Here is a 52,660-nt window from a genome sequence, read left to right as displayed (position 1 = left end):
GAAAATCGGATCATCCACATTATCCCCGATGTGGTGCCGATGTGGGGCAAAGACGGCACGGGCGATCGCATGGTGTCTATGGGGTCTGCGGAGCGAATTGTGGCGGTGAATCGGCCTATACAGGTGATGGAGGGTGAAGGTTCAGGCAATGGCTAAAGTCGTCCTAGTTTAAGGTGTGTCAGTCCACTACTGGAATGTTTTATTTAAAACTATGAATTAGAAAGGAAATGGTGGGTTACGGCGCGGATGGAAAGTTGTGGGTTTTTCCGAAAAATTACTGCCTCGCCTAACCCACCCTACTATTGCCTTATCAAGGGGGGCTAGGGGGGATCGAAATAGAATATGTCGGCACATTTTCCCATTGTAAAAATTGTACCCCGAACTGTTGTGAAAGTCAACCTTTCTCTTTCACTTTCCACACCCTAATTTTCCCCCGCCACCACGCACCACTCATAGAGCTCGTAGGTGACGCAGTTGTTGGCGATCAGGGGGTCGGCGGCGACGATCGCTTCTGCGGCTTCCATCGATTCGGCTTCAAAAAGTAACATCCCTCCCCCCCGACGTTTCCAATAGCCGCTGCGGGCGTGATGTCCCTTGGCCGCCAGTTCTTTCACATAGGCGACGTGGGCCCGAACGTATTGGTCGAAAACCGATTTTTCGACGATTCCAGTTTCGATTTTGGCAAACCAAGGCATGATCGGCGCGATCGCTAATTTAGCGTTTGGATGGTCAACACTTGGGGCGGCGTGGCATCGGGGGGATAGAGAAACTCGAACTCCACCCGCCGCCGCGCCTGCGGCTCGATTTCCAATTGTATCAGGGGGGTGCCCTGCTGTCCCCGCTTTTGGACTAAGTGAAAATAGCGATTTTGCATCTCTCCCCCGGCGTCGGCGTAGCGGAAACGCACCGTCCCCCGGAAAAAAACGGCGTCGGGGAGTTCGTCGAAAAATTGCAGGCCCCCGGAGAGTCCGTCGGTTTTGAGGGGGGTTTCCAGGGTTAACGCCACGGTTTTGGGTTCGTCGGTGGGGTTGTAGAGGGGGAGATCGAGGGCGTAGCGGATGCCATAGTTGCCGTGGGCTCGGTAGGCGGTGTCGGGATAGCGGACGGCTAAAGGTGCACTTTGGATTTGGTCGGTGCCGAGTTGTCCGCCGGGGAGGGAACTGAGAACGTAGGAAATGGCGGCGCCGGGTCGGGGGATTTCCAGTTCGGGGATTTCGGCGTTCCAGGCGGAACCGAGGGCGACTCCGGCCACTCTGCCATATATAACAGTATCGGTTTCGGCGTCGGGGGGGGTGGGGACGCGATCGCGCGGCGTGGCGAGTTGTCCCCGGTTCAACAATTTAATCCAAGATTCTAGGGGCGGGGCGGATTCGCTCCCGTCGGGGTTCTGAACGGCGTATTGGGCTAAACTGGCGACATAAACCGGGTCGCTGCCCTGCAACTGCATCAGGAGCGATCGCCCGTTCAGGGGCGGTTCTAAGGGACGCACGGGGATGGGGGCGTTGATTAACATCCGATACCCTCGCGGCGGTATCGTGATCGTTTCGGGAAATTCGGACCCTCGCTTGCCCCGCAAAATATCGGCCATCACCCGAGAGCCGGGGCCGGCGTACACCTCACCTTGATTATTTTCTGCGATCGGGGGCAATTCTACAAAAGGCGCATCCGGCTGACTCAAATAACTTGCCGCCGTCAATATCTCTAATGTCACGGGTTCCGTCCCCGGATTGTAAACCAAAATCCCCAAATATAATGTCCGCAAATCCCCCGGTTCGGCGGGTTTGGCGACGTGGTGGGCAAAAATATCGAATCGCCCGTCCAGGGGAAAATTGAGGTGGGCCGTCGGTTGGCGTTTCCCCCGGGGCGAAAAGGTGGAGAGCAAAATTCCTTCGGACAGGACCAGTTCGGGACTGTTGCTGTTGAAAACGGGGATGCGATCGAGTTCTCCGGGCAGGGGGCGGACGTCGCGGGGTTCGGTAATGACGGGGGATGGAACTTGGGCGAATAGGGCAGGAGGCGTAAACGGCGATAGAAACATGGAGGCAAATTGATTCTGGATATCTGGATGATTATCAGATTTTTTTAGTCAAATAGTAAATTGTCTTCGAGCAACCGGGCGATCAGGGCGGCCCGGGTATTGACGCCCAATTTTCCGAACATCCGCCGCAGGTGGGTCGCCACCGTCCACGGGCTGATTCCCAACTGTTTGCCGATGATTTTATTGGGCAAACCTTCGGCGATCAGTCGGGCGATTTCTTGCTCTCGATTCGTGAGGTTGATGGCGGGATCTTCCGACGGGGAGCGACGGCGCACCAAATAATAGCGATCGCCGTCAATTTCGGCATCAAAAAGCACTTCATCGATCGCCTCATCGGTCTGTTTCAAAAGTTTTGCGGAAACTGAGGTTTGATTTTGATTCAGGAGAGATTTCAACATTTCGTGGAATGTCATCGCCTTACTCCGGTTAATGGTTTTTTGAGTAGTCGTCACCCCGATTCAATGAACTTTATGATGGCAGAATATAGCGGTTATCGATTTGCTGCGATACGGTTCGATCCCCCTAAATCCCCCTTAATAAGGGGGACTTGAAGTTGAAATCTGTATCGCCAGGACTGGAAAATTGCTGTATCTGCTCTGTCATTAGCGTCGCCACTGTTCCAAAATATAGGAATAGAACCAGTCGAGATCGACCCGTTTCATCATTTTAATCCTCCGACCTCCGGATTGTAAAACGATCCGGCCCTGACTTTCGCCCTGAGTGATTACGCCCGTTTCCAGGATTTGTAATTCATAGCGTTCGGGAGCTGCCAAATATGCAGTCGCCAGCACGTCCCAGAAGTAGTAATCTTGGGACATGGCGATCGCATAACACTGTCCGGCTAAATCGGAGAGGGGATACCGTCGCTGTCGGCCGAGTTGGCGGATCAAGTCGGAGGTCAGCGGGACAGTGTTGGTGATGTCGAGGGCACAGAGGACGACGGGAATCTGGGTTTCCCAAATTTGCGCGATCGCGAACGGGTCCCAGTAGGCATTCCACTCGGCCGAACCGTCTTGTCCGGGTTCGATGTCTTTGCCGACGTTTCCCGGTACGCTGAGGGCCCCTCCCATCCAGACAATCTTCTCGATGTTCGATTCGATATCCGGAGCAATTTTCAGGGCTTCGGCCACGGTGGTCAGGGGGCCCGTGACCAGCAGGGTGACGGGTTCGGCCGCGTTTCGGACCGCCTCGGCTAAAAATTCCTGTCCGGGTTCTGGGGCGAGGGGGGTGGCGATCGCATCCCGCTCATTTAAAATGGGCAGGTGATCGACGACGAAACAATCCCGTCGGAACCGGCCGGGAAAGGGATTCACGCCCCGAACCGTACTTTCGGCGACGGTGACATCAGTTTTCCCCATCAGATCCAAAATCTTTCGGGTCGCACTCACTGCCGGTCCGATGTAGCAGTCGGCGGGGGTGACGACGACTCCCAACGGTTGCACCCCGTCCATCGTCATCAGCAAAACGGTGGACAGGAAATCGTCAACGGCCCCGTCGTGGTCTAAGATTACCGGCAATTTGGACATGGGTGATGGAGAGGTTTCTGTTCGACGTTGTTATTTTATAGGGGAAGAATGGGAGAATATGCAGGTCGGGGCGTTTCGGGAGGAGATTTCGTCCATGTCCGATCGGGGTCAGATGCTGTCACAAAAGAGCGATCGCCTGGGGAAACTGGCGGCGCGATCGCTCGATACGTTAGAATCCCTGTTGCAGGATCGGGAGCTCTGCTTGCGGGAACGGGCCGCGATCGGCCTGAAAATTTTGGAGTTGGCGGGGGAAAGTCCGCCACCATCTCCCCCCAAGGATTCGCAATTTCTGCCGGGACGGTTCGTCCGCATCGAAAATTTTCTCTCCCCCGCCGAGAACCGACAAATCTTAGAATTGGCGATCGCGAATCAAAGTCAATTTGTCGCCTCCACGACCACGGGGGATGTCGCCAACTACCGGGAATCTTCTATCCTCTATGCGACCCACTTTCCCGACTATTATCAATTTTTCCAAGACCGCATTCTGCACACCCTCCCCACCGTCCTCTCAAAATTAAACCACCCCCGCTTTTCGGTGGATCAGGTGCAGATGCAACTGACGGCCCACCACGACGGCGACTATTACAAAATCCACAATGACGCCAGCAGTGCCAAGACCAAAACCCGCGCGATCACTTACGTTTATTATTTCCACCGATATCCGAAAACTTTTTCCGGCGGGGAGTTGCAACTTTACGATACGGAATGGCGCAACGGTTCGGCATCGGCCGGGGAGCGATCGACCATTATCGAGCCGCGCAACAATAGTATCGTCTTTTTTAACAGCCGATGTCAACATCAAGTCCTGCCGATCCGCTGTTCGTCCGGGCAATTTGAAGACGGCCGCTTCACCCTCAACGGCTGGCTGAGAAGGACAATTAATAATTAATAATTAATAATTCTATTAAATTTTGGGGGTTGGCTTTCCGAAAATTTGTGGGGGCGGGATCGGTCTTTGGGGATGGGGCGTTCAGTGCTTGGGGATTCTTAACCTGAAGATTATCCGATCGCGTGCCCTTTTGATTTATAATGCGCCCAATCGCTTTTTGAGGAGCTAAACGATGGCAACCTTAACTGTTTGGAAATATAATAGCGCCGACGGCGCCCAAAATGCCCTGAATAAGCTGAAGGAACTGCAAAAACAGCTTTTGATTGAAATTGAGGATGCGGCGATCGTCTATTGGCCGCAAGGTCGCAAGAAGCCCAAAACCACTCAGGCTGTCGATCTCGTCGGCGCGGGGGCCTTCGGCGGCGCGTTCTGGGGGTTGCTGTTCGGCCTGATTTTCTTCGTGCCCCTGTTCGGAATGGCCGTCGGCGCGTTGGCGGGGGCGCTGTCGGGACATTTCACGGATTACGGCATCGACGACGATTTTATCAAAGATGTCCGCAACCAAGTCACCGAAGGGACTTCCGCCCTGTTTTTGTTGACGGGTAAGGTGACGATGGATAAGGTCGAGGAAGCCTTCAAGGACGAAGAAAAAGGTCAATTAATTAAATCTAATTTGACATCCGAACAAGAAGCAAAATTGCGCGAAGATTTCGGAGACGAATAATTTCCATCTCAACAACGTCGGGGCGATCGCTCCGGCGTTTTGTCAAATCATTTTTCTCGATGGAGGGGGATTCAATATGTGGATCAAAGTGACCGATGAGGCGACGTACCTGATGAATGGCGATCGCCACATCGAAAAAGTGACCGGAAATGTGGTGGTGGAACGGGAGGGAAAAAAAATTACCATTCAAAATTTGCCCCGCCAGTGGTTCGTTTCGGAATCCCTCAACGTGGTCGTCGAATTGGATGCGGTGGAAGCGGACGTGCCGGAAATGAGGCCGATGTGAATTTCCGGGAGTTGGAGCGATCGCATCGGGATTTGTCAGCATCAAAACTGAGTCATTTTTGAGCTGCGATGGTTCTGGCAGATTCCGACCAATCCAATAATATCGATGTCGTTCAGTTGTTATTGTCATCGAAGGGCTGTCCGTAAATAAATCCATTTCCTGCCGTCCCCAGAAAGACCCGTCCAAATACATTCATGTCGCCCGTAATCACTCGACTTTTTTCAAAATAACCCATCGGATAATCGGCAATTTGAACCCAATTTTCGCCCAAATCTGTCGAGCGAAAAACGCCGGTTTCGCCGTCGATTTTACCTTGAATAAAGACGGTGGGTTGAGTGGTATCCGGTGCGGCTTTTCCAAAACCGAGAACGTTCGCTTCCTCGACGGCAACTTTGACAAAATCTTCTCCGAAATTGCTGGAACGGTACAAACCCTTTTCGCTGAGACTCACCCAAACCTCGCCCGCCATACCGGGTGCCGTTTTGACATTGGCACCCTGCCAGACCCCATCCGGTAGGGTTTCATTGACGATTTTCCAAGTTTCGCCACCATCGTCGCTGCGAATCAAACGTCCGCCGACATGGTGATAAATATAGAACGTTTCCCCGCGAACGGGATCGGCGGCCAACGCCTGCTGTCGGTTCCACAGATGAGTATGGGCGCCGCCCCCAATTTCTTCCCGTTCAAAGAAGGAAATCCGTCGCCAAGTCTTTCCTCGATCTCGGGTAAAATAGGGCGGTTTACCATTGCTGGGTTGCCAAACAATATTATTAGTATCAGTTGCAGAAACTGCAATATTACCGAATATTAAATCTTGGGGATGAGTTCCATTTTGAATCGAAGCAAAGTTGCTCCAAGTTCGGGCATAATTTGGCGAAAAGCCCGCCCGCATTTCCTGGGGATTGTGATGACTGGCTCCCACAGAAACAATAAAATTAGGATGATTGCTGCTGTAAGCTAAACTGGTGGTTGTAATAAAATTGCCATTCCCATGATTTTTGATCGGTGGAGAACATAAAGATTCATGGCGAAATCCGTCAAAGTCTGCGATCGCCGTGATCGGAGCGTCTTCTCCTGGGGTGCTGATAGCATCAAACGCAACGGTTTCTTCTAATCCGTTAACTGTAGCAGACCAATTGACGCTGCGATCGTTACCATTTTCTGTTTTCCAAATCCCAATACCATTGGTGAGCCAAACTTGACTCGAATCAAATGGAGAGACTGCAATACCTCCTGTCAGGCTATAGAAAATCCACTCCGGCCACCAAGAGAGTCCGTTGAGTTGATTGTTGAGCGCGATCCAGTTTTGTCCCCCGTCGTCTGACCGATAGATATCATTGGGTGTCATGGGATAAGTCACGACAAAAATTCGGTTTGGCTGATTGGGAGCGAGTGCGATCGCAGAATAGTTTCGCTCTAATTTTGGCGTGATATCTTGCCAGCCTTCCCGAGTCAATTTCCAAACTCCTCCGCGCGGATCTTGTTGACTGCGATAAAAAGTTGTAATCAACTCACCACTAGGATTGACAACCGCCTGTTGGGGAATGAGTTCTTTTGGAGGTCCCCCGGAAAGATGCTGCCAGGTTTCTCCCCCATCAGTTGTCCGGTAAATTCCTTCACCGGAAACACCCGCATAAACCACCTTTGTTCGATTGTCAGTTAGACCTGAAAAAGGGTCAAAAACAACAGAAGTGACTCCCGCTTGCTTGTCAGTGTCAGAGTTGGGTTGACCGATGGGGACAAGCTCGGGATTAATTTGATTCCAAGATGTCCCCGCATCTGTACTTCGCCATAACCCATTCAAGCGAGAACCAAAGTAGATCATATCACTATTATTGGGATCGACCGCCAGCCGTTCTCCTGTCCAACGCCACGGCTCGTTTCCTCCCATCGGTAAGGATAGGTCTAAAGTTTTCCAAGACTCCCCCCGATCTGTAGATTTGAGTAAAACTCCTGAAACAAGCTGTTGTTGTGAACGGGTATAACCGCCGATTGCAATGTAAACAATATTTGGGTCATTCGGATCGAGTGCGATACTCTCAACATGATCGTCGGATACATTTTGAGGAACTGAATCAGCACTTAAAAGTTGCATCCAGCTTTGGTTACTGGGATTCCAACGAAAAACCCCGCCGACATCTGTACGGGCATAGATGAGATTGGGTTCGCGAGGATGGATGACAATACCTGTCACAAATCCACCCGCTCCAATTTTGACCGGACTCCATTCATAACGTTCACCTATGGAAGTGCTAAATATTGTTTTTTCCGAGGAGGGATTGCAGGATTGAAGAGTTGATGCTTCTTGCCAGAAAAATTTGATAAAAAAGACGGATAGTAAACCTAAAGCTCCCACACCGAAGTAGAAAGCTTTTCTTGGGGATGTTTTTTTCATTGCCATCAATTTCACTGAATCAACGATTCTTTCATTATCAAACCAATTTAAATATCTTTAAATTTTTGTCTTTTCAATAAAGGTTAATAGAGAGCGAGTCGTACATTACTGGTAAGGGTACAGTATAAATTTCAGCCCCCATCTGTCAGTCCCATGAAATACGACCAAAAGAGACTGAAAATATGATCTATAATTTACCAGGTTAGTGAGTTACATCTGGCTGGGAAAAGAGTAGGGAGTAGAAAAGAAGTTTTTACCATTACCCATTCCCTCCAAGACTAACAGTGGTACCTCACCAACTCGAAAAACGCCATATGCAGTTTTGGGATAAAATTGAGCGATCGATCGGCTATGATTCAAAACTTTGTGATTAAATTTAATACTCTTTTGCGTATATCTTTTGAAGTGAAACTTTTTTGAATATAAAACCACGCAGCTTTTTGAGATATATTAAGTATAGGACCTAAATCTTGAAGCTTAGGTTTTTTTCCGGATAGAGAATAACCTATATTCAGCATATCTTGACCGGCTACTTTTTCACAAAGCCAAATTTCTGCATCACTTAAACTTCGTTTACTTTTTCCTTGAAAGGATGAGTTATTTCCAAAATCCTTCAAATCAACATGAGAAAAATTGGCACTCATGAAATCACCAACCTTAGCCATAGTTTCATTTGTTTGTTCGATTAATTCTTCATAAAAAACCAACAAAAACTGCTCGGGTTTCAGATCTTTCCAAGTATGGTATGTGTGAAGAGAGGCTTTCCAAGCCATAGATTGCAAGATGGGATGGTAGCGATTAGTATCGTGATATCCATTAGAAGTTACATACTTATAAGAACGAATAACAGAACGAGGATCTCGCATCAAAAATATAAACTTGGCATCCGGAAATTTATCAAGTAACTTATCAATATGCAAATAGTCTTGAGGTGTGTTGTATCCCCAAATCTTTTTGCCGACTAAATTGGCACTAAATTCCATAATACTTGTTAAAATTGTAGCCCAGTTCATATCAGCTTGTTCGCCACATTTTATGGCATAACTTTCTAATTCTCGTTCGTCTGATTCAGAAAGCATTAGTCCACACTCTATTGGTGGAGAATCCGGACGTTCAACTCTTCCTTTAATTAATTTGAGAATATATTGGGCAAAATCTCGATTGAGATGGGAATCATTTTCATTAAAACCACCGAGAGATTCTACATACTGTAAATAGTAGAAATCATTGACAATAAATAGATCTTGACTTTCATTCAACAACCGTGTAAATAAAGTCGAACCACTCCGTGGCATACCGACGACGAATAAAGGACTCGTTGCTTTCTCGCTTTTTTTCATTAGTTCTCAAAAATGAACGACAGACGGATATCAAAAGCTTATATGGCGTTTCTATTGATGGTGAAGTACGATTTTGGAGTCCAAATCTACTATGCTTTACAGCTTAATTCAATCCATCAAAAAAGTCAAGGATTTTCGGACTCATCAAGGAAATCGCTGACTATCAAGCTATTACGAACTTATCAATTCTCCAAACCCTAGCCCCCAGCCTTTTGAGAAGGTTAGGTTTGATCAATGTTGTTCATGGGATTAGAGCTGATTTGTCAAGAGAATCTTAGCAATACCGAATCGTCTGCCAGCACTGGATTTCAGCGATCGGAGACTCCCGGGGATATTTTTCTGGGAAGTCTCGTCACACAAGGATTTCAGCGACTGCAGAAATCAGATCTTAAGATTCAAGAGAATTTGTTAGAACTTCATTATCCTTTTCAGATCGGTAAAGGATAAAATCTTTTGAGCCTTGATAGCTAATTACTTTGGCGGGAATTCCAACAGCAACAGCGTTATCGGGTATATCTTTGGTGACAACAGCATTCGCCCCGATCGCCACATCATTTCCAATCGTAATTGCGCCAAAAATTTTTGCACCAGGTGCAATATAAACTCGATCGCCAATTTTAGGACATCCTCGTTTTTCCTGTCGCCCACCAATACCAATTGTCACCTCTTGACTTAAGTTACAATAGTCACCTATCTGAACATCACAATGAATGTAAATGCCACCTGCATGAGGAATAAAAACTCCCTTGCCAATTTCCGCACGATTGGGAATTTCCATTCCGGTCATAATTTCGACCAATTTTTGCCAAATTGCACAAAATGCTTTCAAAATCTGTCGAATTCCTGGAATATGAACTTGAGTATGAACCCAACGACTCAATCGATATTGAGTGAGCGCCCAAATTCCTTGCTTAGACAAGATGACTCGAACCCAAGAAAGGTTGTCCATATAAACATATCTATCAATATCTGCCTTCAATGCTTCCCAAAAATCCATTTTTTCCATGAACGCTATGAATTGATGAACACCTATTATTTTACTCTAAAAATTTCCCCAAAACCATATCCAATCGGGTTCGAGCATCACCGCCATAATTTGTGATATTTGTCAACAGCATTTTCTAGAGAAAAGGTATCGGCACGCTTTTGTATGACAACTGAATCAGTTGGTGAAGCGATCATTTGAAGAATAGCTTTCGCCATTTCATTCCGATCTCCAACATTCACTAAAGCACCATAACGACCATTGTCTAAAATTTCTGATGGACCACTTTCACAATTGGTAGAAACCACCGGAGTTCCAACTGCCATAGCCTCGACTAAAACATTACCAAATCCTTCCCAAGCAGACGAGAGAACCAGAACAGCAGACCGCGCCATGTAAGCATAGGGATTGGCAACAAATCCCGGAAAATCAACCTCTTCTTCAAGACCTAGCTTTGTTACCAAAGATGCTAAATTCGAGCGTTCTTCTCCTTCGCCCAAGATCATCAATCGGACTCGTTGCTGCTGTCTAACTTGAGCAAACGCATGAATTAGAGTTGGAAAATCTTTTTGTTGATTTAAGCGTCCAACCGCCAGAATTACCGGAGGTTGGTCGGGAAAAAACCAATCATGTTCGATAGGTTGTTGAGCAGTTTCAAGAAGTTCATTGGTGACAATAGGATTGTAAATAACGTGGATTTTCTGAGAGTTCAATCCAATTTTAAGTAAATCATCAGCCACACCCTTAGATACGGAAACTACTGCATCAGCCCAAGGATAAAACCATCTGACCATCAGAGGGGATAACTTTCGTTTTAGCTGAGTTGCATTTTGGGATTCTCGTGAAAGATTGTTATGAACGGTCACAATCGCTTGAGTCTTAACTTGAGCTAAACGGTGAGCAAGAAGAGCGACAACATTCGTATCTTCCAATGCAGACAGCAAAGCCACTGGACGTTCGGCTTTGAGATAACTAATCAATTTTGGCAAACCTTCCAAAAGTCTTTGTTTTTGAAAGTCAATCACCCGAACTTTGGGTGAAATTTGAGACAAATAAGGACCTTCAGCCTTTACTAAAATTAGATCGACACTCATCCCCCGGTCGGCAAAGCCACTGGCCAAGTTAATCATAACTCGTTCGGCTCCCCCTCCATCTAACGAACTTAGAAAAATTGCGATTTTCGTCATGGCTTACTTTTTCCTACTCATTTTCAAGGTTAAAAATTTGATCAAAAATGTGACAGGTTGATACGCTTTTCAGTCAAAGGTTTAAAGTTTGATAAAGCGAGAGTTACATAGAGAACCCAAAAAATTGAATTATGTTCAATCAAAGTGGTTTCCGTTTGATTATAAAGAATAATAAAGGATAGATACATGAGTGGCCACAGTCCTTCTGATATATCCGTTACACGAGCCAATACAAAAGATTTTCTGGCAACACTAACAAAACTGAATAAAAATAATAAAGTACCGATCAAACCAAAACCCAGAAATAACTCGATAAAGCCATTATGAGAATGAGGTGGAATATAAGTTGTTCCATAAACTTTACCGACATAAGCAGATTCTCCATAAACACCATGCCAGAATCCCATATATCCATATCCCAACCAAAATCTTTCTTGAATTTTATCTAGCAGAGCTGACCAAATTACTGTGCGTCCTGATAGCGTCAAATCTCGTCCGGCTGCCAATAATAATCTTTCGGCATTACTGACCAGAAATGTAAGAATGCACCCAATTATTAATGCACCGCTTAGAAAAAACGGTATTGCTTTCAAAGGATACCATCTCAAAGCTTTGAAGATAGAATGAAGTAAAACTATCAACATCAGCAACATTAAAGCTGTTTTAGAAGCAGATAAAATAACCATAAAAACAAACAAAAAAAGGAAAATTTTTTTTAAAATCCCTTCTCGTTTGCTTTTTACTGTCGTCAACAAAAAAGCTAAAAAACCCAATATCATTAAACGAGCTAAAAGATTTTTTTGAATTAATAAACCTCGCCAAGCACCAGCATGAATTCCATACTCTATTCCACTGCCTGGAAGAGCTAGAGTAAAGAGTAAATTTAATAATAATGCAACTCCCAATGCCCTGGTTATTAACTGCAATTGCTCAGGTAAAGAATAACGGGATGCCAGATATATACTGAATACCGTGGTTTCTAAAAAAGCAATTGAACGACGCTGAGTTAAAGCGGGAAAATCAGACCATAAAAAAGAGAGAAGAATCAGTATCACTAAGCCCCATATAAATCGTCCTCTAAGAACAGTTGTCAATGTCTTTTTCCATCTATCAAACAAAAAAAATAAAGCAATTAAAAAGATACCATGCTGCATGAGTGAAAGCAGAGGAGTCAGGGGATTATAGCTTAAAATTACTTCCTGTTCACCCTCTGAAGCGCTAAATAAACTTTCGGCATCTAACGAGCGAGTAAAAAAGAGCAAGGCAACAATTGTAAAAAGATGTTCTAAAGATTGAGGCAGCTTTTTTATCATTATCATTTTGTCTATCTAAATTTAATACGATAATACAAGCTTCTCAAGTAAATTTCTATTTTTTCCATCAACAATAAGCCGACAAAATATTTTTCAATCAAATGTTTATGGTCATCATTATTTGAGTTTAATTTTTGATATTTGCTCAGTCCCATAGCAAAAATATTATGAGAAAACTTGGCAATTGATGGAATGTTTTTTCTGAGGTGATACGCAGTCAAAATTTCTATTTTTGATCTGAGATTTTCGCGATCTTTTCTCATTGTATAAGCATTATTGCCGTGTATCCTTTGCAAAGCCAAGTCATTTAACAAAATAAAACCAGGACTCAATCCAAACGCCGCATATTTTAAATAATCATCACTGGTAATTCTTATTTCTTCGGGCATTGGAAGAATTTTTTGCAACAGATTACGTGAAAAGCAAAGTCCAGAAGTGACCGTACCTTTAAAGGGTATATAATTCCTGAGTTTACCACGGTTGATATGAGGTCTGACATCATAAACACCTGATACGCCTGTATGATTTATTGTTTCGCCATATTTTGATAAATCCTGAGTTACATAAGTCAATGGATGAAAACACCATCCAATCTCTTGATGCTTTTCAAAGCAGCCAACAATCTGTTCAACCTTTTCTGGTAAAAATACATCATCGGCATCAAGAAAACAAATGATATCTCCTTTGCTTTGGGCAAATCCAAAATTAAAAGCAGATGCTTGACCACCATTTTCTTTAAATATTGGAATAATGTTATCATGATAAGCTTTGATGATTTCGTGTGAGTCATCTGTCGAACCATCATCAACAACAATAATTTCCACATTGGGATAGGTTTGACTTAATACACTATCTATCGCTTCGGATACAAAATGACCGTAGTTGTAGTTATTTATCAGAATACTAACCAAAAATTTGTCTTTCATAATTCGTCAATTTAAAGTGGAAGGTGAGGCAACTCAATCCATTGAAATCCAGTGGCTTGATTTATTGTTTCCAATGACCGAGATCTTGATTCAATATATTTTCCAACTTTATCACTTCTTCCCGAAATTCATCAACCAACTCGGAACGAAAAGTGGGCATTAAAGGGTGTCGCTGATATTCTTTATAGTTCATCTTTCGGATCGCATTTACAATGCCAATTTTTTTTAATCCGACCGCCTTTTTGACCCTGTTAATTACATTTAAAAAAGCGGGTGGTGTTTGGTCTGTCAGTCGTGCAAGCCAAGCATTTTTATATTTTTTATTGGCGTTGATTCGGGGAAAATCACTTCTATTGTCTGAGGGGACTTCTAGAAAGGATAGAACTTCTTCGTAAACACATTTTGTTGATTTTTGGAAATCATCAAATAATATAATTTTAACCTGTTCAGGGCTAAAAAAAGATAGTAGTTTCTCAACTTGAGAACCGAGTTTTCCAATCATGCGATATTGCAATGCTTGTGAATTTTTAGCCAAGGGAGGAAGATGTTCTCCTCTTTGCCTTGCATCTTGTAAACGCCAAGCTTTTTCAAAGTCAACTTCATTCTCATCTTGATTAAAAACGAGCTGAGAGTGATAAGAGTAAACCACATCTACGGGATTACGAAGCATGACTATGATTTTAGCATCAGGCTTATAATGGTATATTTTTTCAATCGCTGTCGCCGAACATAAATAATGAACAGATGCTTCTCCAATTGCTAATTTTCCATCTGCATCCTCAAATAAACTTAAATACTGTTCCCAAGTTTTGATATCTGGAAGTTGAAATTCTTCGGCAAAAAAACGAGGTTCTTTCGGTCTTGAAATATAAATATTTGGATGTTCGCTGAGATAATTACTCAGAGCAGTTGTTCCACATTTCGCAGCTCCGACGATGAAAAAGTTGGGTTGATTCATAATTTGGCATTACTCCGCTATTTGATCGTCAAAATGGTCGAATTTATTTTCAATCTTTTGTAGGCAAATACTGCCAAAATAGCATTCCAAACAACCATGCTAATTGCTGTTGCTGTTGCTGCCCCCTCAGCGCCCCACCCTGGTATTAGTATAACATTTAAAAAGATATTTAGCAAGGCACTAATTGTTACCCCTAAAGCTGTATCGCGCTCGTGACCTGTCATCAACAAAAGCAGGGCTACTGCACCCGTGGAAGCATTGATAAGCTGTCCCAAGGACAAGATATTCATAGCAGTTTGTCCTCGAACAAATTCCGCTCCAAAAAGAAGCAAAAACCATTGGCCAAATATCATTAATATGAGTGCAATTATTAAGGCAGAAACAAAGGCTATTCGACAACTATTAGAAACGATTTGCTGTAATCGCTTGAGATTGCCTCCGGCATACAAGCTGGCAAAATTTGGAGCCAATGCTGTGTTAATTGCAATTAATACAAATGAAATCAACCCGGCACCACGGTTCGCTACTGTGTACAGTCCCACGGAGTCAGAGCTTTTTAAAATCCCCAACATCACCGTGTCTGTTTGGTTATTAATTAGATACATACCGCCTATAAGTAACATTGGAAATGCACTTTTGATCCACTGTTTTTTATGATATTTTGGAACGGCATTCTTGATATTTTTGGGACAGCAATTCTGGAGAAAAAACAAGCCTGCTGTGTAAGTTAATAGATTCGCCAATAAATAAATAATCATTGCATAGAATGCCGTCAAACTTTGATTATAAATAAAATATATTACACTTAAACTAGCGATCAATAGGGTCGGCCGAATTAGCATTTCTGGGACTTGCCCAATAACAATGTGACGCAGTGCTTGCAGAGTTGATTGTCGGAGTCTTGAAAGGGCTATGAATGGCAATGAAATCATAGCCATCACAAAAACGGGTAATTGGCTTGGATTGGATGTTAGTGTTAACCCCCAGGCAATTAAGGATGTCAGTACAGCCCAACCAGTGGCATTCAATAAAACCACACGATTTGACCAATCAATTAAGCCTTTTGCTAGATTGAAGTTGGATTGAGTTTGATACATGGCTACTTCCCGAGTCACCAATCCTTCCAATCCAAAAACTGCTGGAATGACTAACAAATTGACCCAGGCTGTAGCATACATATAACTTCCAAATTCTTGGAAACCCAAAACACGGGCCAGAAGTACACTATTGGCATACAGCAAGAAAGCATTGATAACTTTGATACCAAAAGTCCCCGTTGCAGCTTTGATCAAAGATTTTTTTAAACTATTCGTTGAGCTGGTATTTTGCAAGTTTGATCGAATTTTATTTATAAATTTAATCATAAGTTTGATTTGCTTTGTTTTTAAAAATGTTGGTTACATTAAACCGAAATTAAAAGGCAGTTTAAAATGAATGACACTTTTATTATCGGGATGGAATATTTTCTTCATTCTGTATCTGGGTTGTCGCCACATTCGTATCGTTTTTAAAATAATCTTTTGTATAGTGAAAGTAACTATCTGGCTCGTTCTCAACGATCACGCCATTCGTGACCAAGCCCAAAACTTTTTGGCCGGATTTCATCAGTAAATCTTTGGCGGCGATCGCACTCACACTATCTATCACTTTCGGCCTTGAAACCAAGAGCATACCATCACTTTTTTTGCCCAAAGTTAAAGCATCTGCCACCATTAATAGGGGAGAAGTATCGACGATAATAAAATCATAAATTGTCCGCAGATCTTCGATCAAGCTATTCATCCGTTGAGATTCGAGAAGCGCCAATGAGTTGGGGGGAACCACTCCGGAAGTCAAAATATCCAAACAGCGATCGACCTGCTTAACTGCATGATTGAATCCGACCTTAGTGACGATCACATCACTCAATCCCACGTCATTTGTTAAATTCCAAATGTGATGTTGCTGAGGATGATGTAAATCGGCATCAATTAGTAAAACTTTACTCCCCACTTGAGACATGGCCGCCGCCAAATTGGCTGAAACTGTAGATTTACCTTCTTTGGACACGGCGCTCGTAACGACTATCAAGTTAAGTTCCCGGTCGGGACTGATAAATTTAAGATTGGCTTGTAGCATTCTATATGCTTCGCTGATCATAGAGTGAGGAGCATTTCTCACTTGATGCTCGGGAGCAACGAATTCCGATCGCATACCCGGAAGGGCAACTTTCTTTTTTGAATTTGGAATCATCCCCAACAAGCTGTAGGAGTTAAATAGAGTTCTCAACTCTTTACTCGTTTTGACCGACCGGTCGAGTAGTTCCAAACAAAAAGCAACAATTACATACAAGGCTGCACCCACTACAATTCCCATCGCTACGATGACTTTTTTGCTGGTCGAAACCGGATATTGTGAAATAATAGCTGGACTAATAATTTCGGCATTTCCTACATTTTGATTTTCGGCAATTTGAACCTGTTGTAAACGATCGACCAAGATCGTATAGGTAGCCTGTGCCGCCTCCACATTTCGTTCGAGTTCCCGTTGAGCTTGTTCCAGTTGGGGCAACCTTTCGGCTCTTTGTTTTCTTTCTGCACGGATCAGATAGAGAGATTCAAGCTGTTTTATCAACCCCCTAAGTTCCGTTTCCAAAGCAACGAATTTTCCGGCTAAATCTTTTTCTAATTCACCCATCGAAAAGCTGTTTGGGGCATCGTTCTGATTTCTCGTCACGCGATCGACTCGATCTCTCAGAAGTTCTTCAAAAGCTTTTTGTTGATTTTCAAGTACGGTGATTTCCGGTGAAGTCTCTACAAAAAGACTTCTTTGAACGGCTAACTCATCTTCTATTTCCTGCAGTTTGCTCAGGGCTTGTTGTACCGATTCGGATTCACTTAATGCATTCCGCTCGATCGCTTCTTCGGCAGAAATCCCCAACTTATTTTGAATTTCGACGGTTTGAGCTAAAATCTTTTCGATCTGAGTTTGGGTGGTCTCAATTTGAGTATCTAGTTGCTCAATTGTTTGCACTGCCAACAAAGATTCTTGTTCCAAGTTAACAATATTATTTTTTTCCTTAAATCGACGGAGTGCTTCCTCCGCTTGCAAGAGTTCTTGCTCGTTTCTGGGAAGTTGTTGGTTGATAAACTCTCGTGCAGCAGCCGCTTCGGCTCGATTGACCAGCAGGTTATTTTTGATATATACTTCCATTATTTTATCGACTACCGCACTGGCTTCTTGGGGTTCCGAACTGGTGTAAGAAACTGTCAAAACGTCAGTTCCGGGAATTGCCTTTACTCCCAACTTTTCCATAAAGTTTTCATAGATCATCGGTTCACCCTCTTTTGTCACCAGGTTGAGTGATTCGATGGTCTGGTTGACAATTGGACTTGAACGGAGTACCTCTACTTCGGTGTCCAATGGGGTGTCCTGCATATTCAGAGAGTCTAACGTGCCAATTTTCTCTCCGGCTTCTGTCAGTAATGCAGAAGTGGGATTTTGTTTTTTCAAGCGCAACTTACCGTAGGCCGCATATTCTTCTTCTGTCGATAAGGCTGAATATGTGGCCGCTCCTACAGCCAAAAACCAAACGATTGTTGCGGGCAACCAGTGTCTTTTCAGAATGAGCCAATATTTTTGAAGGTCGATTTCTTCCGGATAGTCTTTTTGATCCATAATCTAAATATTAAAATGGTTGACAATTCTCATTTTTCCGAAAACAATAATGTTGATGAGTTAAAGTGTTTCCTTGCCTCCGTCCGACTTAGTTTTAATGACTGATTGTATTTTTGACTGCCATTTCATTACGGTCATACTTTTTCGCAGACTGCTCGTAGATGTCAGACAAAAATACGCAATATCTTTTGATATCTAAATCCTTGGCTTTCTCTCGGCTGGCTTTCCCGATACGCAGCCTTAAGGACTCATTCTCAATTAAAGTTTGCATTGCACAAGCGAGTTTTTGAACATTTCCCGGCTCAACGAGAAGACCCGTTTCTTGGTCTGTAATAACTTCGGGAATTCCACCGACAGGAGTGGTGATGCACGGCAGTTCCCAACTCATTGCTTCTAGCAGTGCCATGGGCAAACCTTCTTGATAGGACGGCAAGAGAAATGCCTGTGCTTGAGATAATAAATCATCCCGTTGTTTCTCATCGATCCAACCGGGAAATTTGACATGATTTTCAATTCCCAATTGTTTGGCTAACTGTTTTGCCGCCTCTTCTTCCCCAGTTCCAGCCAGTACGATCTGTACTTGGTTTTGTTGGTCAATGGGTAAAGAAGCAAATGCATTCAGTAAGTCGTCAATTCCTTTTCGTGGAGTGATTTTACCCAAAAATACAAACTTTAATGGATGACTGCTGCTGCGATTGGGAATCCGAGATGGAATCGTAACCGGATTGTACATTCGGATGACTCGGTCGGGAGCCAGGTGACAATTTTTGATATAGAACTGTTTCCAACTCTCCGACAAAGCGATGACATAGTTACACTGCTGAAACATCCAGTTGACTGCCCGTTTAATGGGTTTTGGTAGTTCCTCATGGAACTGGGTAAATTCTGCCCCATGAGTATGTAAAATAATGGGTTTTTGATACGCCAACGAAATCAAAATAATTATCGATTTGCGAAGGACACTTCCTCTTTCAGAAATATGAATATGAACCAAGTCTACTTTTCCACCAATCAGTTGCCACAAGAATGCCATCAATGCTTGTGCAAAATTGGTCAAGCGATTGGCATCTTTGCCATTCCAGGTTGATATGTACTGGATTTCTATTGACTCGGCAACGTTTTCTCGGATCAATTTTGATACTTTACCCATGCCTCCCTTTTCATCGGGGTTTGGTCCAAGCATGGCGATCCTTAGTTTTGGCATGATAACACACAGAATAGATGAGTAAAATTGAGAATTGGGTCAGCTAGATCTGACTCGGTGATGAAATCAGCGTGACCGCGCTGATCTCTCTTTTAATTTTTTTTAGATCCCTGAAGTCAGTTCGTTGAAGGGGGCTGTGAAAAATCTTAGATGCACCAGGCGTGAATTGAGCGTAAAGCCCGAATTTAATTATAAAGCGATCAAGTGTCAACTGTCAATATTGGGGACGATCGCCTGCAAGTTGTGAAGGTTGGAAAGCCGATAGGAAGGCTTTGTTGCCCGAACAAACTCGAGACCGGCCATCAGATTGATAGCACATTATCGAGAGCTTTTGTCCGGGGATATGGGCCGAGGGGATAGCCTGACATTTAAATCTATTGCCGGAAAATCTGTCATTTTTTCGGGAAAAAATGCGACTTTTGAAGAGACTGAGCCTGGTTTGGAGCGGTTTTCGGGTCGGGCTCGTGGAATCCGACCGGCCAATTTTTGTGGAGACCCCGGTTCCGCAGCACTGAGAGTCAGCCCGAGGACTTCGGGCCGGGTTCCCGGTCTCGGAATGGCTTGTAAGGAACCGCGATCGCCGCCGAACCTCCAGTGGATTGGCGATCGAGCGCTTCTCCGTCCGGGTTGAAATGCCGACTGTCGGGGCTTAGTATAATTATAAAATCCGTGATTGAGCCCCCAAAAGATTGTGAATGAGCTGCTGAGTTTAATACTTGTCATCCTCGCCTTCGGGTTGGCAATTCCGATCGCCGTTCTCTGGATCGAATGTTGCGTCGCCTTCTTCGCGGGTTCCGATCCCACATCCGCCCCCGACTCCCCGGAACCGAGGATTTCGGTATTGATTCCGGCCCACAATGAAGCGCCGGTGATCGGGGCGACCTTGACCGGGATTATATCCCAACTGAAAGAAACAGACCAGGCGATCGTCATTGCCGACAACTGCACCGACGAAACGGCAACTATTGCCCGCGAGAAAGGTGCGACGGTGCTCGAACGCCAGGATCGGGACAACCGGGGTAAAGGATACGCCCTCGACTACGGCTTGCGACACCTGCGCCAAAATCCGCCGGAGGTGGTGGTGATGGTGGACGCGGACTGCCGGGTGGAACCGGGGGCGATCGCGACCATCGCCCGAAAAGCCCGAGAGACGGGAAATGCCGTCCAGGCCCTCTACCTGATGGAAACCCCCCCCGATCCCTCCATCAAAAATTCCATTTCCGCCTTTGCGTTTTTAGTGAAAAACTGGGTTCGCCCCCTGGGGTTGGCGCGGATGGCCGGACCGTGCGTCCTGACGGGGACCGGCATGGCCTTTCCCTGGTCGGGGATTCAGTCAGTATCCCTGGCCAGTGGTAATATCGTCGAAGATATGCAACTCGGGGTCGATCTGGCGATCGCGGGCTACCCTCCCCAATTCACGGCCGCGGCTAAAGTCCTGGGGCTGCTGCCCACGGATGAAAAAGCCACGACGAGTCAACGCACCCGCTGGGAACACGGCCACCTGGAAACCCTGCGGACTCAGGTGCCGCGACTGCTGAAAGCCGCCGTCTCGAAGGGGCGCTTCGATTTATTCCAAATGGCGATGGACCTGTGCGTCCCGCCGCTGTCCCTGCTGGTGCTCCTGTGGGTCGGCGTGGGGGCGATCGCGCTACTGGCGGGTCTTTTGGGCTTCTCCTGGCTTCCCGCCCTGATATTGGGGGCACAAGGGCTGTTCCTGATCCTCGCCATCCTGCTGGCCTGGGGCAAATTCGGGCGATCGGTCATCCCCCTGAAAACCCTGTTGGGCATCCCCCTCTACATCCTCTGGAAAATTCCCCTCTACCTGGGATTTTTCGTCAAACCCCAAAAAGAGTGGGTGCGGACGGAACGGGATCTCACCCCTCCATCCCAATCGAAATGAAGCCAATCCTAGGGGCGCCGTGCCTTGCGCCCCTAGGATTCCCACAGACTTCGGTTAAGGGGCGATCGTTTCAGTGACCGGATTGACGACATTTTGATTCACTTCGGAATTGAGAAATGTCGATGAGGTTCCCAGAGAAAACGCAATAATAATCAGAGCAAAAGTCAACAAAACGCCGAGCCAAGATCCGCCCTCATTGTTGTTTTTGTTTTGTTTAGGTTCTGTTGCCAAATCCCGCTTAAAATCACAGGAGATACATTGGAACACAGTCTCCGATCGCTGGACGACGGTGCGTTTGCCGCACTTGGGGCATTCAATTCCTTCCTGCATGACTCTGCCTCCCGCGTTGATAGTTACACCTCGGCCCGGGTTGACCCGACCATACGTTGCCCTCCACACCAGTTATGCAGTTTTAATGCTTCTGTCCGGATTGCCATCCCATCTTTGATACGTCCAGTCTGTCCGATCGCCCCGCCACCGTCGATCGGAATAAGTTCAGGAGTTGCGAGAAACTCGGGACAGATTTGGACTGAAAAAGGCGGGAAAGTTCAGTGCCCTCTCGGTTGTGTTGTCCTACAGGTTCAAGCGCATCCATTCCCGAACTTTTTGGAAAAGAGGGGCGATCGCGCCGGACTCATTCCCAAGTTAAACCGCCGCCCCCAAAATTTCCCACAGTAACTTCACGGAAACTTTGAACAATCTGCAAGTTTTGTAACGGTATTTGTACAGATGGCGGGGGAAGCCCTTCGGGGTTGGTATCTTCTGTTACGCTGGTGATGGGGGGAAACCGAACCCGAACGGCAAGTTGAACCGACACGGCAGAGATTCGCCGACGCCCGAGATTTGCGATCGCCCTCCCCAACCCAAGCCCTTCGAGCTGACATATGAAGACCGTTCAACCGACAGACTGGCACGCCCTCCCCACCCGGGAGGTCATCCAACATCTCGAAACCGACCCGCAACACGGTTTATCTGCACGACAAGTCATGTCCCGCCAGGAAGAATACGGCCCCAACGCCCTGACCGAACGGCAGGGCGAAAGTCCGATCGTGGCGTTTCTCAAGCAGTTCAACCAACCCCTGATCTACATCTTGATCGCCGCCGGCATCATCACCGGACTGCTGCGGGAGTGGGTGGACATGGGGGTAATTTTTGCCGTCGTGCTGATCAATGCCGTCGTGGGATTCGTGCAGGAAGAAAAGGCGGTGCAGGCGATGGAAGCCCTGGCCCGGGAAATGCAGAACGAGGCCACGACGATCCGCGATCGCCAAAAACAGAGAATTTCCGCTGCGGAACTAATCCCCGGCGATCTCGTCGTCCTCCAGTCCGGAGATAAAGTGGCCGCCGACCTGCGCCTCCTGCACAGCCGCGATCTGCAAATCGACGAGTCAGCCCTCACCGGGGAATCCGTCCCGGCGGAGAAATTCCCCGCCCAACAGTTGCCCCAGGATACCGCCCTCGGCGATCGCGACAATATGGCCTACTCCTCCACCCTCGTCACCTACGGCACCGGCACGGGGGTGGTGGTGGCCACGGGCGACGGCACCGAAATCGGCCGCATCAACGAGATGATCGCCTCAGCCGAGATGCTGGAAACCCCCCTCACCCGCCAGATCGAAGCCTTCAGCCTCGCCCTGATGAAAGTGATCTTGGCGATCGCCGGACTGACCCTGGTCGTGGGGTTGCTGCGGGCCGAAACCGTCACCCTGGAAGTCGTCGAAAAAACCTTTCTAGAAATGGTCGCCCTGGCGGTGGGGGCGGTTCCCGAAGGCCTGCCCGTCGTCGTCACCATCACTTTGGCGATCGGGGTGTCGCGGATGGCGACGCGAAACGCCATCATCCGCAAACTGCCGGCGGTGGAAACCCTGGGCAGCACCACGACGATCTGTTCCGACAAAACCGGGACCCTCACCCAAAACGAAATGACCGTCCAGGAAATCCTGGCGGGGACCGGGCGGTTTGAAGTGTCCGGTGTCGGCTACGGTTGCGAGGGAAAATTCACCGGCGGGGGCCGGCTCGTCGATGCCACCTCCGATTTGGCTTTGATGGAATGCCTGAAAGCCGGATTTTTGTGCAACGATTCCCGCCTGGTGTCCACGCCAGAGGGATGGCGGGTGGAAGGCGACCCCACGGAAGCGGCTCTGATCGCGGTGGCGAACAAAATCGACGGCTCGTCCCCCCCTTGGGATGACAAATTTCCCCGCCTCGATGCCATCCCTTTTGAATCCCAGTATCAATATATGGCGACCCTGCACCAGACCGGGGAAGGTCAACCACCCGTTGCCTATATTAAAGGATCGGTGGAGCGGATACTGCCGCGCTGTCGGGACGGGTTGGACGGGGACGGGACGGCGATTCCCCTCGACAAAGGGGCGATCGAAGAAGCGGTGGGGGAAATGGCCGATCGCGGGCTGCGGGTGCTGGCCTTCGCCCGGGCCGAGTTCAGCCCCGCCACCCACTCCCTGGACCACGATCGCATCGCCGACGGGTTGACGTTTTTGGGGCTGCAAGGGATGATCGATCCGCCGCGACCGGAGGCCATCCGGGCGATCGAAGTCTGCCTGCGGGCGGGAATTCAGGTGAAAATGATCACCGGCGACCATGTGCGGACGGCGACGGCGATCGGCCGGAAAATCGGACTCGACGGCATCGACGGGGAGGGGTTTGCCGTCAGCGGACAGGAGTTGGCGAAATTGTCCGATGGCGAACTCAGGGAACTCGTCGAGCGGGTGTCGGTGTTCGCGCGGGTGGCGCCGGAACAGAAACTGCGCCTGGTGAAAGCCCTGCAGGCGGGCGATCGCGTGGTGGCGATGACGGGGGACGGCGTGAACGACGCCCCGGCCCTGCAACAGGCGGACATCGGCATCGCCATGGGGATGACAGGCACGGAAGTCGCCAAGGAGGCGGCGGACATGGTGCTCACGGACGACAATTTCGCCACCATCAAGGCGGCGGTGGAGGAGGGGCGAAGAATTTACGATAATATCATCAAAAGTATTATTTGGCTGTTGCCGACAAATGCCAGTCTGGGTTTGATTATTGTTATCGCCTCGTTTTTTGGTTTGGAAATGCCCGCGACTCCCCTACAAATTTTGTGGATCAATACCATCGCGGCGGTGTTGTTAGGGACGACGCTGGCGTTTGAAGTGGGGGAACCGGGGATTATGGAACGGGCACCGCGCCCCCCGAAAAGTCCCCTGCTGCGGCGGGCGGATGTCCAATGGATCATGGTAGTGGGCGGGATTTTGTGCGCGGCGGCATTTTGGGTTTACCACGTGGAACAGGCGAACCTCGAAACCTCGTTGGAAGTGGCACGAACTGCGGCGGTGAATGCGATCGTGTTCGGGCAGATTTTTCTATTGTTCCACTGCCGATCGCTGCGTCATTCGATGTTCACGTTGGGCTTATTTTCCAACCGCTGGCTGCTTCTGGGGGTGGCGTTGATGGTGGGGGTGCAACTGCTGTTCACCTACCTCCCCGTCATGCAGCAACTCTTTAAAACCGCCGCGATCGGGTGGGATGAATGGGGAATTATTTTGTCAGCTTCCCTGCTGATTTATCTGGTGTTGGAACTGCACAAATGGTGGCGGCAGCGCCGAAAAAAGGCGAAACTGCATCGATAACAATTTCCCCCTTTCGATAGGCGATCGCCGGGAAAATTCCCCGTAAGCTAGAGGGACACTGACGGCAGGACGGGGGACGATGCAATCCAAAAAATTGAGTTCCGGGCGATCGCGGGCGAAGTTTATCCTGGTCTTACTGAGCATTATCGCCATTATTTTGATCGTGGCATCTCTGCGGGCAACCCGCGCGGTTTCGATGCCTCTAGCCTTCGCCTTTTTGATCGCCATTTTGGTCAATCCCCTGCAAACCCGCCTCGAACGCCGCCTGCCGCAGTGGCTCAGTTTGGCGATCGTGTTGTCGGTCATCGCGGCGGTTTTGGGGGTTTTGATCGGGGCGATCGATTTGAGTTTGGAACTGATCGAACCCAAGGTTCCCGGATATATCGATCGCTTCCAACAGATCGCCGAAAATATCCAATCCGGGCTGGCAAATTACGGCTTTTCCTTTTCCCGAGAATCCGACCAGTTGAGCCAAGCGATGGGACAGGTCGTCACCCAGGCGATCGGCGGGTTGAAATCCCTGCTCGGCGCCGTCAGTTTATTGATCCTGATTTTTTCCTTTTTGGCACTGTTGCTTTTGGAAGTCAAAAAATACGCGGAACGCACCCACCGAGCCTTTCCGGAACGGGCGGGAAATCATATCATCCACGCCGTATCGAGCATGAGCCGACAGTTGCGACGCTATTTTTTGGTGATGGCATTTACCAGCGTCATCACCGGCATTTTGACCGCTTTTTGGTGTCTCATTTTGAATGTCGATTTGGCGGTCGTCTGGGGCCTCATCGCCTTCGTCCTCAATTTTATTCCCACTTTGGGATCAATCGTCGCGGTGATCGTCCCGTCCTTCGTCGCCGTCCTCTTTCACTCTCCCGGAACGGCGATCGCCACCCTGGTCGGATTGGCGGTGCTGCAAGTCGTCATCGGCAATTTTGTCGATCCCAAACTCCAGGGAAAATATTTGAAACTCTCTCCGTTTGTCGCCCTCGTTTCCATCGTCTTTTGGGGGTGGGTTTGGGGTATTCCCGGCGCCTTTATCGGCGTTCCGATGACAGCGGCGATCGTTTTATTCACCCACGAATTTGAACCGACCCGCCCCATCGCCGTGATGTTGGGAGATGCGGATCATCAATCGAAATAAAAGCGATCGCGATCAGGTTTTTTAGTCAAATCATACGGTGTATTTTTTCCACTGTTTCCGGTGAAAATAACGGTTCCCCTGTTTCCGCATGGACGCAGCCTGAAACATTGTCAATTACGATCAGCGAACCTTCCATTTCTAGGGTATAAGTGACCTGTTTTTCTCCCCAATTTTATTGCCAATCATGGGTGTACATTTCAACCGATCGCACTTTGCAAGTATTGCCACAATTCCCAATCCTCAAAATTGTCGATGACGCGGGTTGCCCCGGCTTGTTTCAACCCCCCCGGATCGTGAGTGGAGGCGACGCCGAAGGTTTCGATGCCGGCGGCGACGGCCGCGCGAATTCCCGAGGGGGAATCTTCAAAAACAATCGCCTCTGTCGGGGAAACATCCAGGCGATCGAGGATAGTTTTATAGGGGGCAGGGTCGGGTTTTCCGACACCCACCTCTTCGGATAAAATGACGTGCTCGAAGCGATCGCCCAACTTTAGAACCTCCAACATAAACACGGCATTTGCCCGGGGCGCGTTGGTGACAATTCCGGTTTTCAATCCCTTTTTTTCGATCCAAGCCAACAGTTCCATCAACCCCGGCAGCGGTTCCAAACCGAGGGCAATTTCCCGAAATCTCGCCTCCTTGCGATCGGCCAGATCTCGCCCCTCTTCCGGGGTGAGTTGGGGGAGAATATCCCGGACGATATCGGGGTTGAGGCGGCCGCTGATGCGGGCGTTATAAAATTCCGGATTGAGTTTCATACCGTAATCCGACAGGACATCCACCCAGGTTTGATAGTGGAGGGGGTCGGTGTTGGCGAGGGTTCCGTCGAGGTCAAAAATAATGGCGGTGAGCATCAGATCGATTATCAAATTACCGAGCAGCGTAGCACGGCCATCCTGGCCGTGAGCCCCCGGCTGGAAGCCCGGGCTACTCGTTGTTAAGTGCGGTTTCGATTATACTGATTTCTTCGTCGGTGAGGTTGTAAAGTTGATAGACGAGGCGATCGATTTCTCGTTCCTGTTCCCTGACGTCGGCGTTGGGATCGGTTTTTTGCGATCGAGGATTTGTCGGACGAGTTTTTCGATTTGTTGACTTTGTTGGGGGTATTTTTTGCGATCGGGGATGGGGATTTTGGAAACATATGTCGGCTTAAATTCATAAAATCCATTTTGCTTAGAAGGTGCTTGTTGTTTAATAAAAAAACACATTGAAGCGGAGTTTAAAATTGCCAGAGTATAATCAATATTTTTGTCAATCACAATTGACGTTTTATCATTACTAAGTTTCTCAGAAAAATCCATTGAGTATTGAACATCTTGGGCGAGTGCAGGGATAATAATTCTTCTGATTTTAAATTCATCCCAATATTGACAAGAACGCAACTCCCAAAAATATTTTCCCTGATCGCACCGTGCAATTAATTGTTTTCGATACTGATTCATCCAATTCCAAATAGCCGGGTAAGTTTTCGCAAAAATAGCCTCAGCTTCTTTGTCAAATTTGTCACTCCAAGGATGATTCTTGTTTTCCGAAGATTCAATTTTGATTAAATACTTTTCTGCAAATTGAACGACCCACCGTTTGACATCACGACCTCGAAGGTATGGCTTCAACACCTCCTCCGAAGACGGATGTTCTGCAATAAGACGATCGCGGGTTTCTCGATCCACCACAAACGCCTCATTCAATCCCGTCAAAATCCCACGATAAAACCGTCCGTTGACATACTCACCCAGAGGCGTTCCGGCATTCCGCAGCTTCTCCAACAACTGCAACACCTCCGACGACTCCAGACGCCAGCCATCCCGCTTCAACTCCGCCTGTGGCATGGTAAAACTTTCCGTTTTCCAGACTTGTAAAAAATCACCCAAATCGCGATTCTGTTCCCAAGTTAAAACTCGGGTTCGATGTTCCTTCGTCGGTTCCCCCCGTTTCGCCAATAAAATACTCGGATAAGCGATCGCCTTAAAAACAGGTGCATCGCCGAAATCAATCACCTGAAGTAAACTCGTGCCACTGGCGAGATAATTCCGCAACTTTTCACCGTAACCCGCCCGAAAATATTTATTCGAGCAAATATAACTCAAAATTCCCCCCGAACGAAGGATCTTGATCGCCTTTTCAAAGAAAAAGACAAATAAATCTGCCGTTCCAGTATAGCAATAATATTGTGATTTTAACTTATCTTTAATCGGTTTAATTTTTTCCTGCCGAACGTAGGGCGGATTGCCAATTACAATATCAAAATTCGCCACATTAAACATCCACTCGGGCGCAAAAAATGGGGCGATCGCCTCTTGGTCGTAGGGATTCCAACTCGCCAAAGAATCCGCCACCGAACCGGGCAACCCCACGGATTTCAACGCCTGTCCGATTTCCCCCCGCAACTCGGCATCGCGATCGCGATATTTCTTTTTAGTGGCGGGCGTTTTAGCCGTAAAATGTTTCTGTCGGACGATCGCCAACTCCTTCTCTTTTTCCACAACCTCCGTCGGACGCAAGCCGGGACGTTCCAAGGAAATCAGAGTATTGGCAGCCACAAACTTCGTCTCCAAGTTCGGCAACGGTAAAATCCCCCGGTTGGGCAAATCCTCCGTCGTCTCCTGTTCCACAATCAAAGAAACAAAACATCGCAACTTGGCAATTTGTACGGCGATGGGTTGAAGATCGACACCATAAATACAGTTTTGAATCAAAAACAATTTTCGCCCGTAGTCCAAATTTCCCCGCTGGAAGGATTCCTCAATATCGGCGATAGCGCGATCGCGAATTTCCGGGTCGGGAATTCGTTCCGCCTGTTCGATTTGTCGAGCTTTCCAGCGTTCGTTACCTGGATCGAGCCGTCTGAGCAAAAACACCAATCGCTGCAAAATTCCCATCGGAAACGCACCGGAACCGCAGGCCGGATCGAGCACTTTGACCGTATCGATCGCCTCGATCAGCGCCACGATTTCAGCCTCGGAAAAATGGGGAGATTCCGCCCCGTAATCGAACAACCCCCGCAGTCGCCCCTCCAGCGTAGCACGGCCATCTTGGCCGTGAGATTGACCGTCATCGGACAGGCTGGAAGCCTGGGCTACGCGGGAAGCTTGGACGATGCGGGGGTGGTTGAGGAAGTGGGCGATCAGTGCTTCGTCTACCATGTAGCTGACAATCTCTCGGGGAGTGTAGAAAGAACCCGTCTCTTTTCGCGCCGTCGTTCCGGTTTCCGGGTTGTAGGATGCCAGCAGGTTCTCGAAGGCTTTCCCCAGCAGTTCGGGATCGAGGGCGACATCTTCCTCCAGGGGGGTGTTTTCGTCGATGGTGAATTTGTAGCGGTGGAAAATGGAGAGTAAACCCCGCACCGAGACTTTCTTTTTCTTGGTCTGTCCGTAGGCTTTGCTCAAATCGACCGTTTGTTCGGTTCCGAAAAAGAGTTCGTTGGGAACCTGTAGCGGGTTGTCGGGGCGATCGGAAAAGCCGTCGATCCGCACCACCCGATCTTTCCCGTCGTCCCCGGCTTCGGTGCGATCCAAGCATTCAAATAGACCGCCGTTTAAAAATGGGATGTCTTTGATCAGGGTCAGCCACTTGTTGGGATCGGTGAATGAGTTCTCGTAGCGAAAGCGGTTGTGAGCCATATAATTGCCGTCGCGATCGCCTCTTTGTCGTCCCCGCTTGCGAAATTGACGATTTTCGGCGTTGTGGGCGCTGGGTTCGGTGTTCAGGGTGGCAAAAAATAGATTTTGCAAAATGGCTTTGTAATAGCTGCTGTCGTCCGGGTCGAGGGATTTCAACAGCTTTTCGACTTCGGCGCGATCGAACAGGGCCGGATCGACGAGGTGTTTCTCCCGCAGGAACCAGACGAACATCAACCGGGAAATCAGCCGGATCAGGCTAGTTTTATTGCGCCGATCGCGATCGGTTTCGGCGCCGTCGGGGAATTCGACGCGATCGACGGCCCAGAAGTACCAGTCGGAGAGCTCGTTGAAGAAGCGCCGATTCAGTTCCGAGGTATCCAGTACCAGCTTCCACGCGGCGTGGAGTTCGTCGAAGTTCGTCACTTTTCCCCGTTTCTTTCCCCGTTTCAAGACTTGGGGGAGAGACAGATCGAATAAGATGTCGAGGTGTGCCCGGTGGGGTTGGCGGGTGTGAATATCTTTGACCAACGTGACTTTTTCCAACACATCGCGATCGCTTTGTCCCTTCTGTTTGCTGGGACGGCGATCGACCACCGCAAATGTCAACAAATCGCCGTAGCCGAACAGGACGAAAATGGGAATGTCGGAGGTTTTGTTGAGTTCCCGGACGATTCCCGCCAACTGCGATCGGGTGTACTCTCGTTTCCGCAGCGTCAACCCCACGAACAGGTACGACTGGAGGTAGTGGCGATCGAGGGTTCGGAAGTTTCCCGCCGGATCGATATCCTCATCGACGAGTTGAAAGAGCCCGTCAACCCGCATCCAGTCGGACACCAAGGCGCGATCGGGCCGGAGATCGAATCCAAATTCCTCGATGAATTCTCTCGGGTCGTCCGTTTCAAAACCGCGATCAGTCGGATAACCCAGGGTGTCAAACAATGCCAAAAAGCGATTTTCCCGGCGATTCAGAACGGCTGCGATCGCCTCTTTCTGTCGGTCTGCTTTCATCTGTCTCCTCCGTCACTCTCACCCCTCCCCGATCGCGCGTAGCACGGCCATCCTGGCCGTCAGATACAGGCTGGAAGTCTGTGCTACGGTGGCGCGGGTGTGCCACGACTGATGACGAGCCAGGTGATCAACTCGAAGGCGGTATTTTCGTCGATTTGCACGTCCCGCTTTGGCAAAATGCCGCGCTTTCCAGACTTGAGCAAATTTCCCTTTGCCTTTTTCTGGTAAGTGTGCCGGATGCTGGCGATCGCCCGGTCGAGTTGCTGGCTGTACTGAGTCATATTTTCGCCGTTTTCGGTGGCGCGATCGAACCATCGACACAATTGTTCATATGGTTCGGTTTTCCCCGAACATAACACCTGCCATAATTCTAATATCTGCTTCGGCTGCGTGAAGGAGTAACGCACCTCGCCATCATCGCGGACGTAGGCCAGGAAATAGGGCTGGAGGGGGTTGAGCATCTGATTTTCGGCTTCTGAGCGATCCTCTTCGATTTGCTTGAGGCAAAACAGCACGCCGGGTTGAATGATGGGATAGTCGGGATGGGTGGGAACGACTGCGAACATTCCGGAGGGCGCTTCTTCGAGTTCCTGGCGATGGCGATCGAGGTAGCGCATCAGTTCCAGACGAAAATCTTCCAGGGTGAATTCTGTCAAAGATACATTATCATCCAAGTCTTCCAGGTCGATCGCCTCTTCTTTAAGTTGCAGCAATTGGCGATCGCGGTAACTCAACTCATCCCGAAGTTCGGCTTCCATTTCTAACAAGTTATCTTCCGCCGTCGCCGACAAATCAACCAAAGCCATCCGCGCTTCGACTCGATTTTTGAGATTGATATAGCCGTCGAGATCTTCCGTCGGCCAGAAGTTGATCAACTGAACGGAAGGGTTGAGACTGCCGATGCGATCGATCCGCCCGAACCGCTGGACGATCCGGACTGGATTCCAGTGGATATCGTAGTTAACTAAATAGTCGCAATCTTGCAGGTTTTGTCCCTCGGAAATGCAGTCCGTGGCAATCAGCAAATCAATTTCTCGATCCTGCGACATCGTGGGTATGGCAGCGCGATTTTTGGATCTGGGAGAAAAGTTGGTTAAAATCTGCTCGAAGTGGCGATCGCCGTAGGTGGTTTGATTGTTGCCGCTTCCCGTTACCAGTGCAATGTGAATGTCGAGTTCTATTTGCGACCAATCTTTTAAGGCGTCATACAGATACTTAGCCGTATCGGAAAATGCCGTAAAGACTAAAACTTTTTGATTGGGTTCTCCGGTTTTGTTCGCGGTCGGATTTTTAACTTTATCTTCGATAATTTGCTTCAGTTTTTTGAGCTTCGCATCCCGATTGACATCGACATCTTTGGCTTGGCTGAAAACTTTGTAAAGCTGTTTGCGATCGCGGCTCAGATCCCGTTTCCAAGCCTCAAGATCGAGGTGCTGTAGCTGATATTTGAAGCGACTCCCCACCTCCATTGCAGCTTGGGTTTCTTCATCCATCTCTTCCCCATTATCGTCCACCTCAATTAAAGTTTCGTCTGCGGATAAGTTTCCATTGCTGTCGATATAATTATCGATTTTTTCTTCCAGTTTTCGGATCTTCTGAATGGTGCGTTCCAGTGTGAGTTTAAAAGACGCGATCGAACTTTCCAGGCGCTTGAGAAAATTCATCCGCATCATGGCAATCAGATAATTTTCCCGGTTCGCCTGAGTAAAGTTTTTCTGAATAACTTTTCCTTCGTAATTTTGTTTGAATGCATCCAAAACATAGTGCGATGGATTGAACAGCGACAGTTGATAAGCCGAAATTTCCTCGTAGAGATCGCTGTAATCCATGAAGTTTTCATCGATATCAATATCGGAATAGACGGAAATCGGTTTTAATCGTTCTGGAAATCCGCCCAATTCTTTGACCGTATCCGCATAGTAACGTTCGATGTGCTTGCGCGATCGAGCCAATGTAATTCCGTCGAGAAGTTTGAAAAAGTCGGCATTTAACCGCAGCATCAGATCTTGGCGATCGCGCCGAGATTTTTTCGACCATTCCTTGAACCGCTTTTTCGCCGTTAAAATAGTCCGGTTGAAATCAGAAATCTCCAAACTCTTCGCAAACCCGCCGGGATTTTCTCCCGCAATCAAAGTTAACTGATTTCGCAAATCTTGGAGATCATTGTTGACGGGAGTTGCTGAAAGTAACAAGACTTTCGTTTTTACTCCCGCTTTCAATACGGTATTTAACAAAAACTCGTATCGACTCGGCTGATAATTTCCCTCCCGATCGGTCTTCCCGCGTCTGTCATTGCGGAAATTGTGGGATTCATCAATAACAACCAGATCGAACGTATCCCACCGAAAGGTTTGCAAATCGATATCTCCAACCTTGCCACTGGTACGAGTCAAATCTGTATGGCTGAGTACCGTATAATTCAATCGATCCTCGATCAAAGGATTTAACTGACTGTTGCCAGATGCCAAATAAGTCGTCCAATTACTCCGCAACTTTTTCGGACACAAGACCAAAATTTTTTCATTTCTATCTTGAAAATATTTGATCACTGCCAGGGCTTCAAAGGTTTTTCCCAAGCCGACGCTATCGGCTAAAATACAGCCATTGTGGGCGAGAATCTTCTCGATCGCCGCTTCCACACCGTCCCGCTGAAATTGGAACAGCATATTCCAAATCTTGGATTCCTTATACTGGCTCTGGCGACTGATTTGATTTTCATCTTTGAATCGCAGAAAAGAATCGAAGAGATGAAATAGAGTTTTATAATAAACAAACTCTGGCGCGATATCTCGATAAATTTGTTCGAGATAATTCAAAACCCTTTCTTTGACATCTTCGACCAGCTTATCGTTATCCCAAGTTTCATCAAACCATTTTTTTAAATCTTCCAAATCTCGGCGATCGCACACCACCAAATTAAGTTCGATATTGCTGGAATTTTCCTGAAAACCCAGCCCCTTAACTGTAAAATTTGAGCTGCCGATAATTGCTTCTTTATTATTGTCCGGCGTTTCAATATGATAGAGTTTTCCGTGCAGCAAATTGGACTGAAGGACGGAGCGAATTTCGACGCGATCGCGAATCCACTCGGCACAATCTCTCGCCACCCGATGTTGGGACAGACGTTTTGTCAGGGCGATCGCATTATCTTCCAGGCTGAAGACTTTCGCATCCTTCGGGGGCGAAATTGATTTGACAAACCGGGGTTCGCCGAATAAAAATCGCAGATTATCGACGCTTTCTAGTTGGCTTTGCAACGCTTCAAAAGCGTAGATTGTGAAATAAGCAGATACAAAGGATAGCCGAGAACCCGGTCGAATCAAATCTTCTAAAAAGTTCCCGACAGTACCGCGATCGCGATTGTCGCGAATCCCCGATTGAAAAACTGAAAGTTGGCGATCCCCCCTCATTTTTGCCTCCGTCAAGAATTGACGAGAACCGCCCGATAACGGACTTTATTTTCCCTCACCCGCCGCAGGGCATCATTCACCTTTTCCATCGGAAATACCTCCACAATCGGCTTGATTCCGTAGGTCGCTGCCACGTCCAACATCTCCCGCATTATCGCCCGTCCGCCGATGGGAGAGGACATGATCCGCCGCCGTTTCATCAGCAGGGGAAATAGGGGCAATTTCAGGGGTTCGTCGGGGACGCCGACAAAACTGAGAGTGCCGTCGGAGTCCAGAAAATTCAGGTAAGGCACCCAGTCCAGAGAGGCGGGAACCGTACTCAGCAGGATATTCAGGGGTTTTGAAGGGGCGACCGGGGCCTCCCCTTTGCCCACGACGATCGCCTCGTGGGCGCCGAGTTGGGCGGCAAAATCGGCCTTATCCTGGGAGGTGGTGAACACCGTGACGCGGTTGCCCAGTTTGGCGGCAAATTGGACGGCCATGTGTCCTAAACCGCCGACTCCGATCACGCCGATCTCCTGTCCGGAACTCATTCCGGCGTAGCGGAGGGCGGAATAGACGGTGATCCCGCCGCACAGTAGGGGGCCGGCTACTTCGGTTTCGATCGCGTCCGGGATGGGAAACACGAACCGGGAGTCCATCGCTAGGCGATCGGCGAATCCCCCCGGCCCGGTGGCGATCAGGGCTCGGGTGTCGTCGCAGAGGTTTTCGTTGCCCCGCAGGCAGTCCATGCACTGCAAACAGGACGATCGCTGCCAACCTACCCCGACGCGATCACCGATTTTTAAATGCTTCGCCTGGGGTCCGATTTCCACCACTTCCCCGATGACTTCGTGGCCGGGAATCAGGGGATAATTCGACATTCCCCAATCGTTATCGATCATGTGGATATCCGAGTGGCAGATCCCGCAGGCGAGAACCCGGATGACACAACCATAATTGTCGGGAGATTCTATCTCAAAATGGTGGGGTTCTAACGCCGCTTTTTCCTGTTTGACTGCGAATCCTTGAGTTTCCATATCGGTCGGTAATGAAAAGTTAACAAAAAATTGATGGTCGGTGTTATTTTGAGAGGTAGAAGTCGGCGGCCGAAGCCGTTTTCCGCCCGCCGGGAATCCGTCGGCACGGTTTCCGGGACTCTGACTCCGGATGGAATGGCCAGACCGGTCGTCCGGGAGCCTCCTGAGTCCCGAGTTTCGGGGGATGCGGGCGATCGCCCCCGTCCATTCTTAATCTTTTTTTAACTCAAATGGCGGGCGGTTAAAATATAATGCTCCCACGACGGTGACTGACTTCCGTAATATCACCCGATCGCTATAAAAGTAAACGTTCGAGAGGTTCACGACCGAACAATGAAAGTCGCTGTTTTTGGTAGCCAAACCTACGATCGCCGGTTTCTGGACGAGGCCAACGCTCGCCGGGAAACGCCCCACGAGTTCGTTTACTTCGAGGCCCGGTTGCGATCGCGGACGGCTCCCCTCGCCGCCGGATTTCCGGCGGTCTGCATTTTTGTCAACGACGAAGCCGATGCCGAAACCCTCAAAATCTTAGCACAGAATGGCACGAAATTAATCGCGCTGCGCTGCGCCGGATTCAACAACCTGGATCTCCAAACTGCGGCTGAATTGGGGATGACTGTCGTCCGAGTCCCGGCCTATTCTCCCTACGCCGTCGCCGAGCATACGGTGGGGTTGATTTTAACGCTAAACCGCAAAATTCACAAGGCTTACAACCGCGTTCGGGAGGATAATTTTACCCTCAGCGGCCTGTTGGGTTTCGACCTGAACGGCAGCACCGTCGGCATCGTCGGGACGGGTAAAATCGGCCTGATTTTCGCCCAAATTATGCACGGATTCGGCTGTCATTTGTTGGGATACGATGCCTATCCCAATGATGAATTCAAAAAAATTGGCGACTCGCGCTATGTAGACCTACCCGAACTGTTTGCCAATTCGGACATCATTTCCCTGCACTGTCCCCTGCTCCCCGAAACCCATCATATTATCAACGAAGGGGCGATCGCACAAATGAAAAAAGGGGTGATGCTGATCAACACGAGTCGGGGGCCGCTGGTCGATACCGAAGCCGTCATTCGGGGGATAAAATCCGGGACGATCGGTTACTTGGGAATCGACGTTTACGAGCAAGAAGACCAATTTTTCTTTGAGGACTGGTCGGAAGAAATTATTCAAGATGATACATTCCAATTGCTGCAATCCTTCCCCAATGTTATCATCACCGGACACCAGGCATTTTTTACGAAGAATGCCCTGACCGCGATCGCGGAGACGACCGTCTGCAACATCGCCGATTTTGCAGCGGGGAAGGAACTAAAAAACGCAGTCAAACTTCCCCATTAGCGACAATTTAATCGACCTCGAACGTTCATTTTATCGGATTCTCGACTATGACTCAGGAACTCTGGCAAAAATATCAAGATTGGCTGTACTACCACGGGGGACTCGACCTGTACCTCGACATCAGCCGGATGCGGTTCGATCCCGGTCTTTTGGATACCTTAAAACCCCGATTTGAAAAGGCGTTCAAAGATATGGATGCTTTGGAAAAAGGGGCGATCGCCAACCCCGACGAAAACCGGATGGTGGGCCACTACTGGCTGCGCGATCCGGATCTCGCCCCCGACGATTTCGGAAAAGAAATTACCGAAACTTTGGAGGCCATTGAAACCTTCGTCAAACAGGTTCACGACGGCACGATCAAACCCCCAGAAGCAGACCGATTTACCAATATTTTATCCATCGGTATCGGCGGTTCCGCCCTCGGCCCGGAATTTGTCGCCGAAGCCCTGTCCCCGGACGTTCCCCCGATGGAAATCGACTTCCTCGACAACACCGATCCGGCGGGGATCGATCGCGTCCTCAACCGCCTCCGCGATCGCCTCAAAAATACCCTCGTCATCGTCACTAGCAAGTCCGGCGGCACCCCGGAAACCCGCAACGGGATGTTGGAAGTCAAGCGGGTTTACGAACAGCAGGGGCTCAATTTTCCCGCCCACGCCGTCGCCATCACCATGATCGGCAGTAAAATGGACGAACTCGAACGCATGGAAGGCTGGCTGGCTGAATTCCCCATGTTTGATTGGGTGGGGGGACGCACTTCGGAAATGTCCGCCGTGGGGCTATTATCCGCCTCTTTAATGGGCATCAATATCCGGGAACTGTTGGCCGGGGCGAAGGAAATGGATGCCGCCACCCGAGTCCGCGAATTCCAACAGAATCCGGCGGCGTTGTTGGCGTTCTGCTGGTACGCCAGCGGTGAGGGCAAGGGCAAAAAAGATATGGTAATTTTGCCCTACAAGGATAGTTTATTACTATTCTCCCGATACCTGCAACAGTTGGTGATGGAATCCCTGGGGAAAGAAAAGGATCTCGATGGCAACGTCGTCCACCAGGGGATCGCCGTTTACGGAAACAAAGGTTCCACCGACCAACACGCCTACGTCCAACAACTGCGGGAGGGCGTTCCCAACTTTTTTGCCACGTTTATCGAAGTGCTAGAAGACCGAGACGGGGAATCGATGGAAGTGGAGGAAGATGCCACATCCGGGGATTTTCTCTCCGGCTTTTTGCTGGGAACCCGGCAGGCGTTGTACGAAAATAATCGCGATTCGATTACCATCACAATTCCGACGGTGAATCCCCGCACCGTGGGCGCATTAATTGCCCTCTACGAACGGGCGGTCGGCTTGTACGCTTCCGTGGTGAATGTCAACGCCTATCACCAGCCGGGGGTGGAAGCCGGGAAGAAAGCCGCTGCCTCGATTTTGGAATTGCAACGGCAAGTTTTGAAGGTGCTGCGGAGTGCTTCTCAGCCTTTAAGTTTGATGGATTTGGCGACCCAAGCCGGGGCATCCGAACAGGTGGAAACGGTTTATAAAATCGTCCGCCATTTGTCCGCGAATAAGCGGGGAGTTTCTCTGCAGGGCGATCGCGCCAAACCCGAGAGTCTCAAAGTTGCCTATCAACAGTAATCGATGGAAACGCAAAAAATCACCCTGGAGGTAGATGGATTGCCGCCCGATTAAAACCATTGTAAACTTGTAGAATGATCCAAAAACGATGTCTCAACTGATTTTAATTCGGCACGGACAGAGCCTTTGGAATGCGGCTAATAAATTTACCGGCTGGGTGGACGTTCCCCTCAGCGAACAGGGCCGCGCGGAAGCGACGATCGCCTCCTGCAAGTTGCGACACTGCCGGATCGATGTCTGCTTCACCAGTATGCTATTTCGGGCGATCGAAACCGCCGTCATCTGCCTGACGGAAGTGGACGATATTTGCGGCGGAAAAATCCCCATCATCAAACACAGCACCGACGAAGAAGATTGGCACGGCTGGGACAAATACGAGGGCAACCCCGAGGAAGAATTGCCCATTTTTCTGAGTTCCAAACTCGACGAGCGCTACTATGGACAATTGCAGGGGTTGAACAAAGCCGAAACCGCCGAACGGTTCGGGGATGCCCAGGTGCACATTTGGCGGCGTTCCTACGACGTGCAGCCCCCCGGCGGCGAAAGTTTGGAAGACACCCGCAATCGCACGGTGCCCTTTTTCCGCGATCGCATTTTCCCCCACATCCGCGAGGGCGACAACATCCTGATCGCCGCCCACGGCAACTCCCTCCGCGCCATCATCATGGAACTAGAAAATATCTCCGAAGAGGACATCCCCAATTTAGAACTGGGAACCGCCGTCCCGATCGTTTACGAAGTGGATAAAGAAGGGAAAATTTCGGACAAGAAAATTTTGAAGTAATTGTCATTGACAATCTGAAACATCGGGGTCGCAGTTGCCGACCTCTTTTTTAATACCAAAAAACGGAACGATGGTGTTAAGAAAGGTAAAGCCAGATCGGCGGGCGGTTAAAATGGTGTCAGCCATGAATGGTAAACGATCATGCAGCTAACTTCTCACATCGATCGCGTCAAACTTTACGCGGCCGGCGCCACGGTATCGCGGGTGGCGACGCTGCGACAGACGGAAGAACAGGTCGAAATTCCGGGGCTTCCCCTGGCTTTGGATGATGGCAGCGTGCGGGTTCGAGTGGAAAGCGATTCGGACAATTGTGCGATCGCCACGGATGTCCGCATCGGGCTGGCGGTCCCTTCTCCAACCCAAACCCCGCCCCGTCCCGAAGCGGCAGAAATTCAGGCGGCAGAAACTCAGGTCAAACAGTTGGAACAACTGTTAAGTTTGGTTAAAACTGAAGTTAAAGTTCTCGCCCAAATCAAAGTTCCCAACCGCCCTCAAGGGGATGCAGATATCGCCCCACCCCCCTCCCAGACGGCGATGCGAATGGCGATCGCCGAGTATAAATCCGAACAAATCCGCGCCCGGATTCAAGAAAAACGAGACATCGACGAACGGCTGCGCCGCGCCCGAGAACATCTCGAGGATTTATTACAAAAAGAAAAGCGGGCTTCTTCCGCCCGAGAAGCGAGGCCGAACGAATTGCGAAAAATGGCGATCGTCCGCCTCAGTTATCCGGAAAATGAAAGCGATCGCGCCCCATCTGAACAACGGTTAATTCTCGAATATTTCGTTCCCGGCGCCCGTTGGACTCCCACTTATATTTTCCGTTTGGATACCGTCAACAATACCGCCGCTATCACCCTGCGGGCTTTGATTTGCCAGCGCAGCGGCGAAGACTGGTCGGGGGTTTCTTTGGAACTTTCCACAGCCCGACCCCAGATGTGGTGCGAGTTGCCGGAGTTGCCCACATTGCGCCTCGGCCGCGCCCAACCCCTCCTGAAATCCTCGGGGTGGCGATCGCCTCCGAAAGGGGCACAATTGCTGTTTGAAGACTACGATCGCTACCGCACAATAGAAGTGCGAGAAGAATCAAAATCTGTGAGGGCACCGCAGATTTTCCCCGAGGAATTGCGTCCGATGGCTCAATTGTTCGATCGGTCAGAAGACGACTTCGAGGCTCAATTGTTTGAGCGGTCAGAGAGCGAGTTCGAGGAGGAACTTGATTTATCAGAAGAAGCGGAGGATCTATTATCCGACGAAAGAGATGATGAATTTCACGAGTTGACCGCTTTATTCCAGGAAAGAAACACCCTATCTTCCGGCACAAAGGAATCATTTTATCAGGATGATTTGGCGGGACGAACGGCCGATATGGGGGGCTTGTCCGAATTTTCTGCCCCCCTTTCTGACATTCAATCTGGGGCGAGGCAGGCGACAAAATTTGCCCGTCAGGCCCTCTCTGATCGCCCGCCGGTACGGACTCCTTTTTCCTTGGAATACAATCTCATGGAAATGGGGAAACCGGGCGATCGCGAACGGCGCGGAAAATTATTCATAAAACAACGGCGAGAGATCTATTTAGAATTTCTAGACCGCCAGAATGCTGCGGTCAACTTCGACTTTATGTCCGTGGTAGAAACTGCCATATCGAAAGCCCAAAGCTGTCTCAACTTACCCCTTCCCGGCGGTGGGATGAACGTCCGGGAGGTCGCCGGTTCCTTCGACTACGCCTACCACTCAGATGGTCGGGTCGATATCCCTTCCGACGGCGAATTTCATTCCGTGGCTTTGACCCATCAAAATACGGATCTGGACATTTATTATGTCGCCGTTCCCCGGTTCGATGAAAATGTATTTCGGATGGGAAAACTGTACAATCCCTTCCAATCGCCCCTATTAAAAGGTTCGATGGATGTCTATCTGGATGGGGAATATCTGTTGTCATCGACGCTGCAAACAGCCCCGCCAAAAGCCAAAATGAATTTGGGTTTTGGGGTCGAACAATCCATCAAAATTGCCCGCAATACATCTTTTACAGAAAACCGGGGTAGCGACCTGATTATCGGGGGCAAAGCGTTGCGACATGAAATCAAAATAGACGTTTCAAACAATCTGTCAAAAGTCGCCGACATTGAGATCCGAGAGCGACTGCCCGTCCCGCAAAAAGATGCCAAAGTTGATGTGGCGATCGATGCTGTATCTCCGGACTGGAAAAAATACAACCAAACCGAATTGGGTTTTCCCATCAAAGGGGGTTATCGTTGGCGGGTCAATTTGGCACCCGGAGAGCGACAGTGTTTCTCCGCCCAATATACAGTCACCATTTCCGAAGACAGTGATTTGATCGGCGGAAATCGCCGGGAGGAATGACCATGCAAGCTACATTAAAAGATGTCAAAAAATTGACGTTGACCGCCCCCATTTCTACGGTGACGCTGTTGGAAGATCGGGCGTCGGTCAATCGCATTTTAAAAGCAAATTTGGCGGCGGGTTTGTGGTCGATTCGGATCGAAAATGTGTCGCCACTGATCGCCAACAAGTCCCTGCGCGTCGAATTCAATGGCAATTATCCGAATGCCCGGATCGACGATTTTCGGGTACGTCGAAAAAAGATTGTCAAAGAAAGCAGCCAGCCGGAGGAAATTCGGGCGTTGACAGCCGAGGCGCGATCGCTATATAAAACCCTCGTAGACCTTCAGGAAAGCTGGCAAGAGCGCGAGATGTTCCGCGCGGAAATTGACACCATTCTCAAAAATGATATTCAAGAGTGGATGGTCGATGCGACTTGGGGACAATTTGACCTCGACAGGGCGAAGGAACAAATCCAAATCCTATTTCAACAGTTGCGAGAGAGTCATGCCGAAGCGATCGAGAGCGATCGCACCCGCACCGAATTGAATCAACAACTGGAAGACATAAATACCCGCATCGCCGCTTTATCCCATCCAGCTCACGTCTACATTACCGATTTAGAAATTGACGTGATGATTCCCACGGAAGCGGAATACGAACTGGCGATGGATTATACGGTTCCCAATGCCCTCTGGCGGCCCTGGCACCACGCCCAATTGTTATTCCGAGAAACGCCCGACTTGCTGTTCAAATGTTACGGCTGCGTGTGGCAACGGACCGGAGAAGATTGGCACGATGTAGACCTGATATTTTCCACGGCGCGACCCTCCCTCGGCAGCGACCCGCCGCTGCTGACCGACGACCTGTTAAACGTCCGAGAAAAGGCGGAAAGGGTGGTGGTGCAAGCCCGCGATCGCCGGGTCGAAAAAGCCGGTTTGGCGGATCGAGAAAGTGCGGATTCTCTCGCGTTACCGGGAGTCGATGACGGCGGGGAAGTGCGGATCTTGCGATCGCGCACCAAAGCCACCATCCCCTCCGACGGTCGCCCCTACCGCATCCTTTTATTTTCCGCCGCATCGGATGCCAAAATCGAATATATTTTGAAGCCCGAAATGGCGAATCAAGTGGTTCTCAAAAGCGAACAGACGAATACCGCAACCTTCCCCATTTTAGCCGGCCCCGTGGATTTACTCCGCACCACCGAACAGGTCGGCAAAACGGCTTTGGGGTTCGTGGCATCGGGGGAAAAATTTGCCCTGGGATGGGGGCCGGATGCGGCCATCCGCGTGCAGCGAACCCACACTCAAAAAACCGAACGGCATCCGATTACCCGCTGGAAAATCGTCACCCACACCCTCCGGATCTTTATTTCCAACATCGGCGAAGAAACCCGGGTCATCGAAACCACCGAACGGGTGCCCATTTCCGAATTAGAAACCGTCAAAGTCGAGGTCATTCCCGATCGCACGACGGAAGGTATCACCGCCGATATCAACGGCTTTTGCAGTTGGCAAGTGACCGTCGAACCCTACTCCCAAAAAAAGATCGAACTCACCTACAAAGTTTCATCCAGTCCCCAGGTCGAAGGGATTTAATATGGAACCGCACTCGGACAGTCGAAAAGGGCGCAAACCTTGCGCCCCTACAATCTTTCCGCCCCAATCTAGAAAATCCATCTGCGAAATCTGCGAAATCTGCGGATCTTCTTACCGCAACATCCATTTATTTTTCGCCCACCGATCCAAACGCTTGCGGAGATCCAAATCGGCAATTCCGGTTTCTTTCAACCCCAATTCTCGCTGAAACTTCTCCACAAATTCTTCCGTTCTGCGATCGTACCGTTCGCTATAGGCAATCAGGGGGCGGGGTTGAAACACCAAGTTCAAATTGTGCTGCAAATTGCGGACAATTTTCGCCAGCATTTCCTGAGTTTCCGGGTTGCCAGTCCCCGTTTGGGGCAAATCATAATCCGCTTGGAATGAGGAAATATTGGCATATCCCAAACCTTTGATGGCTTGGTCAAATTCTTCGGGCGGAAAAATGGGAGTGATCGGACCGGGAGGTTCGGGCTTGGATCGATTTTCCCACCAGAAAGCGGTATCCTGAATTTTATCCCGGACGTAGGTATCAGCCACCCCGGTGACGGGCAGATCGTATTTTTTCTGAAATTCTTTCACCGCCGCGATCGTTTTCGGGCCGTAAAATTGGTTGCCGGGGAGGGGGGGAACGGGACGCACCAGGGTATTGAGATCCTTGTGCAGTTGGCTGACAATTCCGGCCATTTCGCCCTGGGTACGATCGCCCGGAATGCCATCGACAGCCAGTCCGTGTTCGTTCTGAAAAGCCCGGATCGCCTGTTGGGCGATCGCATCACCGGCGATGGGGTCGAAAGTCACCGGAACCCCGTATCCCAAGCCGTAAAGCACATAGCGCAGTTCGCGATCGCTGTAGGGACGCCAATCTACCATAGCTCCAACCTCTTCATATAGTTACGCACCATTCAGTTTAAGACGGTTGGGAATCGAGCGATCGCCATTCTTGCTATACGCGGGTGTAGGGTGTAGGGTGTAGGGTGTAGGGAGGAAAGAGAAGAAAAAAAAGAGAATTGAGAACTTTCGATACCTCCACACTCCTCCCGCAGGATTTAGGATTCTGTCCCCCGTTCGCCTAGCGTGCCACAGGCAAACAGAACTGCAAACACGGGATCGCCATTCTTGCTAAACTGAAAAGCGCACGGTCCCCATTCCGCACCCCAGCCATGAAAACTATCTTCCCCCTCCTCACCAGTTCGATTTTGGCGATTTGGGTCCTCGCGATCGCGATCCTCTCCGTCCAAAATGCCACCCCCGTCTCCCTCAAATTCCTGGCCTTCGAGTCCATCCAGATGCCGGTGGGGGTGGTGTTGGCGTTCTGCGTCGCGATCGGATTGATCGGGGGTGCGATCGCTCTGCCGATTTTGCGTCGGGGTGGCAGTTCCAGAATTTAGAATAATTGATAATTGATAATTGACAATTGATAATTTTTTATCCCCGAATTGGCGGGAAGGGCGAATGCCATTCGCCCCTACAATTCCCTACACCCCACACCCTCATCACGCCTCGATCGCCACCCGCAAATTCCCCCGTTTCCGCACCACCCGGCAAGCCGTCGCCCCCTTCGCCTTCTCGAACTCCAGATCCAGGAGTGTCTGCCCGATCTTGAGATTCGTCAGGGACAGGTACTGCACCGACTCCGGCAACGTAGGATCGACGATCCGCAGACAGTTGTTGGGGGCGTCCGGCACCAAATTCAACATCACCTGCAACAGTTGAAACACCGTCCCCGTCGCCCAAGCCTGGGGAGAACAGGCCACCGGATAGCGGATCGGGCTGCTGTCGGGGGTGCGATCGAAGCCGCAGAACAGCTCCGAGGGGCGGGAATAGGGCTGCTGGGCCGTCATGTCGAGGATGCCTTTGGCCAACTCCAGGGCCGCATCCGTGAACCCGATCGCCCGCAGTCCGGCGGCGATCATCCCCGTGTCGTGGGGCCAGACCGAGCCGATGTGGTAGCCCATCGGGTTGTAAGCCGGGGAGGAACTGCTGAGGGTGCGAATCCCCCACCCGTTGAACAGATCCGGCGCCTGCAACCGCTCGGCGACGCTGCGGGCCTTTTCCTCGGAAAACAGCCCCAACCCCAGGCAGTGACCGGGATTCGAGGTGATGCTGTCCGCCGGTTTCCCGTCTCCGTCCAAAGCCAGGGCGAAATAGCCCGCCTCCGGCAGCCAGAAGTCCCGCTCGAAGCGCCGTTTCAGGTCTTCGGCCTCCTCCCGCCAGCGATCGCCCGACTGCAGTTGTTGCCGCACCCGCGCCAGGTGGGCCATCCGCATTTTGGCGGCGTAGACGTAGCCCTGCACCTCCGACAGAGCGATCGCCCCCTCGGCCAATTTCCCGTCGGCATCGACGATACAATCCCCCGAATCCTTCCAACCCTGGTTGCGGAGTCCCCCCGGCGACTTGCGCTCGTAGGTGAGATAACCCGTGGCCGCCAGACCGCGATCGATCCAGTCCATCGCCGCCAGGGCGCAATCCCAGTATTTGTCCAAAAAGGCGCGATCGCCCGTCCAGGCGAAATAGTCGGCGTAGAGCATCAGCCAGAGGGGCGTGGCGTCCACCGTCCCGTAATAGGGCGTGTGGGGAATTTCGCCGCAGCGGGCCATCTCCCCCAACCGCAACTCGTGGAGGATTTTGCCCGGTTCCTCCTCCCGCCATTCGTCCGTCACCTTGCCCTGGTACTCCGCCAGCACCGCCAGGGTTTGGCGGGCGATGTCCGGGTTCAGAATCAGGGTTTGCATGGCGGCGATGATCGAATCCCGCCCGAACAGGGTAGAAAACCAGGGAATCCCCGCCGAGAGGATTTTGCCGTCGCCGAAGGTTTGGGTCAATAAATAGATATCCCGTTCGGCCCGTTCGATAATTTGATTCAAAGAGCGGTTGTCCGTGCGGATGCGGGTGACGCCCTCGCCCCACCGCTGCGCCTCCATCGTCTCCGCCGCGATCGCCTGCCCGAGGGTCGCCGGGAAGCTCACCGAGGAGGCGGGCCGGCTGTCGATGGACGGCAGGATGCGGTAGCCCAAAACCCGGGTTTCGTGGGATTGCAGCGACAGCCGCCAGATCGCCGTGTAGCCCTCGAACCGGTGCGGCGGTTGGCGATAAAACTCGATCCGAGATTCCATCAACGTGCCGTCGAGTCCCTGGTAAGCCAAAATCAATTCCGCCCCCCTCTCCGCCGACGATTCCGGGGGGCGTACCCGCCGCATGACAGTCCCCGTGCGATCGCGCACCCGGCCCCGAATTTCAAACAGATCGGCGAAATCCGCGTCGAAACTCAGACTCAGTTCAAACTCCACCGGTCCGGTGCCGTAGTTGGTGAGGGTGAGTTCCTCAAATAACCCCCCTTGCAGCACCAAATCCCGCTGAATGCCGACGGTTTCGGCAGGGATCTGGCGATCGCTGACGTAGGGATTCGCGCACAGCGCCGACAGGGTAAACCCCCGCCCCGCCGTGCTGCTGAGTAAAATCAGCGGGCGTCCCTCGAACTGCAATTCAAGGCGGCTCAAAAACCGCGTATCCCGGCAAAACAGCCCCAAACTGGTGTCATTTTGGGTATCGTCGGAACAGCCGGGGACATTGCCCCAGGTGTCGGTAATCAAAAAAACGTCATCATCCTTGAGGGTGAGGGTGGGTTGCTGCCGTTGGATGGTGCAGGGCCATTCGGGGATGGGAACCTGTTCGGCGGGGGCGAACGTCCGCCCGTCGAGTTCCACCAGCGATTCGCGAATCGCCCCAAAATCCGGTGTTTTTGGTTCGGCGGAATTTGACGATTTGACCATCTTTCTAGTTTGAAAGTGAAAAATGAAAAATGAAAAATGAGGGGAGAGCCTTTTGAGAGGATTTTGGCGATCGGCTCGGGGGTTGATTTCCGAGCCGTCTACATTTTAGTCAGAAAAAGCCTCTCTATTTTTCTCCGTGTTCTCTGTGCCTCCGTGGTTCAATTCTCTTCTATCCGGCGATGCGATCGCCCGCCATTTCCCTCGCGCCAGATAATGGCGGCAGGTGGCAGGTGCGGGGGATTTCCAGGCCGATCGCGCCGACGTAGATGGCGAGGTGCTGGCGGTAGAAACCGCCCAGGCGGGAGGCGATCGCATCCCAGTGCCGCTGGTGCCGCATCTGGTTCACCTCGTCTGTGGGGACGGTTTCCGGCGGGGTGGCGGGCGATCGCAGCAGGATCACCTGATCCGCCGACGGCAGAAGCGGTTCCGGCGTGCGGCTCGAATGGACTCACCGCCAGCCTTTTTTCTGTTGGAAATAATAGCCGACCCGGGCCGAAAGGTCGTCGAAGCTGTGGAAGAGGGGACTGAGTAAACCGCTTTTGATCTGGAAGGATTCGATCGCCTTGGCGAATGCGGAGGCATCGTCACCCCCGACGGACAGGCGCACAATCCGGCAGTGGGGGGCGATCCGAGTCGTTGCGGGTTCGCCGTCACCCCCCCGGCGGGCGAACAGATCCACCGTCCAACCCCGCTGGGCGAGGGCTGTGGCGACGGACAGCAGGTTTTCGCAGGTGGCCGGATCTCGCTCCAGGGAAAGAAAGGCGATCGCGGGTCTTGTTTCGACAGACATTGACATTTCCTCCCCTAACTGGCTTTTAACATCGGCGATCGCAGGTGGCCGTTGTTGACGAAGCGATCGATGAGAATTTGTTGATAGGCGGCTTCGTAGCCGTCCACCATCCGCCGGACGCTGAAGTTGTCTTCGACGTGCTCCCGGCAGGTGCGGCGATCGAGTTTCTCCACCTTCGACACCGCCGCGACGCACGCTTCCAGGTTTTCGCACAGGAAACCCGTTTTTCCGTCGGCGATCACTTCCGGCGCCGAACCCAGAGACATGGCGATCACGGGGGTGCCGCTGGCCATCGACTCGATCATCACCAGTCCGAAGGGTTCCCGCCAGGTGATGGGGAACAAAGTTGCGATCGCCCGTCCCATCAGTTCGTTTTTGAGTCGGGTGTCGGCTTCTCCCAAAAATTCGATCTGTTTGCCGTCGATGTGGGGGGCGACTTCGCGATCGAAGAATTCCCGATTTTCAAAATCGACCTTGCCCGCCATTTTCAACGGCAAACCCGTCCGCTTGGCGATCGCGATCGCCAGGTGGGGTCCTTTTTCCACCGACATCCGCCCCAAAAATGCCAGGTAGGGCGGCTCGTCCGGTTTTCGATAGAATTTGAACTGCTCGGTGGCGATCGCATTGTAGACCGTCGCCACATAATTCAACTTCAGATCCTCGCGCCGTTGGGAGTTGGAAATACTGACAAAATTCTGCTGTCGATGTTGGCTATAAATCTGCTCCACCAGCGGCGTTAAAATACCGTGAATGGTATGGATGACCGGCGTTTTGGTGAAACTTGCGTAGGGCAGAGCTGCGAAATCCATGTGGGAGTGAATCAGGTCGAATTCCCCCGCCCGTTTGAACGCCTTGCTCAACTGCATCTGCTCGTAAACCGCATACTCCGGCGGCAGGACTCCCAGCGATCGCAATCCGGTTTCGCATCCCGGTTCCAGCATCGCCAAAGTCTGCGAATCTCCGGTGGCAAATAGCGTCACGTCGTGGCCGCGACGCACCAGCTCATCCGTCAACGTACTGACGACGGCCTCCGTTCCGCCATAGGCGGGAGGTGACACCCGTTCCCACAGGGGCGCAATTTGAGCAATCCGCATTGTAATCCTCCTTAGCTTATGGTCGCAGTGTAGAAAAGCGTAGAAAGAAGAATAGATTGGACTGAGTTTGATGGCTCCGGAGTTTCGGAACGACGCCCCGAAACCATCGGTTTTGTTGTATCAGTATATTCACGGCTGCGATTTTTTCAACGTACAGATATCACAACTGTGGGGGTGAGAAAACCGTACTTGCCACTCAGGTGCGATCGCGTCAACTGCGCCACAAGTCAGGGTGACGCGGACATTTTATGTGGCGATCGCCCCATTTTTCAAGGGGTCGGAGCGCCCATTTTGAAATTTCAGAGAGCCGTCACATTTAGGTCATCTTCCTTTCCTAACTTAGATTTCAACAACCCCAAGGAAAGCGAAACCACAATGGTTTTAGATGCATTAGTCCCCACCGATCACAACACGACCCCCCTCGTCCCCGGCGCGATGGTTTCCGGAACCGTCGGCAATTTAATCGACAATGGCGACGACTTCCTGTTCTATCCCACCGGCGGCGGAACCACAGTTGTCGATGTTTCCCCCCTCCCGGCTTGGCAACTCGGCTTACTCCCCGGCGAAGTCGTCACCCTGCAAGTCGCCGAATGGGACGGCATGGAAATCGACACCAACAGCATCACTCGCCCCGACGGTTCTTTCGTCCTGGGAGCACCGGCGGCACCCCCTCCCCCCGTGGTTCCCGGAGTCGCCCCCGTTGACCCGCTGACGGGTCTTCCGGCGGCGCCCGTCCCGGCCCCTCCCGTGATGGGTATGGGGACGACGACCCTGACCGGGACGGTTATCGCCCAAACGGATGTCGATAGCTTCTGGTTCCAAAGCAACGAAATCGGCCAAATTCTGGTGGACGGGTCGCCCGAAGGTGATTTCCCCGTCCCCGTGATGCCGGGAGAGGTGTTGACCGTCACCGGAGATTTCGACGACTACGATTTCGACGCCTACAGCTTGACCCGGGCTGACGGTTCGATGTTGACACCCGCCCCAGTTGCCCCCAATCCCCCGGTGACGCCCGTCCCGGCCCCTCCCGTGATGGGTATGGGGATGACAACCCTGACCGGGATGGTTATCGCTCAAACGGACGTCGATAGCTTCTGGTTCCAAAGCAACGAAATCGGCCCGGTGGAAGTGGACGGGTCGCCCGAAGGTGATTTCCCCGTCCCCGTGATGCCGGGAGAAGCCTTGACCATCACCGGAGATTTCGACGATTATGATTTCGACGCCTACAGCTTGACCCGGGCTGACGGTTCGATGGTGACACCCGCCCCGGCCCCTCCCATGATGGGCGGTTCCATTCAAATGGAAATCGACGATGACGACGATTGGCGGGACTATTCCCCTTCTAACCCTTGGGAATCCAACGGCAGCGATCGCGATTATGACGACTACGACGATTATGACGACTATGACGATTATGACGATTACGACGACTATGACGACGACTAAAATCGTCCCGACGCTCAATTAACGCTCTGATTTAAACCTGCAAAACCATTGATTTAGGAGTTATTGACCATGAAACCGTCTTTAAAAATTGCCACCCTGTTGTCCTTGGCGTTTCTCAGTTTGGGAGAAAGCGCGAATGCGGCCATCACCGCCCCGACTCAAAATCCGGTCAACCGCATCCAAATGGAAATCGAAACCCTGCCGGAAGCGACGACCTCGGAGGACGGGTATTTGACCGCCGACGCCGACAGCGATCGCGACTACAACTATGACACCGATCGCGGTCGCGCTTCCACCCGCCGCCGAGCTCGCTCGAACACGCTGGCTTAGAAACCGATTCGATTCCGGGGGATAACTCGATTCCCCCGACCGCCCCTCCCGCCGAATTCCCGAACCTTCGATGCAAACTTTCACGACACTGTTAGACCCATTTCCCCTCGAAACATTTCTCGAAAAATATTGGACGCGAGAAGGTCTGGTCATACCCGGCACAGATGCCGATCGCTTCGGACATTTATTTGATTGGGAATCCCTCAACAATTACCTGAATTTTTACCCGTTAAAATTTCCGGAAGTCCGCGTTTCCAAATCCGGTCAAACCCTGCCGGAAGCGAAGCGGCCCCAAGAACTGATCGAACAGTGTCGGGCGGGGGGGACGCTGGTGGTCGATCGCCTCCACGAACGGGTAAAAGCGATCGCAGAATGGGTCGCCAAACTGCGAATCGAACTCGGACACCGCTGCCAAGTCAACAGCTACTGTTCCTTTCCCGGACATCAAGGTTTTTCCCGTCATTTCGACTCCCACGAAGTCTTTATTTTACAACTCTCCGGTCACAAACACTGGCGCGTTTTTTCTGACACTTTCGTTTATCCCCTCGCCGAACACCGTTCCTCCCAATTTACCCCCCCGGAAACCGACCCCTACATCGACATCATTCTCCATCCCGGAGATCTCCTCTACATCCCGCGCGGCCACTGGCATTATGCGATCGCGGTGGACGAACCCTCTTTGCATCTGACTCTGGGAATTGACGGCCCGAACGGCATCGATTTTAGCGACTGGTTGACCCGGGAATTGCAAGAGTTTCCCCAATGGCGAGAAAGTCTGCCTTTGTTGAATCCGGACGATCGAGAAAACTGCCGGAAACATTTGCGAAATTTGGTGCAAAATTGGATGAGTCTGTTGGAGTTAAACGAGTTGATCGATCGCTATCTCGACGAACAACTTTTGCAGGGGCAACCCCCCGTCCAATTCGGTTTCCCGGCCCAGATGGGATACGATATCTTTCCCCACGGCGATCGCACCCAATTCTATCGCCCTCCCCAACCCGTACAGATCTCTGAACTGACAGAAACGGACAAATATGAAATTAAAACCGGAGGCAAGAAAATCTCCCTAAAGGGCATCGAAAAAACGGTTTTGGAGCGCATTTTTGCGGCGACCGAATTTGACGGACTCGACGTGCGGAAGTGGTTGCCCGGTTTCGATTGGGAAACGGAAATCGTGCCGTTTTTATCTCGTTTAGTGAAAGCGGGGATTTTGATCGTGCGATCGGATCGGATCGATTGATGTCGGTTTTTTCGACTTAAAATGTAGTATTATCAGATCGGACACCGTGCATTCGGGATGATAGATCTTGTATTTTAACGATAACAAGTATCTATGAACGATCTGCCCAAATTTAAGTCCGGTCAAATTGTGGCGTTGGAAGCCGAAGATGCCTGTCTGTACGCGGAGGTGATTCAAGTGGTGAGCGATCGCCAAGTGTGTTGGGTTCGCCCGTTAATGTTGGTCGAATCCGCTGCGGACGATCCTCCCGCGTCCTACGATCTGCGCGAGAGTTCGGACTTGATCTGGCCGCTGCAACTGTTTCGCGCCGCTTTGGATACGGAGGCGATCCCGCTGTTGGTTGAATTGGATGCCGGGGCGGAAAAAGGGGCGATCGCACCCGGAACCCACCGACGATTTCGGGCGTTTATTTCTCGAATTTGGAACGCCCACCCCCGCGCCTTTCAGAAACTCGGAGAAACCGGCGAAAATCAATCCGCAGGAGTCGAACATCCCTGATCCTACGGATTTTTTCAAACCGCTTTTGCCTCAATTAAGAGTCTGGATCGAAACCGAGCGATCGCAACTGTTCTAACAATTGTTGCGCCCTCAATTCGGCTTCGTCTGCGCGTTGGCGTTCGGCTTCGGCGCGTTGCTGTTCGGCTTCGGCGCGTTGCTGTTCGGCTTCGGCGCGTTGGCGTTCGGCTTCGGCGCGTTGGCGTTCGGCTTCGGCGCGTCGGATCTCCTCAAGTGCGGCTTCTTCCGGGGTTGGCACCAACGTCCCTTCCGGCGTAAAATACCGCAACTTCTCGTTTTCGATCCCGAGATACAAACCGAGTTCCTGACTCCACCGCCAACCGCGATCGTTGGGTGGAATGTCCTGATATTGGTTTCCGATCAGCCGAAATCCTTCAAATTCAAAGGTATTTGGGGAAAACCAAAAATATTCGGGTGTCCGAAATCGGTTTTGATAGAGCAGTTTTTTCTCGGTGCAATCGACGGTTGCCGTGCTGGTGGAGAGTAATTCGATAATTACATTGGGGTACTGTCCCCCCTCTTCCCACACCACCCAGGATCTGCGGGGACGTTTCTCGGTGGGTTTCACCAGGAAAAAGTCCGGCCCGCGAAACTCCCGGTTTCGCAACTGTTGACGGCTAAAATAGATCGTCAGGTTGGCACCGATAAAGAAATCTTCGCGATCGCGCCACAGCCACTCCAAACA

General features: G+C 50.3%; 42 protein-coding genes. 16 read left to right on the top strand and 26 right to left on the bottom strand.

What is annotated here, in order from left to right; genetic code table 11:
• Positions 1-422: 422 nt before the first annotated feature.
• From LKE08_RS26930 to LKE08_RS26915, 4 genes are all read right to left on the bottom strand, one after another.
• Positions 423-695, bottom strand: coding sequence for a YciI family protein (locus tag LKE08_RS26930; RefSeq protein WP_324707381.1), 273 nt, complete (start codon positions 693-695; stop codon positions 423-425).
• Positions 696-709: 14 nt separating this feature from the next.
• Positions 710-2,038: a DUF3370 domain-containing protein gene (locus LKE08_RS26925; RefSeq protein ID WP_324707380.1), complete on the bottom strand. Its 1,329-nt coding sequence runs from the start codon at positions 2,036-2,038 to the stop codon at positions 710-712.
• A 44-nt stretch (positions 2,039-2,082) separates the two neighbouring features.
• Entirely contained in the window at positions 2,083-2,451 is a 369-nt protein-coding gene (locus LKE08_RS26920) for a response regulator transcription factor (protein ID WP_324707379.1), read from the bottom strand.
• A 189-nt stretch (positions 2,452-2,640) separates the two neighbouring features.
• Positions 2,641-3,564 carry a nucleoside hydrolase gene (locus LKE08_RS26915; RefSeq protein WP_324707378.1) on the bottom strand — a complete coding sequence of 308 codons (924 nt, stop codon included), beginning with the start codon at positions 3,562-3,564 and terminating at the stop codon, positions 2,641-2,643.
• 94 nt (positions 3,565-3,658) lie between these two features.
• On the opposite strand from LKE08_RS26915, the gene LKE08_RS26910 reads away from it, so the two are divergent.
• From LKE08_RS26910 to LKE08_RS26900, 3 genes are all read left to right on the top strand, one after another.
• Positions 3,659-4,453, top strand: a complete 795-nt coding sequence (locus LKE08_RS26910; RefSeq protein ID WP_324707377.1) for a 2OG-Fe(II) oxygenase — start codon at positions 3,659-3,661, stop codon at positions 4,451-4,453.
• A gap of 172 nt (positions 4,454-4,625) precedes the next feature.
• The gene (locus LKE08_RS26905) at positions 4,626-5,117 is read left to right on the top strand and encodes a DUF1269 domain-containing protein (protein WP_324707376.1); all 492 of its coding nucleotides are present in this window, start codon (positions 4,626-4,628) and stop codon (positions 5,115-5,117) included.
• A 76-nt stretch (positions 5,118-5,193) separates the two neighbouring features.
• Positions 5,194-5,403 carry a hypothetical protein gene (locus tag LKE08_RS26900; RefSeq protein ID WP_324707375.1) on the top strand — a complete coding sequence of 70 codons (210 nt, stop codon included), beginning with the start codon at positions 5,194-5,196 and terminating at the stop codon, positions 5,401-5,403.
• 112 nt (positions 5,404-5,515) lie between these two features.
• On the opposite strand, the gene LKE08_RS26895 is transcribed toward LKE08_RS26900, so the two are convergent.
• The 10 genes from LKE08_RS26895 to LKE08_RS26850 form a co-directional block, all read right to left on the bottom strand.
• Positions 5,516-7,804: a hypothetical protein gene (locus LKE08_RS26895; protein ID WP_324707374.1), complete on the bottom strand. Its 2,289-nt coding sequence runs from the start codon at positions 7,802-7,804 to the stop codon at positions 5,516-5,518.
• Between the two features lie 350 nt (positions 7,805-8,154).
• A complete protein-coding gene (locus tag LKE08_RS26890) occupies positions 8,155-9,138 on the bottom strand; it encodes a sulfotransferase (RefSeq protein WP_324707373.1) in 984 nt (327 codons plus the stop codon).
• A 388-nt stretch (positions 9,139-9,526) separates the two neighbouring features.
• Positions 9,527-10,144: a serine O-acetyltransferase gene (locus LKE08_RS26885; protein ID WP_324707372.1), complete on the bottom strand. Its 618-nt coding sequence runs from the start codon at positions 10,142-10,144 to the stop codon at positions 9,527-9,529.
• 77 nt (positions 10,145-10,221) lie between these two features.
• Positions 10,222-11,310: a glycosyltransferase gene (locus tag LKE08_RS26880; RefSeq protein ID WP_324707371.1), complete on the bottom strand. Its 1,089-nt coding sequence runs from the start codon at positions 11,308-11,310 to the stop codon at positions 10,222-10,224.
• 41 nt (positions 11,311-11,351) lie between these two features.
• On the bottom strand, positions 11,352-12,623 hold the full coding sequence (locus tag LKE08_RS26875; RefSeq protein ID WP_324707370.1) for an O-antigen ligase family protein: 1,272 nt from the start codon (positions 12,621-12,623) through the stop codon (positions 11,352-11,354).
• An 11-nt stretch (positions 12,624-12,634) separates the two neighbouring features.
• Positions 12,635-13,549 carry a glycosyltransferase gene (locus LKE08_RS26870; protein WP_324707369.1) on the bottom strand — a complete coding sequence of 305 codons (915 nt, stop codon included), beginning with the start codon at positions 13,547-13,549 and terminating at the stop codon, positions 12,635-12,637.
• Between the two features lie 61 nt (positions 13,550-13,610).
• Complete coding sequence (locus LKE08_RS26865; protein ID WP_324707368.1) at positions 13,611-14,507, bottom strand: sulfotransferase; 897 nt, start codon at positions 14,505-14,507, stop codon at positions 13,611-13,613.
• Positions 14,508-14,524: 17 nt separating this feature from the next.
• Complete coding sequence (locus LKE08_RS26860; RefSeq protein WP_324707367.1) at positions 14,525-15,871, bottom strand: flippase; 1,347 nt, start codon at positions 15,869-15,871, stop codon at positions 14,525-14,527.
• An 82-nt stretch (positions 15,872-15,953) separates the two neighbouring features.
• Complete coding sequence (locus LKE08_RS26855; RefSeq protein ID WP_324707366.1) at positions 15,954-18,164, bottom strand: polysaccharide biosynthesis tyrosine autokinase; 2,211 nt, start codon at positions 18,162-18,164, stop codon at positions 15,954-15,956.
• Positions 18,165-18,258: 94 nt separating this feature from the next.
• Positions 18,259-19,347: a glycosyltransferase family 4 protein gene (locus LKE08_RS26850; RefSeq protein WP_324707365.1), complete on the bottom strand. Its 1,089-nt coding sequence runs from the start codon at positions 19,345-19,347 to the stop codon at positions 18,259-18,261.
• Between the two features lie 712 nt (positions 19,348-20,059).
• Between LKE08_RS26850 and LKE08_RS26845 the strand changes: the two genes are divergently transcribed.
• On the top strand, positions 20,060-21,268 hold the full coding sequence (locus LKE08_RS26845) for a glycosyltransferase family 2 protein (protein ID WP_324707364.1): 1,209 nt from the start codon (positions 20,060-20,062) through the stop codon (positions 21,266-21,268).
• 54 nt (positions 21,269-21,322) lie between these two features.
• On the opposite strand, the gene LKE08_RS26840 is transcribed toward LKE08_RS26845, so the two are convergent.
• Complete coding sequence (locus LKE08_RS26840; RefSeq protein ID WP_324707363.1) at positions 21,323-21,598, bottom strand: hypothetical protein; 276 nt, start codon at positions 21,596-21,598, stop codon at positions 21,323-21,325.
• Between the two features lie 554 nt (positions 21,599-22,152).
• Here LKE08_RS26840 and LKE08_RS26835 point away from each other — a divergent pair.
• Positions 22,153-24,891 (top strand): cation-transporting P-type ATPase, encoded by a 2,739-nt coding sequence (locus LKE08_RS26835; protein WP_324707362.1) that lies wholly within the window; start codon positions 22,153-22,155, stop codon positions 24,889-24,891.
• Between the two features lie 79 nt (positions 24,892-24,970).
• Positions 24,971-26,029: an AI-2E family transporter gene (locus LKE08_RS26830; protein WP_324707361.1), complete on the top strand. Its 1,059-nt coding sequence runs from the start codon at positions 24,971-24,973 to the stop codon at positions 26,027-26,029.
• A gap of 197 nt (positions 26,030-26,226) precedes the next feature.
• Here LKE08_RS26830 and LKE08_RS26825 read toward each other — a convergent pair whose 3' ends face one another.
• From LKE08_RS26825 to LKE08_RS26810, 4 genes are all read right to left on the bottom strand, one after another.
• Positions 26,227-26,883: an HAD family phosphatase gene (locus LKE08_RS26825; protein WP_324707360.1), complete on the bottom strand. Its 657-nt coding sequence runs from the start codon at positions 26,881-26,883 to the stop codon at positions 26,227-26,229.
• 99 nt (positions 26,884-26,982) lie between these two features.
• Positions 26,983-30,657: an Eco57I restriction-modification methylase domain-containing protein gene (locus LKE08_RS26820; RefSeq protein ID WP_324707359.1), complete on the bottom strand. Its 3,675-nt coding sequence runs from the start codon at positions 30,655-30,657 to the stop codon at positions 26,983-26,985.
• Between the two features lie 83 nt (positions 30,658-30,740).
• Positions 30,741-33,914: a helicase-related protein gene (locus tag LKE08_RS26815; protein ID WP_324707358.1), complete on the bottom strand. Its 3,174-nt coding sequence runs from the start codon at positions 33,912-33,914 to the stop codon at positions 30,741-30,743.
• Positions 33,915-34,078: 164 nt separating this feature from the next.
• Positions 34,079-35,086 carry an NAD(P)-dependent alcohol dehydrogenase gene (locus tag LKE08_RS26810; RefSeq protein WP_324707357.1) on the bottom strand — a complete coding sequence of 336 codons (1,008 nt, stop codon included), beginning with the start codon at positions 35,084-35,086 and terminating at the stop codon, positions 34,079-34,081.
• 333 nt (positions 35,087-35,419) lie between these two features.
• On the opposite strand from LKE08_RS26810, the gene LKE08_RS26805 reads away from it, so the two are divergent.
• The 3 genes from LKE08_RS26805 (at position 35,420) to LKE08_RS26795 (ending at position 38,842) form a co-directional block, all read left to right on the top strand.
• A complete protein-coding gene (locus tag LKE08_RS26805) occupies positions 35,420-36,427 on the top strand; it encodes a 2-hydroxyacid dehydrogenase (protein WP_324707356.1) in 1,008 nt (335 codons plus the stop codon).
• A 47-nt stretch (positions 36,428-36,474) separates the two neighbouring features.
• Positions 36,475-38,058, top strand: coding sequence for a glucose-6-phosphate isomerase (locus LKE08_RS26800; RefSeq protein ID WP_324707355.1), 1,584 nt, complete (start codon positions 36,475-36,477; stop codon positions 38,056-38,058).
• Positions 38,059-38,146: 88 nt separating this feature from the next.
• A complete protein-coding gene (locus tag LKE08_RS26795) occupies positions 38,147-38,842 on the top strand; it encodes a 2,3-bisphosphoglycerate-dependent phosphoglycerate mutase (protein WP_324707354.1) in 696 nt (231 codons plus the stop codon).
• Positions 38,843-38,845: 3 nt separating this feature from the next.
• On the opposite strand, the gene LKE08_RS26790 is transcribed toward LKE08_RS26795, so the two are convergent.
• Positions 38,846-38,968 (bottom strand): hypothetical protein, encoded by a 123-nt coding sequence (locus tag LKE08_RS26790; protein WP_324707353.1) that lies wholly within the window; start codon positions 38,966-38,968, stop codon positions 38,846-38,848.
• Positions 38,969-38,983: 15 nt separating this feature from the next.
• Between LKE08_RS26790 and LKE08_RS26785 the strand changes: the two genes are divergently transcribed.
• Positions 38,984-41,209 (top strand): mucoidy inhibitor MuiA family protein, encoded by a 2,226-nt coding sequence (locus LKE08_RS26785; RefSeq protein ID WP_324707352.1) that lies wholly within the window; start codon positions 38,984-38,986, stop codon positions 41,207-41,209.
• 2 nt (positions 41,210-41,211) lie between these two features.
• Positions 41,212-42,786: a mucoidy inhibitor MuiA family protein gene (locus LKE08_RS26780; protein WP_324707351.1), complete on the top strand. Its 1,575-nt coding sequence runs from the start codon at positions 41,212-41,214 to the stop codon at positions 42,784-42,786.
• Between the two features lie 111 nt (positions 42,787-42,897).
• Here LKE08_RS26780 and LKE08_RS26775 read toward each other — a convergent pair whose 3' ends face one another.
• A complete protein-coding gene (locus LKE08_RS26775) occupies positions 42,898-43,659 on the bottom strand; it encodes a peptidoglycan-binding protein (RefSeq protein ID WP_324707350.1) in 762 nt (253 codons plus the stop codon).
• Between the two features lie 290 nt (positions 43,660-43,949).
• Between LKE08_RS26775 and LKE08_RS26770 the strand changes: the two genes are divergently transcribed.
• Positions 43,950-44,177 carry a LapA family protein gene (locus LKE08_RS26770; RefSeq protein WP_324707349.1) on the top strand — a complete coding sequence of 76 codons (228 nt, stop codon included), beginning with the start codon at positions 43,950-43,952 and terminating at the stop codon, positions 44,175-44,177.
• Positions 44,178-44,282: 105 nt separating this feature from the next.
• Here the strand turns inward: LKE08_RS26770 and LKE08_RS26765 are convergent, their stop codons facing one another.
• From LKE08_RS26765 to LKE08_RS26750, 4 genes are all read right to left on the bottom strand, one after another.
• Entirely contained in the window at positions 44,283-46,559 is a 2,277-nt protein-coding gene (locus LKE08_RS26765; RefSeq protein WP_324707348.1) for an amylo-alpha-1,6-glucosidase, read from the bottom strand.
• Positions 46,560-46,728: 169 nt separating this feature from the next.
• On the bottom strand, positions 46,729-46,959 hold the full coding sequence (locus tag LKE08_RS26760; protein ID WP_324707347.1) for a hypothetical protein: 231 nt from the start codon (positions 46,957-46,959) through the stop codon (positions 46,729-46,731).
• A gap of 48 nt (positions 46,960-47,007) precedes the next feature.
• Positions 47,008-47,349 carry a hypothetical protein gene (locus LKE08_RS26755; RefSeq protein WP_324707346.1) on the bottom strand — a complete coding sequence of 114 codons (342 nt, stop codon included), beginning with the start codon at positions 47,347-47,349 and terminating at the stop codon, positions 47,008-47,010.
• A 14-nt stretch (positions 47,350-47,363) separates the two neighbouring features.
• Entirely contained in the window at positions 47,364-48,443 is a 1,080-nt protein-coding gene (locus LKE08_RS26750) for a glycosyltransferase family 4 protein (protein ID WP_324707345.1), read from the bottom strand.
• Positions 48,444-48,818: 375 nt separating this feature from the next.
• Here LKE08_RS26750 and LKE08_RS26745 point away from each other — a divergent pair, with 375 nt between their 5' ends.
• The 4 genes from LKE08_RS26745 (at position 48,819) to LKE08_RS26730 (ending at position 51,957) form a co-directional block, all read left to right on the top strand.
• Positions 48,819-49,889 carry a hypothetical protein gene (locus tag LKE08_RS26745; RefSeq protein ID WP_324707344.1) on the top strand — a complete coding sequence of 357 codons (1,071 nt, stop codon included), beginning with the start codon at positions 48,819-48,821 and terminating at the stop codon, positions 49,887-49,889.
• Between the two features lie 69 nt (positions 49,890-49,958).
• Complete coding sequence (locus LKE08_RS26740; protein ID WP_324707343.1) at positions 49,959-50,219, top strand: hypothetical protein; 261 nt, start codon at positions 49,959-49,961, stop codon at positions 50,217-50,219.
• A gap of 70 nt (positions 50,220-50,289) precedes the next feature.
• The gene (locus LKE08_RS26735; protein ID WP_324707342.1) at positions 50,290-51,459 is read left to right on the top strand and encodes a JmjC domain-containing protein; all 1,170 of its coding nucleotides are present in this window, start codon (positions 50,290-50,292) and stop codon (positions 51,457-51,459) included.
• 93 nt (positions 51,460-51,552) lie between these two features.
• Positions 51,553-51,957: a hypothetical protein gene (locus LKE08_RS26730; RefSeq protein WP_324707341.1), complete on the top strand. Its 405-nt coding sequence runs from the start codon at positions 51,553-51,555 to the stop codon at positions 51,955-51,957.
• A gap of 34 nt (positions 51,958-51,991) precedes the next feature.
• Here the strand turns inward: LKE08_RS26730 and LKE08_RS26725 are convergent.
• A partial coding sequence (locus LKE08_RS26725; protein WP_324707340.1) for a Uma2 family endonuclease occupies positions 51,992-52,660 on the bottom strand: 669 nt, incomplete at its 5' end.

This window comes from Lyngbya sp. CCY1209, assembly GCF_035615495.1.
In the GTDB taxonomy this organism is placed as follows: domain Bacteria; phylum Cyanobacteriota; class Cyanobacteriia; order Cyanobacteriales; family Microcoleaceae; genus Limnospira.
Note: the sequence above shows the minus strand (reverse complement) of the source record. Positions and strands in the feature narration are given on the sequence as shown.

What these genes read in the sequence shown, in the direction of transcription:
- LKE08_RS26930 (WP_324707381.1), bottom strand. Translation starts at nt 695, where the DNA reads ATGCCTTGGTTTGCCAAAATCGAAACTGGAATCGTCGAAAAATCGGTT.
- LKE08_RS26925 (WP_324707380.1), bottom strand. Translation starts at nt 2,038, where the DNA reads ATGTTTCTATCGCCGTTTACGCCTCCTGCCCTATTCGCCCAAGTTCCA.
- LKE08_RS26920 (WP_324707379.1), bottom strand. Translation starts at nt 2,451, where the DNA reads ATGACATTCCACGAAATGTTGAAATCTCTCCTGAATCAAAATCAAACC.
- LKE08_RS26915 (WP_324707378.1), bottom strand. Translation starts at nt 3,564, where the DNA reads ATGTCCAAATTGCCGGTAATCTTAGACCACGACGGGGCCGTTGACGAT.
- LKE08_RS26910 (WP_324707377.1), top strand. Translation starts at nt 3,659, where the DNA reads ATGTCCGATCGGGGTCAGATGCTGTCACAAAAGAGCGATCGCCTGGGG.
- LKE08_RS26905 (WP_324707376.1), top strand. Translation starts at nt 4,626, where the DNA reads ATGGCAACCTTAACTGTTTGGAAATATAATAGCGCCGACGGCGCCCAA.
- LKE08_RS26900 (WP_324707375.1), top strand. Translation starts at nt 5,194, where the DNA reads ATGTGGATCAAAGTGACCGATGAGGCGACGTACCTGATGAATGGCGAT.
- LKE08_RS26895 (WP_324707374.1), bottom strand. Translation starts at nt 7,804, where the DNA reads ATGGCAATGAAAAAAACATCCCCAAGAAAAGCTTTCTACTTCGGTGTG.
- LKE08_RS26890 (WP_324707373.1), bottom strand. Translation starts at nt 9,138, where the DNA reads ATGAAAAAAAGCGAGAAAGCAACGAGTCCTTTATTCGTCGTCGGTATG.
- LKE08_RS26885 (WP_324707372.1), bottom strand. Translation starts at nt 10,144, where the DNA reads ATGGAAAAAATGGATTTTTGGGAAGCATTGAAGGCAGATATTGATAGA.
- LKE08_RS26880 (WP_324707371.1), bottom strand. Translation starts at nt 11,310, where the DNA reads ATGACGAAAATCGCAATTTTTCTAAGTTCGTTAGATGGAGGGGGAGCC.
- LKE08_RS26875 (WP_324707370.1), bottom strand. Translation starts at nt 12,623, where the DNA reads ATGATAAAAAAGCTGCCTCAATCTTTAGAACATCTTTTTACAATTGTT.
- LKE08_RS26870 (WP_324707369.1), bottom strand. Translation starts at nt 13,549, where the DNA reads ATGAAAGACAAATTTTTGGTTAGTATTCTGATAAATAACTACAACTAC.
- LKE08_RS26865 (WP_324707368.1), bottom strand. Translation starts at nt 14,507, where the DNA reads ATGAATCAACCCAACTTTTTCATCGTCGGAGCTGCGAAATGTGGAACA.
- LKE08_RS26860 (WP_324707367.1), bottom strand. Translation starts at nt 15,871, where the DNA reads ATGATTAAATTTATAAATAAAATTCGATCAAACTTGCAAAATACCAGC.
- LKE08_RS26855 (WP_324707366.1), bottom strand. Translation starts at nt 18,164, where the DNA reads ATGGATCAAAAAGACTATCCGGAAGAAATCGACCTTCAAAAATATTGG.
- LKE08_RS26850 (WP_324707365.1), bottom strand. Translation starts at nt 19,347, where the DNA reads ATGCTTGGACCAAACCCCGATGAAAAGGGAGGCATGGGTAAAGTATCA.
- LKE08_RS26840 (WP_324707363.1), bottom strand. Translation starts at nt 21,598, where the DNA reads ATGCAGGAAGGAATTGAATGCCCCAAGTGCGGCAAACGCACCGTCGTC.
- LKE08_RS26835 (WP_324707362.1), top strand. Translation starts at nt 22,153, where the DNA reads ATGAAGACCGTTCAACCGACAGACTGGCACGCCCTCCCCACCCGGGAG.
- LKE08_RS26830 (WP_324707361.1), top strand. Translation starts at nt 24,971, where the DNA reads ATGCAATCCAAAAAATTGAGTTCCGGGCGATCGCGGGCGAAGTTTATC.
- LKE08_RS26825 (WP_324707360.1), bottom strand. Translation starts at nt 26,883, where the DNA reads ATGCTCACCGCCATTATTTTTGACCTCGACGGAACCCTCGCCAACACC.
- LKE08_RS26820 (WP_324707359.1), bottom strand. Translation starts at nt 30,657, where the DNA reads ATGAAAGCAGACCGACAGAAAGAGGCGATCGCAGCCGTTCTGAATCGC.
- LKE08_RS26810 (WP_324707357.1), bottom strand. Translation starts at nt 35,086, where the DNA reads ATGGAAACTCAAGGATTCGCAGTCAAACAGGAAAAAGCGGCGTTAGAA.
- LKE08_RS26805 (WP_324707356.1), top strand. Translation starts at nt 35,420, where the DNA reads ATGAAAGTCGCTGTTTTTGGTAGCCAAACCTACGATCGCCGGTTTCTG.
- LKE08_RS26800 (WP_324707355.1), top strand. Translation starts at nt 36,475, where the DNA reads ATGACTCAGGAACTCTGGCAAAAATATCAAGATTGGCTGTACTACCAC.
- LKE08_RS26795 (WP_324707354.1), top strand. Translation starts at nt 38,147, where the DNA reads ATGTCTCAACTGATTTTAATTCGGCACGGACAGAGCCTTTGGAATGCG.
- LKE08_RS26790 (WP_324707353.1), bottom strand. Translation starts at nt 38,968, where the DNA reads ATGGCTGACACCATTTTAACCGCCCGCCGATCTGGCTTTACCTTTCTT.
- LKE08_RS26785 (WP_324707352.1), top strand. Translation starts at nt 38,984, where the DNA reads ATGCAGCTAACTTCTCACATCGATCGCGTCAAACTTTACGCGGCCGGC.
- LKE08_RS26780 (WP_324707351.1), top strand. Translation starts at nt 41,212, where the DNA reads ATGCAAGCTACATTAAAAGATGTCAAAAAATTGACGTTGACCGCCCCC.
- LKE08_RS26775 (WP_324707350.1), bottom strand. Translation starts at nt 43,659, where the DNA reads ATGGTAGATTGGCGTCCCTACAGCGATCGCGAACTGCGCTATGTGCTT.
- LKE08_RS26770 (WP_324707349.1), top strand. Translation starts at nt 43,950, where the DNA reads ATGAAAACTATCTTCCCCCTCCTCACCAGTTCGATTTTGGCGATTTGG.
- LKE08_RS26765 (WP_324707348.1), bottom strand. Translation starts at nt 46,559, where the DNA reads ATGGTCAAATCGTCAAATTCCGCCGAACCAAAAACACCGGATTTTGGG.
- LKE08_RS26755 (WP_324707346.1), bottom strand. Translation starts at nt 47,349, where the DNA reads ATGTCTGTCGAAACAAGACCCGCGATCGCCTTTCTTTCCCTGGAGCGA.
- LKE08_RS26750 (WP_324707345.1), bottom strand. Translation starts at nt 48,443, where the DNA reads ATGCGGATTGCTCAAATTGCGCCCCTGTGGGAACGGGTGTCACCTCCC.
- LKE08_RS26745 (WP_324707344.1), top strand. Translation starts at nt 48,819, where the DNA reads ATGGTTTTAGATGCATTAGTCCCCACCGATCACAACACGACCCCCCTC.
- LKE08_RS26740 (WP_324707343.1), top strand. Translation starts at nt 49,959, where the DNA reads ATGAAACCGTCTTTAAAAATTGCCACCCTGTTGTCCTTGGCGTTTCTC.
- LKE08_RS26735 (WP_324707342.1), top strand. Translation starts at nt 50,290, where the DNA reads ATGCAAACTTTCACGACACTGTTAGACCCATTTCCCCTCGAAACATTT.
- LKE08_RS26730 (WP_324707341.1), top strand. Translation starts at nt 51,553, where the DNA reads ATGAACGATCTGCCCAAATTTAAGTCCGGTCAAATTGTGGCGTTGGAA.